We start from the raw sequence: 56533 nt of genomic DNA, 5'->3' as shown, positions 1-56533 counted from the left end.
CCAGCACCAGTAGCGCAACGATTCGAACAAAAAATTTCATGGTATCTCCGTGTTAATGCAGACGCTTCCCGGCCGCGCCGGGGTCTGCTTACCCTTATCAACATGTTGTGGCAGTTTGGTTGAGCTTACTGTAACCCGATGCCGTTGCCTGCGCGAAGGTTCCTAAAGTTCTGTCAGGCCGCTATGAATTCGGCGATCTCCTGGTAGAATCGTGGCGAAACAAACGTAACGGTGCTAAGTAGCTTCAGGAGTATGAGCGTGTTAAACGAAGTCGTAAACGGGTCAGGTCTGGCAATCCTTTGCGTGCTGGGCGTGGCAGGGCTGCTGGTCTGGTTTTGGGTTAATCGTGCCAGCGTCAGGGCCAATGAGCAGATCCGCCTGCTCACCGCGCTGCTGGAAGAGCAGAAAGAACAGAACCAGCTGCTACAGAGGCTGGTAGCAGCGCAAGCCGGTGCTGAGCAAGCCGCTGCGGGCGGCAACGACGAGCCCGATTTTATTCGCGTTATTCCGGAGCGCTAAGCCGTTCCGGCACAAGGAGCTTTAAATGGCCTGGCAGAATCCCTGGTACGATCCGCAAAAAAGCCACCATACGCCGGAAGGCTTTCGCAATCCCGAGGCGGAAATGCGTAATAAAGGCGATTTACAGCGCTGGCGTAAAGAACGAAAGGCACAGGGATTGCCGTTTCCGCCTGCCGCAGGCTACGACGGGTTTATCCGGCAGTGGTGGCAGCGAGCGGACCTTTCCGGGCAGGATGACGCGGTCTGGTGGCTTGGCCATGCCTGCATTCTGCTGCGGGTTGCGGGAAAATATACGCTGATCGATCCCGCGCTGTCAGAGCGTGCTTCGCCGCTAAGCTTCTATGGGCCGCAGCGTAAAACGCCAGCGGCGCTGGAGATTGACGATCTTCCCTCGCTGGATTGCGTGCTGATTTCGCATAATCACTACGATCATCTGGATACGCCAACCATCAAAAAAATCCTCAGGCGTTTTCCGGATGTGCAGTTTGTCGTGCCGTTAGGGCTGGCTCCCTGGTTCCGCAAAAAGGGCGCAAAGCAGGTTACCCAGCTGGACTGGTGGGAGAAAACGGACGTCGTCGGCCTGGAGGTCTTCGCCGTGCCGGCGCGCCACTGGAGTATGCGCACGCCTTACGATCGTAACCGCTCTTTGTGGTGTGGCTGGGTCGCAAAAAATAGTGCACTAAGCTTCTGGTTTAGCGGCGACAGCGGCTATACGGATAATCTACTGGAGATCCCCCGCAGGCTAGGGCCTTTTAACCTGGCCGCATTGCCGGTGGGGGCCTATGCACCGCAATGGTTCATGCGCGGACAGCATATGGACCCTCAGCAGGCCGTTTATCTGCATCAGCAGCTGGGCCAGCCCGTGACTATACCTATTCACTGGGGCGTTTTTGAGCTGGCCGACGAGTCGCTGGACGAGCCGCCCGGCGTGCTGGCAGAGGCGATGCAGGAAGCGCAGCAGGATGAGGTGCGCTTCAGCGCGTGGAAAATTGGCGCGAAAATGGCGCTAAATAATATAATTTAAGAACATTCCTAATCGGTGAATTTAAAGGCAGGAAAAAAACGAGATGCCCGTCCGTTAATCCGGATTGATTAGTGGTACTACCGCGAATTAACAGATAGCGACTGTGCTTTTAAATGGGGCAGTTAAAATTTCATTTTCCTGATTTTGGTGCAATTTAAAATTTAATATGAACCGGCCGCTTCTTTTGTTTAACTTTTGACATGGCCGTCTTCAACTTCCAGCAGATATGATTAAATGAATTTTTTCTGGGGAAGCTTTGCCATATTTCTGCAATAAACGCGGTTAAAAATCACCGCAGACGCAGGCCCGGACGATAGACTTAAGCGCGGTAGCGGATTATGATAGAGCCTGCAAAGTATGACTGCCAGGCTAACCCTATTCGGTTTTACGCGTTTAATGTTTGAGATTCCTTTGTTAATGAGCAATAAGTGCCGACGACGTTTCAATTATGTGCGATAGCGCCGCCACTGTTTAAAAATGACTTGCCATTAATAATCGAATATGTGATAACGCTTTTGGTAAAACGGGGTACAGTTCTGTTTATGTATGGCATCTTCAGTAAAGAAGTTCTGAGTAAAGACGTTACGTTGAATACCGCTTCCTTGCCGAGCCTTAATTTTATGCCTCATGCAGTCGTGTCTCTGATTTTTCTGTACGTCACGCCTTCGGGCGAATTAACATTCTAAGGAATTTGCAAAATGGCAAAGATTAAAGGTCAGGTTAAGTGGTTCAACGAGTCTAAAGGTTTTGGCTTCATCACCCCGGCTGACGGCAGCAAAGATGTGTTCGTACACTTCTCTGCAATCCAGGGTAATGGCTTCAAAACTCTGGCTGAAGGCCAGAACGTTGAGTTCGAAATTCAGGATGGCCAGAAAGGCCCTGCTGCTGTGAACGTCACCGCTATCTAATTTTCGATCTTGCCGTTGCCCGCGCGACGGATCAGGCAAGCATCAGAATAGTAAAGCCCTGCCATTAATGGCGGGGCTTTTTCCGTTTAAAACAGCGTAAGAAAGTCTCCATCAACCCGCCGCTTTCCGGTAAACTGCCGCCCTTAATCATTCCGGAGAGTTGTTATGTCCTATCTGTGCCCGCTTTGCCATCAACCTTTGTTGCCCGACGCGTCCGGCTGGTGCTGCGAAAACCGGCATCAGTTTGACCGGGCGAAAGAGGGCTACGTTAACCTGCTGCCGGTGCAGCATAAACGTTCAAAGCAGCCGGGTGACAGCGCGGATATGATGCAGGCGCGGCGAGAGTTTCTGGATGCCGGTCACTATCAGCCGTTGCAGGAAGAAGTTTGCGCCATCTTTCAGCGCATTTTGCCTTTAACAAACGTCAGCGTACTGGATATTGGCTGTGGCGAAGGTTATTACACGCATGCCGTGGCGGACATGCTGCAACGGCAGGGTGAAGCGGAAGTGCACGCGCTGGATGTATCCAGAGTGGCCGTTCGCGCCGGGGCCAAACGCTATCGCAACGTCCGCTTTTGCGTGGCTTCCAGCCACCGTTTGCCCTTCGCCAGCGGGCAGTTTGACGCCGTATTGCGTATCTATGCGCCCTGTAAAGCGGAAGAGCTGGCGCGGGTGGTCAAACCGGCAGGTTACGTGCTGACCGTAACGCCGGGACCGCGCCATCTGCTGCAGTTTAAAGAGCTGATCTACCAGGAAGCCAGGCTGCATGACGAAACGCCGGAGCAGCTGCAGGGCTTTACCTTGCAGGAACAGCATTCGCTGAATTATCCAATGAATCTGAACAGTGAAGAGTCCGCCGCGCTGTTACAGATGACGCCTTTCGCCTGGCGTGCTCGCCCGGAAGTGTGGGGCGTGTTAGCGACCACGCCATCGTTTGCCGTTGAAACCGACTTTACTTTGCGCCTGTGGCAGCGTGACGAGCAGGAAACGGGTCTGCACGACGACGAGTAAAAACAGCAGGCCTACGCGGCCTACTGTAAATGTAAGCAAATATTTTGACGAAGCCCGATGCGCTGTTTACAGTAGAACTCCTTAATTTTATCAGGAGTAACGGGCCTCAGCTCTCTCTATGGACTGTCATCGACGTCTTTTAACCATGCCACCGGGCCATCCGGCTACTGTCATCCCGCTCGCTGAGAGCATCCAGTTTCTGTCCCTGTTTCCCGAGTGCGGCGCCTGTTCGCCAGCTCGCTTTTCCTGCGCCTTTATCCGGAGTTCGTCATGGAATTTCTCTTAGACCCTTCAATCTGGGCCGGTTTGCTGACGCTGGTCGTGCTTGAAATTGTGCTGGGTATCGATAACCTGGTTTTTATTGCCATCCTTGCCGATAAGCTGCCGCCAAAGCAGCGTGACAAGGCACGTCTGATTGGACTGTCGCTGGCGATGATCATGCGCCTGGGTCTGCTTTCGTTGATTTCGTGGATAGTGACGCTGACCCGTCCGCTGTTCAGCGTGGGAGACTTCAGCTTTTCAGGTCGCGACCTGATCCTGCTGGCGGGTGGGTTATTCCTGCTGTTTAAAGCCACCATGGAGCTGCATGAACGGCTGGAAAACCGGGAGCATAGCGGCAGTGGCAATAAGGGTTACGCCAGCTTCTGGGCGGTAGTCGTACAGATCGTAATTCTGGACGCCGTCTTTTCGCTGGATGCGGTGATTACCGCTGTAGGGATGGTGAATAACCTGGCGATCATGATGACGGCCGTTATCATCGCGATGGGGTTAATGCTGCTGGCCTCGAAGCCGCTGACTAACTTTGTCAACGCCCATCCTACGGTCGTGGTGCTCTGTCTGAGCTTCCTGCTGATGATTGGCCTTAGCCTGGTAGCGGAAGGTTTCGGGTTTCATATTCCGAAAGGCTATCTCTACGCGGCAATCGGCTTCTCTATTTTGATCGAGCTGTTTAACCAGATAGCCAGGGTTAATTTTCTGCGCCACCAGGCCAGAAGGCCGATGCGCGAACGTACCGCCGAAGCGATTTTGCGTCTGATGGGAAGCCGTCATGGACAACCTGCTGAAAATGACCCCGAGAGCGACACGGCAAAAATTATGCCGAAGGAAGCTTTCCAGGATGAAGAGCGCTATATGATTAACGGCGTACTGACGCTGGCTTCCCGTTCGGTGCGCAGCATTATGACGCCGCGCGGCGAGATCTCCTGGGTCAACGCCGAACGACCGGTAGAAGAGGTGCGCATGCAGCTACTGGATACGCCGCACAGCCTTTTCCCGGTCTGCCGTGGCGAGCTGGATGAAATCATCGGGGTAGTCAGGGCAAAAGATTTGCTGGTCGCGCTGGATAACGGCGTCAATGTGGAAACCTTCGCCGCCGCGATGCCGCCGGTTATCGTGCCGGAAACGCTGGATCCGATTAACCTGTTGGGCGTGCTGCGTCGTGCGAAGGGCAGTTTTGTGGTGGTCAGCAACGAGTTTGGCGTGGTTCAGGGACTGATAACGCCGCTGGACGTGCTGGAAGCGATAGCGGGCGAATTTCCGGATGAAGATGAAACGCCCGAAATTATTGCCGACGGCGAAGGCTGGCTGGTCAAAGGCGGCACCGATCTGCACGCCATCCAGCAGCTGCTGGATACGCAAAGCCTGGTTAAGCCAGCGGACGATCACGCGTCGCTGGCTGGCCTGCTGATTGCGCAAAAAGGACAGTTGCCGACGCCCGGCGAGGTCATTACGCTGCCGCCGTTCAGCTTTCAGATTGTGGCGGCCACCGACTACCGTATCGATCTGGTGCGGATAACGCGCGAACGTGAACTGTCAGAAGAGGAACCGGCTTAACGGGCCACCATCAGCCGCCGCCGTGCGGCTGATGATCAACCAGCCACTGCGGAAACGCTTCAAGCGGCATCGGACGAGCAAACAGATAACCCTGCAGCACGTCCACGCCTTTTTCACGTAAATAGGCTGCCTGCTCTTCCGTTTCCACACCTTCCGCGACCAGGCTCATATTCAGCCGCTGCGCCAGTGAAATCACCATATCAGTAACGGTAGCGTTAATAGCATCCGTCCCTATTGCGGCGGTAAACAGCTTGTCGATTTTCAGCACGTCCGGACTTAATGTCTTCAGATAAGAAAGCGAACTGTGTCCCGTGCCGAAGTCATCAATAGCCAACCTGACCCCTGCCTGACGCAGCTGGGCGACCACGCGGCGATCCACTTCCGGCAGAGCGTCGCGTTCGGTGAGCTCGACGATAAGCTGAGGAACAGGATTTGCCGACCACCAGTACTGCTTTAAATCCATCATAATCTGCCGATGATGGAAGTGGCTGGACGCGACGTTTATGGCGATATGAAAATCGGCTTTCTGCGGCAGTGTAGGGAGCTGCCGCACCAGTTCTTTAAGGACATAGCGCGTTAATGGCGCAATTAAATTATTGCGTTCCGCCAGCGGAATAAACAGGTCTGGCGACACCCAGCCCTGACGGGCGCTCTGCCAGCGCAACAGTAACTCAATCCCTTCGCACTCACCGCTACGGGCGTTGATCAGCGGCTGACAGTAAACCATAAATTCGCGCGCGTTAATGCCATAGCTGATTTGCCAGGCCAGACTCATACGGTTAGCGGTGGCCAGCCAGACGATATAGCCAGACAGCAGGCTCAGCAACAGGGCCAGAGGGAGCTGGCCGGGCAGCGTCGACAACGCCAGCCGTGTAGGGGCCGGGCCAAATAACGTGACCGAAAAAGGATAGCGCAGCGAAGTATTCTGATAGCTGACTTCATCTTCAGCAGCCAGCGCCGTTTCAATCATCGGGTTGCCATATTCCAGGCTGTGCGTGCCGACGTTAAATACGGCACGCTCAACCCAGGGCAACGCCGGTTCCAGCAAATAGTTGCTCATCATCTCAATATTAATGACTTGCAAAATACCGGCCCGATTATTGGCCTCAACGGGCGTCCACAGCAGCAAAACGGGCGAGCCTTTCAGTAAATCTTCGTCGGTGCTCAGCACCATGCGCTGATTATTTACCGCCAGTTCCGGATAGGTGGTACTGAAGCTGATATTGGTACTGCCGAAAATGCTGGAGCAGTACATGTTGTCATGCTGCACCAGAATAATTGACCGCACGGTTTGCAGCGAAGCCAGCTTTTCCACCAGCGGGAAGCGCACCTGCTCACAAGGCAATCCCACCAGTCCCAGCGTATTGTTTGCCGCCACGTCCAGCGGTGAAAAAAGGCGATCGAAACGCTGAATAGCCACTTTGGCGAAAGTCTGCGACTGCTGCTCAATATGTTTTTTCTCTACGACGAAACGTAAAGCAAGGGTAAGGATGAGCACCAGCGTGGCTACCACTATAGCAATCAACAAGCGTCGGCGGCGAAAAGCTCCCGTAGCTTCCTGTGACACCTGCATTAGTTACCGTCCTTAAAGCGAAACACGAACATGAAGATCCACAAGTTATCGGCAAAATTAACGTTAAGTTTAGTCGCGGGTGAGGGAAAAAGCGGGATAAAAAAACAATCACTTATCAGGCGGGTAGCAGAGGAGGGAATCAGGGGGAACAGGCAAAAGGGCCAGCGCCGTGAAGGGCGCTGGCGCAGGGATTAATCACACTGTACTTTGATCGCCAGGCCGCCGCGAGAGGTCTCACGGTATTTAGCGTTCATATCCTTACCGGTTTCATACATCGTTTCGATAACCTTATCCAGCGAGACGCGGGCTTCGCTGGTGCGGCGCATCGCCATGCGCGCAGAGTTGATCGCTTTTACCGAAGCAATGGCGTTACGTTCAATGCAGGGAACCTGAACCTGGCCGGCCACCGGATCGCAGGTTAAGCCCAGATTGTGCTCCATGCCGATTTCCGCCGCCACGCAAACCTGTTCCGGACTGGCACCCAGCAGTTCGGCCAGGCCTGCGGCCGCCATTGAGCAGGCAACGCCAACTTCACCCTGACAGCCTACTTCCGCTCCGGAAATAGAAGCGTTCATCTTATATAAGATGCCAACCGCACCGGCCGCCAGAAAATAGCGGATGAAAATATCCGGGCTGACGGACGCAATAAAATGGTCGTAATAGGCCAGCACGGCCGGGACGATGCCGCACGCGCCGTTGGTTGGCGCAGTAACAACGCGGCCGCCTGCCGCATTCTCTTCGTTAACCGCCAGCGCAAACATGTTTACCCAGTCGATAACGTTCATCGGATCGCTGGAAAGCTTATCGGACGACACCAGCAGCCGACGCAGCGCGGAAGCACGGCGCGGTACGCGTAGCGGCCCCGGCAGGACGCCTTCGGTATTCAGGCCGCGATCGATACAGTCGCGCATGCTTTGCCAGACGTCGGCGAAATAGCGTTCGATCTCATCGCGGCTGTGCAGCGCCAGCTCGTTCTTCATTACCATGCCGGAAAGCGACAGCCCCGTTTCGTGACAGTGGGCCAGCATCTCTTTGGCTGAATTGAACGGATAGGGCACCGACACTTCATTCAGGGTAGACTGGCCAAAGTGTTCTTCGTCAACAATAAAGCCGCCGCCGATAGAATAGTAAGTTTTACTGTAAATCATCGCCTCATTGGCAAACGCATAGATACGCATGCCGTTTTCGTGCAGGGAAAGGTTATCGCTGCGGAAAACCATGCCGCCTTCACGCGGGAAATCTACTTCATGCGCGCCGTTCGCCAGCAGCAGGCGCTGGCGCTCTTCCACATCGCGGATAAAGGCAGGAATACCATCAATATCGACCGATTCCGGCGAGGCGCCTGACAGCCCCATAACGATCGCGATATCGGTATGGTGGCCTTTGCCGGTAAGAGAAAGCGAGCCGTAAACGTCCACGGCGATACGCGTTACGTCAGTCAGCTTGCCCAGATTGACAAGATCGTCAACAAACTGCTTGCCGGCTTTCATCGGCCCCACCGTATGGGAGCTGGATGGACCTATGCCGATCTTAAACATGTCAAAAACACTAATCACATGTTGCTCCCGGGTCAGCGATTGATAGCTGGAAATTGAGGTAATGGTAGTCATCCTGCGCGCGATAGTCGCATGAAATAAACTAATCAGCAGCAGGCGAAAAAGTTATACACGGCCTTATCTGGCTGGTGGTTTGTGCACTTGTTCCGCCTGAACTTTATTAAGGCAAAGCAAGCGGGCCCGTCATGCTCCAGGCCTTCTGTTTGCGCTGCAATATAAAGGATTTACGCTGATTGTGAAGGGGGAAAGGCAACTAAAATCGCGAATTTTGACGTCAGACCGATTAATCGAACGGCTAAAAGCGCTAAACGGCGCTATTTTGTGCGGAAAAGGCTACTCTGCCACCTGTAAACTCAGCTCGCGAATGATCCCCGCCGTCATGCCCCAGATAAAATAGTTTTCAAACCATGAAAGCCAGACCCGATGGGTCACGCCGTGACGGTGAATATCCAACGGGGAGTAGCGTCCCAGACGTAGCGCTTCCTGTAGCGGCATTTCAAATACCGATTCGACTTCCGCCTCGTTGGCCTGCCAGCACAGGTTAGCAGGCAAAATGCCGACCACGGGAGTCACCTGGAAGCCTGTGCTGCTGGTCACCGGAGGTAATACGCCAATCACTTTTACGCTTTCCGGTGGAATCGCGACCTCCTCCTGCGCCTCTCGCAGCGCAGTGCAAATCAGTGACCGATCTTCGTTATCCCGCATGCCGCCCGGAAATGCCACCTGGCCCGCATGTTTGCGCAGCGTCGCGGCACGCCGTGTCAGCAGCAGGCCGGGACGTGGGCGATCGATAATCGGCACCAGTACTGCCGCCTGGCGGGTTGGCAACGAGGCGGGAGAAGCCTCCGGCTGCTGTAGCAGAAAACGCGTAATAAACCGATCCAGCAGAGGCGAGGATTCAGCCATGATAGTGCTCCAGACAGGGAAGAATACGATTCACTTTGTCGAACGTTTCCTGATATTCCGCCTGCTCGCTGCTGTCGGCGACGATGCCGCCCCCGGCGGTGCAGTAAAGCTGGCCGTTTTCCGCCGTCAGCGTACGGATAGTGATGCTGGTATCCATCCTGCCACACACGCTGAGATAGCCAATGCTGCCGCACCAGGCGTTGCGGCGATGCGGCTCCAGCTCGTCGATAATTGCCATCGCCCGGACTTTTGGCGCGCCGGTAATAGAACCACCGGGAAAGCAGGCGCGCAGCAGATCGCTGGCGGACAGGTCGGGCTTCAGCCGGGCAGTAATAGTGCTGACCAGATGATGCACGGCCGGGAAAGGCTCAACGACAAACAGCTCCGGCACTTTTACCGTGCCGGGTATCGCCACGCGGCCAATATCATTGCGCAGGAGATCGACAATCATCAGGTTTTCCGCCCGATCTTTAGGGGACCGGGCCAGCTTCTCCGCCTGTCGCCGATCGGCCTGCGGATCGTTCAGGCGCGGCAGCGTGCCTTTAATCGGGCGCGTTTCAATCTGGCCGGCGGCAATCTGGAGAAAACGCTCGGGGGAAAAGCTCAAAATGGTGCTTTCCGGTAAACGGATAAAGGCGCTAAACGGCGCGCGATTTTGCTGATTAAGCCGCTGCCAGGCCTGCCATTCGTCGCCGCTGTAGCTCGCCTGAAAGCGCTGGGCCAGATTGATTTGATAGCAGTCGCCGCTGCGTAACCACGCCTGAACCTGACGAAACTTCACGCCATACTCTTCGCGGCTCATATTTGATACCCATGAGCTGGTCAGGCGAAAAGGTTCGCCGCTATCAATCTGCTGCTGACGCAGCCAGTGCAGGCGGCTCTCTGCGTCGCCATGCGCAATTAACGTCAGCGACTGCCGATGATGATCGGCAATCAGCGTCCAGTCATAAATGCCCACGGCCATGTCCGGCGTATGCAGGTCCTGCGCGGCCAATTGCGGTAGCTTTTCAAAACGTCGTCCAAGGTCATAGCCAAACAGCCCCAGCGCGCCGCCCTGAAAAGGGAAGTCTGCCGTTTCACAGGCAGTAAGGCCGCAGTTGTGTAGCGTTTGCTGGAGTAAATCAAGCGGATCGGCAGCGCTCTCCATCACGGCTTCGCCTTGCGCAATCTGCGTTAGCTCGCCTCTGGTAGTCAGCGTGATCAGCGGGTCGGCAACCATAATGTCAAAGCGATTGTCGCTGTGCTCGGCCGCGCCGGAATGCAGCAGCATTGCCCAAGGGCGGTGGGAAACAGAAGCAAAGAGCTTCTCAAGCGCGTCAGGCGTATACTCTAGCGGATAATAAACAGGTGGCATGATGAGCAGATCGGAACCAAAACAGGCAGCAAGCCTGGCATATTTTTTCGCTGCTGGCATCTGTTTGTTACGCGTGGAATAATTCCCGCGACTGAAACAGGAGCAGATATGATTACAGGTTTACCGGCGCTGACGCTGGAACAGCAGCAGCAGGCAGTGGAACGCATTCAGGAACTGATGGCGGACGGCATGAGCAGCGGCCAGGCGATCCAGCTGGTGGCGGCGGAAATTCGTGAAAACCACACGGGCGACATGATTGCGGTGCGCTTTGAAGATGAAGACGACGATGGCGACGGCAGCGAAGGCCAGGAGCAGCACGACGACGCAGAAGACGACGACGACCATTAGTCATAGCAAGACGACGCGGAAGACGACGACAAGTATTAGTCATAGCAAGACGACGCGGAAGAAGACGACGACTATTAGTCATAGCAAGGCGACGCAGAAGACGACGACTATTAGTCATAGCAAGGCGACGCAGAAGACGACGACGAGTATTAGTCATAGTAACGCGACGCAGAAGAAGACGGGTATTAATTATGATGGCGCACCGGCAGGCGCGCCGTTAGCTTATCTGGCCGCCACGATTTTGATTTCGACCAGATAGTTGGGATTCATCAGGCCGGCCTGCACGGTACAGCGCACTGGCGCATTGCCCGGCGATACCCAGGCGTCCCAGGCTTTATTCATCGCTGCAAAATCCTCTTTGTGCACCAGGAAAATGGTGGCGTCGAGAATGCGGCTTTTGTCAGAGCCAAGACGAGCCAGAATGCGGTCGATCACCGCCAGCGCGTTAGCCGTCTGCGCTTCGGCATTTTCATCCAGGTTTTCCGGGACGCTGGTGTAGTAGATGGTATCGTTATATACCACGGCTTCCGACATACGGGGCTCTGGATCAAGGCGTTCAATAGTCATCTGATTTCCTTTTGCTTCTTCACAATGGCCGACAGCCTGGCACAGTTGCCGTGCGCTTGTCACCCTCAATCACAGCGCTCAGCTTTTATTATCCGGACATGCCCGTGCAGAGTATTAACGAACTTTTTTCGCGCCTTTCGCGCTCGCCTTTTCGCCAGAAATTCCATCTTGGCCACGCGGAATATGTTTATTGCCAAAAGAAGGGCGAAAAGATGGTTGCGCAACACGCGGCGGAATTTATCCGCGATCGTCTTTCAGCCGCAGAACCCGTGAACGATGGCCAGCAAACGCCCCTGCGCGGACATCCGGTGTTTATCGCCCAGCATGCGACAGCGACCTGCTGTCGTGGCTGCCTGAGTAAATGGCATCGCATCCCGCAGCATCAGGCGATGACGGCAGAACAGCAGGCGTGGGTGACAGCAGTTATCGTGCACTGGCTTCGTCAGGAAATGCAGCGGCCATTACCGCCGGAAAGACCACGGCGAAAAAAGCCGATCAACGATCGTCAGCTTCCGCTGATATAAAAGGATGCGCGCCTGCATTTTGGGCGAAAAGAAATATACATTAACATATTTTATAAAATACCCGCCACCTGGGGCTTGTGATTTTACCGGTAACATTCTAGTTTTTAACTGCAGCAGTAAACTACGGTAAAAAACAGGGGTATTGATGATGCAACTTTCTAAGCTCGTTGTTTATATTGAGAAAATAGGCATAGCGATCTTCGTTGCCTTATTATTTTACATGTTGATAACAGGACTGCTTTCGGCTTCAGGCTGGGAACACAGCTGGCCGTACCCACACCGCTAGAATCCGACTTTTTCATCAGGGAAAATAAAGTAACAGGCAGATTATTCAGGCGATTGCCTTTTTCCGTCGCCAACAGCCTGAGCCGCATCACTAAGCCGTAGCCCGTTCATTCTTTTTCCCGCGCCAGATTCGCGGGTGGGTTGGGTTTTTTTGTTTAACCACATGATTTTTAAGGGTTTGTATCCTTATGGCAATGCTGCCATAATAGCCTGCTTTTTTTTAACGGGCGGTGAGGATACGTGGTAAACGATTTTGCAGCAGATGGCGCGCTGGCGCAGGCCATTCCCGGTTTCAAGCCGCGCGAACCTCAGCGCCTGATGGCGGACGCGGTCAGCCAGGCCATTGATGATAAACGGGAGCTGGTGGTAGAAGCAGGGACGGGCACCGGTAAAACCTATGCCTATCTTGCGCCAGCCCTGCGTTCAGGTAAAAAGGTCATTATCTCTACCGGCTCAAAAGCGCTTCAGGACCAGCTGTACAGCCGCGATTTGCCGACAGTAGCGCGTGCGCTAAAGTTTAAAGGCGTGCTGGCATTGCTGAAAGGGCGTTCAAACTACCTGTGTCTGGAAAGGCTTGAGCAGCAGTCAATGGCGGGCGGTGAACTGGCGGCGCAGGCGATGAGCGATCTGGTCCATCTGCGCGGCTGGTCCAGCGAAACGGTAGACGGCGATATCAGTACCTGCGGCGGCGTGGCGGAAGACAGCCCGGTCTGGCCGCTGGTTACCAGCACCAACGATAACTGCCTGGGCAGCGACTGTCCTTTATATCAGGACTGCTTTGTTGTAAAAGCGCGCCGCAAAGCGATGGACGCCGATGTCGTGGTGGTTAACCACCATCTTTTTCTGGCGGATATGGTTGTGAAAGAGAGCGGCTTTGCTGAGCTCATCCCACAAGCGGACGTGATGATTTTTGACGAAGCGCACCAGGTACCGGATATCGCCAGCCAGTATTTTGGGCAGCAGCTTTCCAGCAAGCAGCTGCTCGACCTGGCCAAAGACATTAACATCGCTTACCGCACCGAGGTTCGCGACGCACAGCAGCTGCAAAAATCGGCTGACCGGCTGGCACAAAGCGCGCAGGATTTCCGCCTGGCACTGGGCGATCCGGGTTTTCGCGGCAATCTGCGGGAGCTGCTCGCCAGTTCCAATATTCAGCGCGCGCTGCTGCTGCTGGATGACGCGCTGGAGCTGTGTTACGACGTGGCGAAACTCTCGCTGGGCCGCTCGGCGCTGCTGGATGCCGCTTTCGAACGGGCTGCACTTTATCGTGGCCGACTTAAACGGCTGAAGGATGTTTCGCAGCCCGGTTTCAGCTACTGGTATGAATGCAACAGCCGTCATTTCGTGCTGGCGCTGACGCCGCTGTCGGTATCCGATCGCTTTCGTGAAGTGATGAACGAACGCCCGGCCAGCTGGATATTTACTTCCGCCACGCTGGCGGTTAATGAACAGATGACGCACTTTGTTGAAAGGCTCGGCGTAGCCAGTGCCAAAACGCTCATCCTGAACAGCCCGTTCGATTTTGCCCGTCAGGCGCTGCTGTGCGTGCCGCGCAATTTGCCTTCGCCAAATCAACCCGGTTCGGCCCGCCAGATGGCGCGCATGCTGCTGCCGCTGATTGAAGCTAACAATGGCCGCTGTTTCTTCCTCTGTACTTCACACCAGATGATGCGCGAACTTGCCGAACAGTTTCGCGCTATGTTGACGCTGCCCGTGCTGTTACAAGGGGAGACCAGCAAGGGCGAGCTATTAAAGCAGTTTATTGCGGCGGGCAATGCGGTGCTGGTGGCAACCAGCAGTTTCTGGGAAGGTGTTGACGTACGCGGCGATGCGCTTTCGCTGGTGATTATCGATAAGCTGCCGTTTACGTCGCCTGACGATCCGCTGCTGAAGGCACGTATGGAAGATTGTAAACTGCGCGGCGGCGATCCTTTCGATGAGGTGCAGTTGCCGGATGCCGTTATTACCCTGAAGCAGGGCGTCGGGCGCCTGATCCGTGACGTCGACGATCGCGGCGTGCTGGTTATCTGCGACAACCGCCTGGTGATGCGGCCCTACGGCGCGGTTTTTCTGAACAGCCTGCCGCCCACACCGCGCACGCGGGATATTCAGCAGGCGGTTGATTTTCTCCGTCCGCCTTCAGCACAGTAATTTATCGCGCAGTATGCTATGCTGCGCGCCGAAATTTTCCCCCCGCCAGAGGTAAGTATGTCCACGCAAATTTTAGCTATTGATACGGCTACCGAAGCCTGCTCGGTAGCGCTGTTAAAGAATGACCAGGTCACGGCCCATTTCGAGCTGTGCGCCCGTGAGCATACGCAGCGTATTTTGCCCATGGTGCAGGCGCTGCTCCTGCAGGGAGAAACAACCTTAAACGAGCTGGATGCGCTGGCGTTCGGCAAGGGGCCCGGCAGCTTTACCGGCGTGCGTATCGGCACAGGTATCGCTCAGGGGCTGGCGTTTGGCGCGCTGCTGCCAATGATTGGCGTTTCCACGCTGAAGACCATGGCGCAGAGCGCCTGGCGTCTGCAGCAGGCGAGCCGCGTGCTGGCCGCCATCGATGCGCGGATGGGCGAGGTTTACTGGGCGGAATATCAGCGCGACGAACAGGGCGTCTGGCAGGGAGAGGCCACGGAAGCGGTACTCAAGCCGGAAGCGGCTCTGCAACGTATGGCGCAGCTGGAAGGGCGCTGGGCGATGGTCGGCACGGGCTGGCAGGCTTATCCGCAGCTGAGCGCCGACAGCGCGTTGACCCTGCAGCCAACAGAAGTATTACTGCCGTGTGCGGAAGATATGATCCCGCTGGCGGCGCTCGAGCTGGCGGCAGGAAAAACCGTGGCGCCGGAGGAAGCAGAACCTACCTATTTACGTAACGAAGTGACATGGAAAAAATTGCCGGGAAGGGAGTAAACTCAGCAACTAATCGGTACGGAAGGAGTCCAAGCAGTTAGGGTCACAGGAGAGTTTTATGCGTAAAAATCTGTTGTTACGGTCAGGAAGTTTGCTGCTGGTTTCCCTGCTACTGGCGGGTTGCGTCAGCGTGCCGGATTCGATTAAAGGTACATCGCCCACGCCACAACAGGATTTGGCGCGGGTGCTTAATGCGCCACAGATATATGTAGGTCAGGAGTCTCGTTTCGGCGGTAAGGTAGTCAAAGTTACCAACAAAGATGGCCTTACCCGTCTCGAAATTGCCGCTATGCGTCTGGACGAGAGCGGGCGTCCGATTCTGGGCACGCCTTCCATCGGGCGTATCTATGCGGATATCCATGGTTTTGCCGACCCTGTCGATCTAAATAGCCAGATGGTCACGGTGGTAGGGACGATCAAGGGCACGGAGAAAGGCCAGATTGGCCAGGCTTCCTATCAGTTTGTTACGGTCGCGGTGACGGGCTATCAGCGCTGGCGGCTGACGCAGCAGGTCGTTTCACCACAGCCGCCAATGGATCCGTGGATCTGGTACGGGCCGCCGCGCGGACGCCATCGTGGCGGTTACTGGGGGCCGCCGCCGGGCACCATGTTTTATAATCAAGGTCCGGCAGAAGTGCAGACTATCCTGACCGAATAATCGTTACGCAGTAAATTGCCAACCCGACGGTTGCCCACAAGCGTCGGGTTGTTTTTTTGCATTTCAGGACGAAATCAAATTAGTGATACGCTTCGCAACCCTAAAACAGAACCACCCGACAAACTGGTACGCTGAGTTAATATAATGTTAATTAACGGCGTGGGGCAGGGGTTGTGATGACAATAAATACAAGTTTCCGAGGAGTTTCCGTGAACAAGGTCTGGCTTAACCGCTATCCCGCAGACGTTCCGGCTGAAATTGACGCCGACCGCTTTCCTTCCCTGATTGACCTTTTTGAACATGCCGCCCAGCGCTATGCCGACCAGCCCGCCTTTATTAACATGGGGCAGACGATGACCTATCGCCAGCTGGAAGAGCGCAGCCGCGCTTTTGCCGCCTGGCTGCAGCAAGAGCTGGGCCTGAAAAAAGGCGATCGCGTCGCTTTAATGATGCCTAATCTGCTGCAGTATCCCATCGCGCTGTTCGGCATTTTGCGGGCCGGGATGGTAGTGGTTAACGTTAATCCTCTTTATACACCGCGAGAGCTTGAGCATCAGCTTAACGACAGCGGGGCCAGCGCTATTATCATCGTGTCCAACTTTGCCCATACGCTGGAAAAGGTGGTAGCGAAAACGCAGCTTAAGCACGTCATTTTAACTCGCCTCGGCGATCAGCTTTCACCGGCAAAGGGAACGCTGGTTAACTTTGTGGTGCGCTACGTTAAGCGGATGGTACCCAAATACCATTTGCCTGGCGCTATCTCTTTTCGCCGTGCGCTGCATAAAGGTGAACAATTGCAGTATGTGCGGCCTGAGATCGCTAATGAAGATCTGGCCTTTCTACAATATACCGGCGGCACAACCGGCGTGGCGAAAGGCGCAATGCTGACCCACCGGAACATGCAGGCCAATCTTGAGCAGACCAAGGCTACCTATGGCTCGCTGCTGAAAGAGGGTAAGGAGACGGTCGTCACCGCGCTGCCGCTTTATCATATCTTCGCCCTGACCGTAAACTGCCTGCTGTTTATCGATCTGGGCGGCGCCAATCTGCTGATTACTAATCCTCGCGACATTCCGGGCATGGTGAAAGAGCTGGCGAAAATTCGCTTTACCGCCATTACCGGCGTGAACACGCTGTTCAACGCGCTATTAAATGATGAAAATTTCCATCGGCTGGACTTTTCGAGCCTTTCCCTTTCCGCTGGTGGCGGCATGGCGGTACAAAAAGCGGTCGCGGAGCGCTGGGAAAAGCTGACCGGGCACTATTTGCTGGAAGGCTATGGCCTGACCGAGTGCTCGCCGCTGGTGTCGGTCAACCCTTATGATATTCGCTATCACAGCGGCAGCATTGGATTACCGGTGCCCTCTACCGATGTCCGCATCGTGGATAGCGAAGGCAACGAAGTGCCGGGCGGCCCTGGCGAGCTGTGCATTAAAGGCCCGCAGGTGATGCGGGGCTACTGGCAGCACCCGCAGGCCACGGATGAAGTGCTGAAAAATGGTTGGCTGCACAGCGGCGATATTGTTACCGTTGATGAGGAAGGATTTATTCGCATCGTCGATCGTAAAAAAGATATGATCCTGGTTTCCGGTTTTAACGTATATCCTAACGAGATAGAAGATGTGGTTATGCTGCACCCGAAAGTGCGCGAAGCCGCAGCGGTAGGCGTACCAGAGCCGATAGCGGGCGAGACGGTAAAAATCTGCGTGGTGAAGAAAGATGCTTCACTGACCAAAGAAGAGTTAATTGCCCACTGTAAGAAACATCTGACCGGATATAAAATTCCTAAGATCGTTGAATTTCGTGATGAACTACCGAAAACCAACGTCGGTAAAATTTTACGCCGGGAACTGCGTGACGAACAAAGCACGCACTAGCCTGGCGCGTTATACGTAACCTCTAAGCCGGTTAAGCCGGCTTTTTTAATGAACTACACTGGGGCATAAAAAGCCCCAGCGAGAGGATCACTTTGAATTACACCATGATAACCACCAACGAGGCGCTGGCGGACGTTTGCCATGCAGCCCGTCAGGTTCCCGCCGTGGCGCTGGATACTGAGTTTGTCCGCACCCGCACCTATTATCCCGGTCTTGGACTGATTCAGCTGTTTGACGGTGAAAATATTGCGCTGATCGATCCCCTGCCTGTTACCGACTGGACGCCGTTTCGCGAGCTAATCCTTGACAAGGCTGTGATCAAATTCCTGCATGCCGGTAGCGAAGATCTGGAAGTTTTCCTGCACAAATATGGCGTCTTGCCGGAACCCATGATCGATACCCAGATTCTGGCCGCCTTTACCGGCCGGCCGCTTTCCTGCGGTTTTGCTACTATCGTGGAATCTTTTACCGGCATCGCGCTGGATAAAAGCGAATCACGTACAGACTGGCTGGCGCGTCCGCTGACCGAGAAGCAGTGCCAGTATGCGGCTGCGGATGTTTATTACCTGCTGCCGATTGCGCAGAAGTTGATGGCGGAAGCCGAAGCGGCCGGAAAACTGAAAGCGGCGTTGAATGAGTGCGCGCTACTGTGTCAGCGACGTCAGGCCGTGGTTGCGCCAGAAGAAGCGTACCGTGATATCACCAATGCCTGGCAGCTGCGTCCCCGTCAGCTGGCCGCGCTGCGCCTGATGGCCGCCTGGCGGCTGGAGCTGGCGCGCGAAAAAGACATGGCCGTTAACTTCGTCGTGCGCGAAGAAAACCTGTGGAAAGTGGCGCGCTTTATGCCGGGTTCGCTGGCCGAACTGGACCATCTTGGCCTGGCCGGGCAGGAAATTCGTTTTCATGGCAAAACGCTGGTGGCGCTAGTGGCGCAGGCGAATGAACTGCCGGAAAGCGAGCTGCCGGAACCGCTGGCTAACCTGGTCGATAATCCTGCCTATAAAAAAGTCTTTAAGGCGCTGAAAGCGCTGATGGCGGAAGCGGCGGAAAAGCATGGCGTTAGCCAGGAGCTACTGGCTTCACGTCGGCAAATCAACCAGCTGCTGAACTGGCACTGGAAGTTAAAGCCGGTGAAAAAACCTGAGCTGCTCGACGGCTGGCGAGGCGAACTGCTACACGACGATATTATGTCGCTGCTGGCGGAATACGAGGCGCTGGCCGGATAAAACAGCGAGACTGCCTGGCCGTAACCCTTTTTCCCCTGCAAAACAGCAGGGGAAAATCAGGCACGGGAAAGGTCATTTCGTGGTTTCTTCTGCCTCTGGCAGCGTCACGTTGAGTTCCAGAATAGAGATGTCATCATCTTTCTGATCCAGCTTGACGCTGAGCATCTCCGGGTCAATCTTCACATATCTACAGATGACTTCCAGCAGATCCTTCTTCAACTGTGGCAGATAGTGGGGCTCGGCGTCGCCCCTCCTGCGCTCTGCCACGATGATTTGCAGCCGTTCCTTGGCTATATTGGCTGTGCTCTTTTTTCGGGATAAAAAGAAGTCAAGTAAGGCCATGGTTTATCCCCCAAACAGGCGTTTCAGGAAACCCTTCTTCTCTTCTTCAATGAAGCGGAAGGGACGTTCTTCGCCAAGAATACGGTCGACGGTGTCAGCATAGGCTTTGCCCGCGTCAGAATCGGTGTCCAGTATCACAGGCTCGCCCTGATTCGAGGCGCGCAGCACGGACTGATCTTCCGGAATAACGCCCGCCAGCGGAATGCGCAGGATTTCCAGCACGTCTTCCATACTTAGCATGTCGCCACGGCTAACGCGGCCCGGATTGTAACGGGTCAGCAGCAGATGCTCTTTGATCGGGTCCTGACCGTTTTCAGCACGGCGGGATTTGGAAGAAAGAATGCCGAGGATACGGTCAGAGTCGCGTACGGATGAGACTTCCGGATTGGTGGTGATGATGGCTTCATCAGCGAAATAGAGCGCCATCAGCGCGCCGGTTTCGATACCGGCCGGTGAATCGCAGACGATAAAGTCAAAATCCATCGCGGTTAAATCATTCAGCACTTTTTCAACGCCTTCGCGCGTTAATGCGTCTTTATCACGCGTTTGCGAAGCGGGCAGAATATAAAGATGTTCAGTACGCTTGTCTTTGATTAGCGCCTGGTTCAGCGACGCGTCGCCCTGAATAACGTTAACAAAGTCGTAGACTACCCGACGCTCACAGCCCATGATCAGATCCAGATTACGCAGACCGATATCAAAATCGATCACGACGGTTTTTTTACCTTTCTGGGCTAAACCGGTAGCGATGGCCGCGCTGGACGTGGTCTTGCCCACGCCTCCTTTACCCGATGTAACAACAATAATGCGTGCCATATAGTAATTTCCTTAAGAAAAGAAAGGGCTCGTGAGCCTGGCTCAGTTCAGTGTCTGTATAGTCAAAACGCCGTCTTTTAAGCAAAGACGTGACGCTTTTCCAAAAAATTCAGCAGGGATTTCATCCATAATCCAGTATTCACCGGCAATGGAAACCAGCTCTGCTGACAAATTCGTACAAAAAATCTGGCAGTCGCGATCGCCGCCGGCACCCGCCAGCGCACGGCCACGCATCATGCCGTAGATATGAATATTGCCGTCGGCAATGAGTTCGGCACCGGCGCTGACGCTGCTGGTGACGATCAGATCGCTGTTTTTAGCGTAAATCTGCTGGCCGGAACGAATAGGCGTGTTAACGACCCGCGTTCTGGCTGCGGGAAGTTCAACAGGCTTCGCAGGCTCGGCGACTTCCGGCGCGGGCCTTTGCCCTTTGCCTTCTGACAACAGCGGCAGGCCGGCCCGGCTGATAACGCGCTTTAGGGATTCATCTTTGCAGCCGCTAACGCCGACAATATGCAGTCCGGTAGACACGATGGCCTGCTGCATCTGCCGCCAGTTAACGTCGCTGGTCAGCGAGGAGACGTTCAGAACGACCGGGGCGTTTTGCAGGAAAGCGGGCGCCTGATTGACCTTATCCTGAAGCGCCTGGCGCACCACATCCGCATCATGGTGGTGTAAGTGGACAACAGACAGAGTAAAACTGCTGCCCTTTAACTCAATTGGCGTTTGTGACATCTGTCGCGCTCAGTCCTGTTATTTCATATCCCAGCGAAAATATGCCCTTCAGACTGACATTTAAACGCATTAGGACAATATTCCGAAGTTCTGCAAGCATGTTATAGTTACTGCTATATTCAGGCAAGCCACCATCCAGGTTAATTCGAGTAAAAAATATGTTTTGTGTGATCTACAGAAGCCCTAAACGCGACCAGACTTATCTTTATGTTGAAAAAAAAGACGATTTTTCGCGCGTTCCGGAAGAGTTGCTTAAGGGTTTCGGGAAACCGCAGCTGGCAATGCTGTTGCCGCTTGACGGCAGCAAACGCCTGGCCAATGCGGACCAGGCTAAAGTAAAAGCCGCGCTTGTTGAGCAAGGTTACTATTTACAGGTGCCACCGCCGCTGGAAAGTCTGCTTAAGATTCACCTTGAAAAAGGTAAAAAAGATTAATTAGGAATCATCTGCACAAAAATATATCCCCGCCGTTGTTCTTCCCAGCGGATTTATTTAGCGGCGGGCGAGAAAGTAAAAGGACGTCGCATGAAGCATACCTTTCTTACCACGTTTATTTTCTCCCTGCTGCTGGCTGGCTGCGCCACTCAAAGCAGCAAGGCCCTTGAAAAAAAACCGGGCGCAACTGCCCAGCCGGCAAAAACGACGCTGGCCGCCTCCGGACGCGATCCGGCAGAATTTCCCGCCTATGTCGAACAGCTGAAAAATCAGGCGCGCGCAAAAGGTATCGACCAGGCCACCCTTGACGCTGCCTTCAATAATATTCACTTTGTCGATCGTGCTATCTCTTCCGATCGTAACCAGCTGGAAAAGAAAATTACGCTGGATGACTATCTTGCACGCGTGTTGCCAGAAGCGAAAAAACAGCGCGCTCGCGAAAATTTCCAGCAGTATCAGGCAAGCTTACAGCCGGTAAGCCAGCGCTACGGCGTTCAGCCGCAGTATATCGTGGCGCTCTGGGCCATGGAGAGCAACTTCGGCAAAATTCAGGGGCGGGAAGAGGTGATTTCCGCGCTGGCGACGCTGGCGTTTGAAGGCCGTCGCGAGGCTTTCTTCACTAAAGAGCTGCTCTCCGCGCTGCAAATTATTCAACAGCAACATATCGACGCCGGGGAAATGAAAGGCTCCTGGGCAGGCGCAATGGGGCAGAATCAATTTATGCCGTCATCTTTCCTGCGCTATGGCGCGGACGGAGATGGCGATGGCCGCATCGATATCTGGAATGACACCGATGATGTGTTTGCTTCGACAGCTAACTACCTGGCGACCGAAGGCTGGAAACCGGGCCAGAGCTGGGGGCAAGAGGTGACGCTTCCCGCAGGCTTTGCGCCAGAGCTGGGCGGGCTGAAAACCAGCCAGGCTAAAACGGTAGCGGAGTGGCAAAGCATGGGCGTACAGATAAACGGAACCGCCTTACCGGACGCTACGCAGCGTGCATGGATTATCATGCCTGACGACGCGGCCGGGCGCGCATTTATGGTTTATGACAATTTCCGTGTCATTATGCACTGGAATCGCTCTTATTATTTCGCTATCAGTATCGGCATGATGGCCGACGCCATTGCTCAACAGGATGGGGTCCGCTGACCACAACGCTAAAAGCAGGAGAACAGTATGTATCAGCATCATAACTGGCAGGGCGCTTTGTTGGATTATCCGGTGAGCAAAGTGGTTTGCGTAGGCAGCAACTATGCTAAGCATATTAAAGAAATGGGCAGCGCAACGCCGTCTGACCCGGTGCTGTTTATCAAGCCGGAAACGGCGCTTTGCGATATCCGCCAGCCGCTGTCGATTCCCAAAGATCTGGGCGCGGTTCATCACGAAGTCGAGCTGGCGGTACTGATTGGCTCTACGCTCAAGCACGCTTCAGAAGAGCATGTGGCAAAAGCTATTGCCGGTTACGGTGTTGCGCTCGATTTGACCTTGCGTGACGTGCAGGCGGGCTGTAAAAAAGCCGGACAGCCATGGGAAAAAGCCAAAGGGTTTGATAACTCTTGTCCGGTTTCCGGTTTTATTCCGGCCAGCGAGCTGGGTGCAGATCCGCAAAATATCGAGCTAAAGCTGGTGGTAAACGGCGAAGTACGTCAGCAGGGCTCAACGGAAGATATGATCCATAAAATTCTGCCGCTGATCGCCTACATGAGCCAGTTTTTTACGCTGCGCGCGGGCGATATCATACTGACCGGCACGCCAGAAGGCGTGGGGCCGATGTTCTCTGGCGACACGCTTGAAGTCTCGCTCGGCGGACGCGGCGTGGCAACTCGCGTACTGTAGAGCTTGCAACCAGGGCCCGAACTGTTTATAAGGTGCGGGCTTTTACTCAAACAGGACAGCAAAATGAACGATACCCCTTTCTGGCAGCAAAAAACGCTGGAACAAATGAGCGACGAGGAATGGGAATCCCTGTGCGACGGCTGTGGCCAGTGCTGTCTTAACAAACTGCAGGATGCCGACACGGATGAGATCTATTTCACCAACGTCGCCTGTAACCAGCTGAACATTAAAACCTGCCAGTGCCGTAACTATGAGCGCCGCTTCGAACTGGAAGAGGACTGCATCAAGTTAACGCGTGACAATCTGCCCACCTTTTCCTGGCTGCCGCCCAGCTGCGCCTACCGCGTGCTGGCCGAAGGCAAGAACCTGCCGGTCTGGCATCCGCTGCGCAGCGGCGGCAAAGCCGCAATGCATGCAGCACGCATTTCCGTTCGCCATATCGCCGTACGGGAAAGCGAAGTGCAGGACTGGGAAGATCACATTATCAATAAGCCGCGCTGGTACGGTAAGTAGATTGATCTGGAAGGATTAATTGCTTAGCTGGCGTTACTCTGGGGCTTGGGTGGGGCATACCTGATAAATCTGGCGTATAAAAGCCAATCGAAGCGGTGTGCCTCTCTGTCCCGATACTAAAAGTTATCTAAAATTATATGTGTCCCGTTCTGACTGCAGGAGACTCTTGATGAAGAAAAGTGAACTCCCAACAAAAATCTGTACGGTTTGCGGTCGGCCCTTTACCTGGCGTAAGAAGTGGGAAAAGTGCTGGGATGACGTGCGGAAATGCTCAGAGCGTTGCCGGCGTAAGTGATCGGGAGCCTCAACAAAAAGCGCAACGAGGCTGCGAGCAAAATAGTAACGGATATCTATGGCATGGAGTTACAGGGCTAACGTGCTGCCCAATAAATTGATAGCAATCAAGCGGCGGAATGGGCTGTCGCGAACGCAATAACCCGGCGGGTTACCGCTTCGCAGGCAAAGTTACCTGATAAAGTACTTAGAAAGAACGGCAATCAAAACGGTAATGACCAGAGCTAAGACTATTTTCCATGTCTGAGAATTTAGCTCTTTGTGTAAAGATTCTTTTGTTGCAACTGTTTCTTTTAACACAGCAACATCAACAGCCAGGGCTGATGTTTTTTCTTCAAGTACTTTAATTCTGTCAAGCATATCATTCCCTCCACCGTTACCGCTGCCATATTCAGGATTATGATCTTCACTGTCTGTTCGTGCAACCGGTTTATGGGTGGGGGCTATGTATTGCAATATGTTGTCTGGCATCCTTTTAAGCCCTATAAGAGACATAGAAAAAGCATTCATTTTCAGCAGCGGGAAGCTCATTTCTTATCCCGTCTTTGCTCCTGTAAGCTTTCACTGAAATCCTGTAAATTCCTTCAACAGACAGGTCTACTCCAGATGCAATCATTGAGTAAATCGTCAGTAGTCTTGATGTTTGAGTTTGCTCATAAAATTTAGTCTCGATTAAGCCAGAGCGAGAAGGACTAGCAATAACCGACTCATCATGCCTGTAAACTCCAACCTCCATGTAATACATGCCTACTTGTTGCAGTATAAAAGCAGCTGTTACTGCCAAAGTATGTGTTCCATCTTTTGTGTCAGGAGTGATAGACAGTTGAGGCGGGTACGTTTCACTGGCTGACATTCCCTCTCTCAAAAGAGTGGGGTAAACATAAGAAATAATTTCTTCCATCATGCTGTTTTCCCTCACCCAAACGTCTCTTAAGATTATTAACCTGCTGTCAGGCCAGTCACAGCATTAACGAAACCCTGGATTAACAGTGCGAATCCAGAGAGCAAAAAAATTTTTTTATGGGCCAGGTGAAAAATGGTCATTGTCACGCACAGCACAAATATTGAAATTTCAGGTAAACAGACACGATTTCTCCTTCATTAAACGTCTTTTCCAGTTGCTAAATCGCTCTCAATGATAATCTGGGGTAACATAATGTAGATCCTGGAAATTTGAACAGACTATATGGACGCATACCTGAGCATATCTTCATACGCAGTGATACTCTGTGATGTGGTTAGCATACTGATCAGGGTGATAAGTCAGTTCGCGATCGCATATTGCAAAATACAGATCCCCCTCACATCAACTAATCTTATTAAAGATGCTATCCATCTAATCAACAGGCTACGCTGTTACGCCAGGTAGCCTGGGTGAACGCCTTTTTGCTATCAAGACAGGATAAAAATGAAGCTTATTTCCCGCACCGTCGTAGCCATTACTTTTTCTCTGCCGCTGTTTGCCTTTGCCGACGTGCAGTGTGGCCCCTTTCATCTGGCTGGTCAGACGGCAGATGGCGGTTGGGCCACCGTTGACGGCATGAAAACACGTCATCAAAAGGTTGTGTTTTTGCAGCAGAAAGGAGATAGCAATAACGTAAAAATGCACTGGACGGTTGCCGCCACTAAATTTCAGGGTGATTACGGCATGGCCTATCAGAATAAAAAGGGCGAGGCGACGCTGGATGTTGAAGTAATGCGCAGCAGCCGCAGCCAGATAAAAATCTCCGGCTCGTACGATTGCCATAACATCCGTTAACTTTGTACCGTCGCGCCGCGCTGGCGACGCATCTGCCAAACCTGGCCGTGGGCTATCCGCCTGATTTGTTTTGCTATGCTTAAATCTTTTTCCTTATCAGGAGGTAGCTCTTATGCATCGCAGAGAATTTATCGGTTCCGGAGGCGCGCTTGTCGCACTGTCGCTCATGTCTTCAACCGCAACCAGCGCGACGCTGCCTGCCAGCCCCTCAACAAAGCCCTCACGGTCCAGTCAACCGGTCTTAAAGCTTAAAAATATCGCGATTGGCGAAGGGCAACCGAAGGTAATTATCCCCACCACGGCCAGTAGCGAAAAAGAAGTTTTAAAATTCGTTGATAAGGTAGCGGGGCGCGAGGATTTTCATCTGCTGGAGCTGCGTATCGATCCGCTGGATAACGCCAGCGATGCTGGTGCAATAGCAAGGTTAACGCGCGAAGTCTCGTCCCGTCTTGATAACAAGCTGCTGCTGGTAACGTTTCGCACCAAAGCAGAGGGTGGCAAAAAGGCTATCGGCGATAAAGAGTATGCTGCGCTATACCGTACTCTGTTAACTGACGGGCAGTTCGATCTGCTGGATATTGAAATGTATCGCGACAGGGCGTTAACCGACCCCCTGATCGAACTGGCGCATCAGAACGGTAAACACGTAGTTCTCTCAAATCACGAACTGCATAGTACACCTTCTGCTCAGGAAATTGTTTCGCGCCTGCGTGAACAGCAGCAGCGCGGTGCCGACGTGCTGAAGCTGGCAGCGATGCCTGAGGATGCGGCGGATGTGCTGACGCTGTTGAACGCCACGCTGGAGATGTATCAGCACCATGCGCAAAAACCACTGCTGACGATGGCAATGGGCGATTTGGGCGTGCTGTCACGGATAAGCGGAGAACTGTCTGGTTCCGCGCTGACGTTTGGCATGGTTGGCGATGCTTCGGCTTCCGGGCAGATTGAGGTCGCCGATCTGGGACACGTGCTGGAGGTAGTGCATAACGGCATGCATTCCTGAATGATGACCGCAGCGTGCTGCGAAATCAGGATGCAGCATCGCTGCCGCATCCCTGGGGCCAGTAATAATGTCTTCTGCCCCGAGCGGAGGAAATAAGGTAAGCCCTATCCCTGAGGTTGACCAACCGGACCGCTTCCGCCAGGCGCGCCTGGCGGTTGCTGGCCGCTCGGTGGGGCTGGCGGTGGACTGTGTGTGTCATTGGCGCCCCAGTGGGCGCAGCCGGAAAGCAGCGTAACGGAAAGGGTAAATGAGAGTGCCAACATAATGTTTTTCATAGGATCCCTGTTTTTAAGCCGATGGTGCTTAAAGCGTAGCCGCTACCCTGACCTGTCGCACCTTTAGCGTGAGAAAAGATCGCGTCTTTTTTGCGGGAAAAATTGCGCCACCAGCACCGCCAGCGCCACGATAAGATAAGCGGCAAAAATCACTATCAGCCACTGCGGCATGCCCAGAGAAAATAACGACCACTGCTTTTCTGCACAGTCGCCGGTAGCCACAAATACCGAAGGCAGCCATTTATCCAGCGGCAGCCACTGAGGGAAGCGGGCAGCAAAATCACAGGTTACAAACGGATTAGGGTGAAGCTGAATCATGGTGTGCTCCCATGCAAGGCGTAAACCTTCCACAGCGCTATAGATCCAAATCAGGATGGCCACCCAGCGTAGCGGCGTTTTTGGCGCAACGGCGCCGACTAAAGAAGCCCCCAGTACCCCAAATAGCGCACAGCGTTCATAGATGCACATGACACAAGGCTTAAGCAACATAACGTGCTGGAAGTAAAGGGCAACCATTTCCAGAATAAAAGCCGTCAGGGCCATTAACAGCCAGGCACCGCGACCTTGAGAACAGCTATTTAAATATCGCAACATAATCTATCCATGTGGTTAGCGTTGAATCGGCAGTGTAAACTAAAAGGCCTGCCGTGCCAGCCAGTCTGAATCAAATTTAACTGACTGAAAACCGTGGCGGGTGCGGCGTGGTGTAAAAAAATGTTTTTAACCGGAAGGGAAAAGAGCACTGACAGAACAAAAGATTAAACAGCGCTTCACAATAAACAATTATTTTGAGCAAATGGGCGATCTTAAGCCGTTTAACGTGCCGCACAGTCTAGGTGACGGCGAAACCATCTGCTATGATGGCCGAAATTTTGCCGCCCCGAACGCAACGGAAACAATACGCTATGGTCATTAAGGCGCAAAGCCCTGCGGGTTTCGCTGAAGAATATATTATTGAGAGCATCTGGAATAATCGTTTTCCGCCCGGCTCAATTCTCCCTGCCGAACGCGAGCTGTCAGAGCTGATTGGCGTCACCCGCACAACCTTGCGTGAAGTCCTCCAGCGGCTGGCGCGGGATGGCTGGTTAACTATCCAGCATGGCAAACCGACCAAAGTGAATAACTTCTGGGAAACCTCGGGTCTGAATATTCTGGAAACGCTGGCTCGCCTTGACCATGACAGCGTGCCGCAGTTGATTGACAGCCTGCTTTCTGTTCGTACCGATATCTCCTCAGTCTTTATCCGCCGCGCAATACGTATCCATCCCGAAAAGGCCACGGAAGTCCTGCTTACCGCTCTTAACGTTGCCGATAAGGCAGAAACCTATACCGAACTGGATTACAACGTATTCCGCGGCCTGGCTTTCGCCTCCGGTAATCCTGTTTATGGTCTGATTCTGAACGGCCTGAAAGGGCTTTATACTCGCGTTGGCCGCCACTATTTCTCTAATCCGGAAGCGCGCAGCCTGGCGCGAGAATTTTATCAGCAGCTGCTGACCATTTGTCAGAATCAGCAGTTAGATAAAATTGTGGAAACCGTACGTGATTACGGGCATCGCAGCGGTGAAATCTGGCATAACATGCAAAACAGTATGCCGACAGAGCTGAACAGCCACCGCTAGTCGGCTAACTAAGCTTTGAGATAAACCGGTTCCGCAGAACCGGTTAAAGGATTAAAGCGAGGAAGGGCGAGGTGGACAGCGATCGAGGATTTCCGTACTGCCATCCTCATTTTGCTGCTCCAGATATACATCAAAACCCCACAGGCGATGCACGTGCTTCAGCACCTCGCGGCGGCTTTTATCCAGCGGTGCGCGGCTGTGTGGGACGTAGCGCAGCTTCAGCGAACGGTCACCGCGCAAGTCCACATCGTAAACCTGAATGTTCGGTTCCAGGTTACTCAGGTTATACTGCGCGGAAAGCTGTTGGCGAATGGCCCGATAGCCCGCCTCGTCGTGAATAGCGGCAATTTCCAGGAAGTTATTACGGTCGTCGTCCATCACCGTAAACAGCCGGAAATCGCGCATCACTTTGGGCGAAAGGAACTGGCTGATAAAGCTTTCGTCCTTAAATTCACGCATGGCAAAGTGCAGCGTCTCCAGCCAGTCGGACCCGGCAATATCCGGGAACCAGTAGCGATCTTCCTCCGTTGGCTCCTGACAGATCCGCTTAATATCCTGGAACATAGCGAAACCCAGCGCATAAGGGTTAATGCCGTTATACCACTGGCTGTTGTAAGGCGGCTGGAAGACCACGTTGGTATGGCTGTGCAGAAACTCCAGCATAAAGCGTTCGCTGACCTTACCCTCATCATACAGATGGTTCAGGATGGTGTAGTGCCAGAAGGTCGCCCAGCCTTCGTTCATCACCTGCGTTTGCTTCTGCGGATAAAAATACTGGCTGACCTTACGCACGATACGCAAAATTTCGCGCTGCCACGACTCCAGCAGCGGGGCGTTTTTTTCCATAAAGTAGAGCAGGTTTTCCTGTGGCTCGCTCGGATAGCGCGCGGCCTGGGCCTGGGTAAATTCCGCCTCACGCCTTGGCAGCGTGCGCCACAGCATATTCACCTGGCTTTGCAGATACTCTTCGCGGCTGCGCTGGCGGGCTTTCTCTTCCTGTAACGAAATTTTTTGCGGTCTTTTATAACGATCCACGCCGTAGTTCATCAGCGCGTGGCAGGAGTCCAGCAGCTTTTCTACTTCTTCCACGCCGTAACGCTCTTCACATTCACTGATATAGTTACGGGCAAAAATCAGGTAGTCGACAATAGAGCTGGCATCCGTCCAGCTACGGAACAGATAGTTATTTTTGAAAAAGGAATTGTGCCCGTAACAGGCGTGCGCCATCACCAGCGCCTGCATGGTAATGGTGTTTTCTTCCATCAGATAGGCGATACAGGGATTGGAATTAATCACGATCTCATAAGCAAGGCCCTGCTGCCCGTGCTTATAGCGCTGCTCGGTTTCGATAAACTTTTTACCGAAAGACCAGTGCGCGTAGTTAATCGGCATGCCCACGCTGGAATAAGCATCCATCATCTGCTCTGAAGTAATGACTTCAATCTGATGGGGATAGGTATCCAGCCGGTAAAGTTTGGCAACGCGGTCAATTTCTGCCAGGTAAACATCCAGCAGATCGAACGTCCAGTCTGGCCCGTCACTGAGTCGCTGGCTTTTGGTCATGGACTCATCAAAGATAGTCGTCATAGCGCACCCCTTTTTTAAAACCGGTTTCCGATATAGCAAACGGTCCGTTTTCATGCTGGCCTGCCGTGACCTCCGACAAGCCTGGAATTGAAGCCATTAACTCAATGATAGTTCACTCTCTCCGATAGCTCCGACGAATACAATCGAAATCTTCAACAGAAAATAGAGCCGAAAGCCGAAATTCCTTTTAACGTCAGGCAAAGGCGAAAAAATAATAACTGGCGCAGGATAATATCCTGTATATAAGGGAAAAATATGGCGTAATAATATTCTGCTGCCGAAAGAGAAAAATTATTCATTTGCAATTATTTGCTGCTCTTGAAGACATTAATGCAATATTTAACTCTAAATTAACCAGCGCATCTTGTTTTTATTCCCCTCCAGGGTAAAAAAGAGAAGCAAAATCTTCGCATGTCGCTCGCTGCCTCCTTATAGCTTTTTTCACCGCAGCAGCCGCATGCATCCAGTGTATTCATCTTTTGTAAACGGCGATGGGGTAGCGATGCGAATTGTCATTCTGGGAAGTGGCGTGGTGGGCGTGGCCAGCGCCTGGTATCTGGCGCAAAGCGGGCATGAAGTGACGGTTATCGATCGTCAGCCCGACGTGGCCCTGGAAACCAGCGCGGGCAATGCCGGACAGATTTCACCGGGTTACGCCGCGCCCTGGGCCGCGCCTGGCGTGCCGCTAAAGGCGGTTAAATGGATGTTTCAGCGCCATGCGCCTCTGGCCATCCGTCCCGATGGCAGCCGTTTTCAGCTGGCGTGGATGTGGCAAATGTTACGTAACTGCGATATCGACCATTACCAGCAAAATAAAAGCCGGATGGTGCGTATTGCTGAATACAGCCGCGACTGTCTTAAAGCGCTGCGCCAGGAAACCGGTATTGCTTATGAAGGACGACAGGGCGGCACGCTACAGCTTTTTCGTACCGCACAACAGTTTGAAAGCGCCACTAAAGATATTGCCGTGCTGAAAGAGGCGGGCGTGCCTTATGAACTGCTGGAAGCCAGCCAGCTGGCCGATGTCGAACCTGCCCTGGCCACGACAAAGCATTTACTGACCGGCGGGCTGCGTTTGCCAAATGACGAAACGGGCGACTGCCAGCTATTTACCCGACAGCTGGCGGAAATGGCGAAAGCGGCGGGCGTTACCTTCCGTTTTAACACGCCGGTCGATGCGCTATTGCAGGAACATAACCAAATTGCAGGTGTAAAATGCGGTGCCGAAATCATTAAGGCTGACGCTTACGTCGTAGCCTTTGGTTCTTATTCCCGGGCGCTGATGGACGGTATTGTAGATATCCCGGTTTACCCGTTAAAAGGTTATTCGCTGACTATTCCGATCGGGGATGCCGCGGCCGCACCGGTCTCCACCGTACTGGACGAGACGTACAAAGTTGCCATTACGCGTTTTGATAATCGTATACGCGTCGGCGGCATGGCGGAAATCGTGGGCTTTAACACAAAGCTGCTTCCGGCCAGGCGCGAAACGCTGGAGATGGTGGTACGGGATCTCTATCCGCAGGGCGGTGACATTGCGCAGGCAACGTTCTGGACCGGGCTGCGGCCGATGACGCCGGACGGTACGCCGATCGTTGGCCGCACGCCGTTTAAAAATCTTTATCTCAATACTGGTCACGGAACGCTCGGTTGGACGATGGCCTGCGGCTCCGGCCAGCTGCTTTCTGATATTATCTCCGGACGTACCCCCGCCATCGCGGCGGACGATCTGTCAGTTATGCGTTATCTGCCCGGGTTCTCCCCGGCGGCGGGCCACATTCTGCACGGCGCCCGTTAGTTTGCACAAAAACAGGAGAAGTTATGTCTCGTCCTATTGTCGCAACCATTGATACCGGCGCGCTGCGGCATAATCTGGCCGTTGCCCGCCAGGCTGCGCCGCATTCACGCATCTGGTCAGTGGTAAAAGCCAACGCTTACGGTCACGGCATTGCGCGCGTCTGGCAAAGTTTATCTGCTACAGACGGTTTTGCGCTGCTTAATCTTGAAGAGGCTATTTTGCTGCGCGACAGCGGCTGGAGTAAGCCCATTCTGCTGCTGGAAGGCTTTTTCCATGCCGACGAGCTGCCGCTTCTCGATCGCTATCGCCTGACCACCAGCGTGCACAGTAACTGGCAAATTCAGGCGCTGGCGAAGGCAAAGCTCTCGGCACCGCTGGATATTTATTTAAAAATGAACAGCGGCATGAACCGGCTCGGTTTTCAGCCGGAGCAGGTTCACCAGGCGTGGCAGAAGCTTAAAACCTTGCCCAACGTCGGTGAAATCACGCTGATGGCGCATTTTGCTGAGGCAGAGAGCAGCGAAGGTATCGCAGCACCGATGATGCGCATCAACCATGCGGCAGAAGGGCTGGACTGTCCGCGCTCGCTGGCGAACTCGGCGGCCACGCTGTGGCACAGCGAAACGCATTACGACTGGGTACGGCCCGGCATTATTCTGTATGGTGCCTCGCCGAGCGGCGACTGGCAGGATATTGCCAGCAGCGGGTTGCGGTCGGCCATGACGCTGAACAGCGAAATCATCGGTATCCAGTTGCTCAAGCGTGGCGACGGGGTGGGCTACGGCGCGCGCTATCGCGCCAGCGGCGAGCAGCGCATTGGCGTCATTGCCTGTGGCTATGCCGATGGCTATCCGCGCCATGCGCCAACCGGCACGCCGGTTTGGGTAGATGGCGTCCGTACCCGGGTTGTTGGCGCGGTCTCGATGGATATGATCACGGTGGATCTGACGCCTTGTCACCAGGCGGGCATTGGTAGCCAGGTTGAACTGTGGGGCAATAACATCAGGATTGACGAAGTGGCGAAAGCTGCCGGTACCGTAGGTTATGAGCTGATGTGCGCTCTGGCACCTCGTGTACCGGTAAAAGTCGTTTAAGCCTATAGCGCGGTCAGCGTACCGCGCACTTTTTTACTGTAGTACCACGCCGTTCCGGTCAGCAATGCGCCCACGACCATCATCAATGCCAGCGCGGATTTCTCCGCCATCGGCAACGCCATCACCAGCAGGCCGCCGGAAGCGCCGCCAGCCATCTGGATAAACCCAGCCAGCGCGGAAGCCACGCCCGCCTGCTGCTGATAAGGTTCCAGCGCATAGCTGGTGGCGGGGCCAACGGTAAAGGCCAGACCGGCTACGGAAATAGCGACAGGCAACATATATAGCGCCCAGCTGGTCTGCCAGTCGGCCGGGAATAGCGCGACGCCGCCCATCAGGGTGAGCGCGCCCAGCGCCATGGCCAGGCTGCCAACCGCCAGACAAATCGGACGGCCCACTTTGCGGATCATTTTATTCACCAGCACGCTAACCAACATAATCCAGAAGCCGTTAGCACCAAAAGCAATGGAAAACTGTAGCGCCGAGAGCTTACCTTCCGTCATCAGCACCTGGGGTGCCAGCGAAACGTAGGTCAGCACCATGCCCAGCGCACCGGCGTTGGCAAAGGCGAACGCCAGAAAGCGCGGCTGCCGCAGGATCTGCCAGTACTGGCGTAGTGGAATACCTTTAACCGCAAGCGTGCCGGCGGGGCGAGTTTCCGGTAAGAAGAAGATAACCAGCAGGGCGATAACAAAGGCGTAAGCGGTTAAAAACCAGAAGGGCGCCCGCCAGCCAAATGCTTCGGCAAGAAAGCCGCCCAGCATCGGAGCCAGCGCCGGAACAATATTTAGCGCGCCGTTCAGAAAACCATAGGCGCGAGCAGCATCGTCGCCGTCCAGGCGATCGCGCACGCCGCTAAAGGCGACCACGGCCGTACAGCAAACGGCGCAGCCCTGTACGACGCGGGCGCACAGGAACTGCGGCCATTCCGCTGCCGTAGCGGCCAGAATACTGCCCAGCAGATAAAGGCACAGGCCAGCCAGCGCAATCGGCTTTCTGCCCAGATTATCCACCAGCGGCCCGGCGACGATTTGCCCCAGTCCCATCACCAGCAGAAACAGCGGAATAGTCGTTTGCACCGTGCTGACCGGCGTATTCAGCCCCAGCGCGATATCCGGTAGCGTCGGCAGATAAAGATCGATACCCAGCGGTGCCAGCAGCACCAGGCTAAGAAGAAGTAACGTGAATTTTTGCATCGGGCAGGCGACGTCCAGTAAAAAGCAAGCCGCACAGAGTAGTGACTGGAAGGGAAAAAGAAAAGAAAAACTTAAGGGGCGACGCTTCCGCCTTCGCCCCTTACTGGCTTAGTATGCGCCGTCGCGACGCAGCACGACGCCGGCCGTTTTAAACAGAATAGCGATATCGGTCCACAGTGCCCAGTTTTTAACATACCAGGAGTCGAAGTAAACGCGGGTATCGTAGTCGATATCGTTACGGCCGCTAACCTGCCACAGGCCAGTCATGCCGGGTTTGGCCATCAGGTAGTAATCGACATCGCCCGCATAACGCTCCAGCTCGGCTTCGATAACCGGACGCGGCCCAACCAGGCTCATCTCACCGCGGATAACGTTCCACAGCTGCGGCAGCTCATCCAGACTGGTTTTACGCAGGAAAGCACCGATTTTAGTGACGCGTGGATCGTTCTTCAGCTTGAAGTCTTTATCCCATTCTTCACGCGCTTCTGCGCTGGTTGCCAGCAGCTCTTCCAGCACCTCTTTCGAGTTGGTGACCATTGAGCGGAACTTGAGGCATTTAAACTTCTTGCCGTCCTGGCCTACGCGTTCATGGCCATAGATTTTATTGCCGCCGTCACGGCCAACCAGCCAACAAATCAGACCAAACGCGGGGGCAAGAAACAGCAGCAGCAGCGAGGCCACCACCACATCAAACACGCGCTTGAGGAAGCGGGAAGAGCGTTTCGCCAGGTTATTGCTCACGCGCAGGATCATCACTTCATGGCTGAAGATAAATGACATATCGGTGCCGTACAGCGGCACGCCGCGCAGTGTAGGAACAACGGAGACGGAACGGCATTTCTTTTTCGACAGCAGCTTGAGCCACTTATCGCGCATCGCCTGCTGCTCGTACTCCATCGCCACGATGAACTGGGTGTTTTCCAGATCGACCGTGTCCCAGATAATATCCTTTGCCGTAATGACCGGTACGCCGTTAAGGCTTTGCGCGCCGGTATGGCCGTTAGAAGCCACAAAAGCTTTGACCTCGTAGCCAAGGATCTCTTCGCTTTGCAGCGCGGCATAGGCCTCACGGGCGTTTTTACCGGAGCCGATAATGATAGTTTGTTTCTGCCACTGACCCGCTTTCAAAATGGCATGCTTGACGCTGGAACGCAGGAGCGGCACCAGGATTAACGCATAGGCCCAGGTAAAGCTCCATAACAGGCGGGAAAAGTCCCATTTTGAAAAGGCAATGAGTGCCAGATCGAGTAAAGAAAAAATAACCAGCGTTTTGATGATTTCTTTCAGCTCGAACCAGAAAGGTTTGCGGTAGGTGTAATGGCGCAGCCGCATCCAGAACCAGGCGGTGCAAACGATCGACATAACGAACTGCGCGGTAAAGCGAATCTGCACTTCCTGCGGCGGGAGGAAAACGTCTAAATTCCCCCAAATAGCCCTTACGGTCACCGCGGATAAAAACAGGGCCAGATTAATTGAGATTAAATCGCTAAGACTTAACGTTACTTTGGCAATAATATTTTTTCGGGTGCCGCTAAATGCGCGGCGACGGTCATTGAGTACCAGAGTACTTGCCATATGCCTGCTCTCTTTTCATAAGGGATTGCTGACCTGACGAGGATCAAGCACGCGTTCAGGGGTAAACCTGCTGAAATTAAGCCTTTAATTTCAACGGGCTGTCTATTTAAATCGTTAGTGTGTTTCGTAAGAAATAAATGAAACACAACCAGGCTGTTTCATCTTGAATCAGTAAATCGAGTATGCAGGAGATAGCGCGGTTAGTTAATACGGGATATTCCGAAAAACGCAGAAGTGCTTTTTAAACAAGAAGGGGAAATATGAAAGGCTGAATTAAATTTCAGGGCGAAATTTATGAATTTTGAATAACAGTTATATGACAAATATAATAGCTCGCCGCCGCGAGTGAACGCAGCGGCGAGGAATTGAGTAGAAACGCGATTCAGGCAGGTTTTTTTAGTACCCATTGATCCTGTTGCGTATCGTAATGGCCAATAGCCAGATCGACAGGTTCGCCATCAATCCAGGCAGGTACGCTGGTCTCATTATCCCACCCGTCGAGCTGATAGCTCAGGCCCGGGTTGGTCTTGCAGGGAATAGTGACCGTATCGACGTTCTGTGCATCCAGCTCTGCGTCGATAATTTCATAGCGACCAATCTTTACGACATGACCCATGATATTCTCCCTTGTGGACTGACACGAACTTTAAGGGTAGTCGCTATTTCGCAGAGATCGAGCGAAATAAGGCCAGGATTATTCTCGCTCTTCAGCCATGCGCACGCCGATTTTCAGAATTTCGTTATCCTGCTTCTCCGCTACGGTCCAGATCATCTCTTTCCATTCCACCTGATCGCCCACTACCGGCGCGCCACCAATCATCCCGGCAACCAGCTGGCCAAGCGTTTGCTGCATATTAATCTCTTCATCCAGCTCAATGCCGTAAATTTCAGAGATATCGTGCAGACGGGCGTCGGCCTGCAGAATAAAGTCACCAAAAAAGCGCTGATCGAGCGAAACCGGCGGCGACTGGCTAAACAGCTTGCCAAGCTCCGGCAGATCTTTCTCGCGTCCGATAACGCAAAGTACATCACCTTCACGCAGGCGCGTATTTCCGGTTGGATGCAGCAGCAGGTTGTCGCGAAAAAGTGCAGCGATACGCGTCTCTCTCGGCATTTTTAATTCACGCAGCGCGGCACCAATGCACCATTTATCTCCGCCCAGCTGGTAAACAAACTGCTCCCAGGGATTTTCAGGATGAATATCCAGGCCAACGCGTGAAATGGGCGAGGCGGTTGGCGGAACGATAACCCTGGCCTTGCGCGCGGCGTAGCCCAGCGAGGTTCCCTGCACCATCAGTGAAACCAGCACCACGAAAAAAGCGATATTAAAAAACAGCGAAGCGTGCGGCAAGCCTGCCATCATGGGGAATACGGCCAAAATAATCGGCACGGCGCCGCGCAAACCGACCCAGCTGATAAAGAAGCGTTCGCGCGTAGTGAAACCGCGAAACGGCAGCAGGCCAACAAACACCGAAAGCGGGCGAGCAAATAATATCAGCCAGAGCGACAGCAGCATGGCGGGCAGCGCGATATGCCAGAGATCGGCGGGGTTGACCAGTAGCCCCAGCACCAGGAACATGCCTATCTGGCTCAGCCAGGCCATGCCGTCAAAGGTTTGCAGAATGCCGTGCCGGTTGCGGATAGGGCGATTGCCCAACACAAAACCACACAGGTAAACCGCCAGAATGCCGCTGCCTTCTAATACGGTCGTCAGAGCAAAAACCAGAATGCCGCCGCTAACGGCGAGCAGCGGATATAGCCCGCTGGCCAGCGAAACGCGGTTTATCAGCTGTAATAAAGCCCAGCCGCCGCCCAGGCCCAGCGCTATTCCCAGACCGAACTGCTGGATCAGGTGCACCACAAACATCCAGCTCAGGCCGGTTTGCCCCTGCTGGATCATCTCAATCAAAGTAATAGTTAAAAATACCGCCATCGGATCGTTGCTGCCGGATTCAATTTCCAGCGTGGCGCTCACGCGCTCGTTCAGCCCTTTACCGCCAAGCAGTGAGAAAACGGCAGCCGCATCGGTTGAGCCTATGATGGCACCCACCAGAAAACCTTCGATCATATTGAGGTTAAACAGCCAGGCGGCGGCCATGCCGGTCAGCCCTGCGGTAATCAGTACGCCAACGGTGGCGAGCGAAAGCGCAGGGCCAAGCGCTACCTTAAAGGAGCTTGCCTGGGTACGCATGCCGCCATCCAGCAGGATAACCGCCAGCGCCAGGTTACTGATCAGATAGGCGGCAGGGTAGTTATCAAAAGCGATGCCGCCGATGCCGTCTACGCCGGCCAGCATGCCCAGCGCAAGGAAGATAACCAGAATAGGGATGCCAAGCTTAGAAGAGAACGAACTGAGCAAAATGCTTGCCGCTACCAGCACTGAACCGATGATAAACAGACTATAGATAGCACTGGCTTCCAATGGGGCAATCTCCTGTATCAGATAAAAAAGTGTCTCAACCAACCTGCTGTAAGAATACCCTGAATGTCAGAATTTGGGCAATTTTGTTTCGCCGGGGCTGTTTCGCTGTGTTTTCTATAGAAGTCGTGAACAAGTCTATGATAAAACAGAAGTTAAAAGGGCGATCGGGTAAACAATAGTAACAAATAGCCTCTGCTTTTGACATCAGAATGCAAAGAATGTAGTCGAAAGCAGAGGACAGGATGGAAAAAAGAGGAATGAAGCGACGGAAAGCAAAAAAATTACGTGTGCGTCAGCCGCCGTATAACCCGAAATGAGAGCCATCTGCGCCACCGGGCTCGCCAAACTCGCTGACGAGGTATTGATGAAGATAATTGATGCTGTCGAACCGTCGCCTGAGTCTGGCCAGACCAAAAGTAAAATGGTAAATATTGTTCAGGAGCATAAGCCTCCTGAGCATATGGGCATGGTCGCTGAACTCATTATCAAGCCGGGTGCATCGCTGCCAGCCTGTTAAATTAGTGGGGAAATAGTGGATAGCCTTGACCTTTACCGTACTGGTCGCGGGCATCTCAGGATAAATCAGCACATGAGGTTTAGTGGCGATAAGGATGCTGGACCAGCGGTAGGCGGGCGCTTGCCTTTTAAACTTATCAAAGTGAATAAGCTCATTAAACGCTTTTCCATTTTCTGAATCGCTGCTTTTATTCAGCAAAAGGTCGGCCAGCAGATAATTTTGCTCACGGCCATCCACGAGCTGCATCTCACGGTGTAATCTGGTGTGAAATTGACTGTCTTCAGTATGGGTGCCCAAAATATTTTGTACGGGTACGCTGAGCTCCAGATTGATATGGGAATTTTTCATCAAAATATCAAAGCCTGGATTGCATCTGGCCTGATAGTTATTTACCAGGCTGGCGGAGATAATATCCGGCCCGGCAATAATTTTAGCCGCAGGCTCTTTCACAAATGACATCACCAAAGGCCGCAGCTGTCTGGCATGTCTTCCCCCGATAACCAGCGGCAAAGCCAGCGAGTCTTGTCGTTCAAGTGCCATTTTCCAGGAGTGTAAAATCAATCGTTTTTGCATAGCCGCAAAGTTTTTCTCGGCGGATTCAGCAAAATAACGTGGGGCGTTCTGACGCAGTTGCCTTCTGCACGTGCGCCCTAAAGATATTTTAAACATCTGTCGTGCTCCTTTTTGACTAAAAAAAGCCTTGCGTAAAACACAGGAAGCTAGTCAGAAAAAAGAAGGGACACAATGAAATACGGCTTAAGCCAGGCGGGATTAAAAGCATGAAGCCAGAATAATTAAAACATAAAACCAGTGCACAAGAAGGTAGGCGGATCGGGAAGAAAATCAGCCAGCGGGTATGCTGACTGATTATTGAGGTTTTTCAGGCATTTTCAGCCTGTCTGTGAAACAGCTCGCGGAATACAGGGTAAATATCTTCCGGCTCGCGAATATGCTGAATGGCAAAGTTATCAAACATGGCCTGTAAATGTTCATACTCGCGCCACAGCGTTTGATGGGCTCGGCGGGTAATTTCGATATAGCTGTAGTAACGCACGACGGGTAAGATATTTTTCGCCAGAATCTCGTGGCAAAGCGGCGAATCGTCGGCCCAGTTATCGCCATCGGAAGCCTGGGCGGCGTAGATATTCCACTGGGCCGGATCGTATCGCTCTTTCACCACTTCATCCATCAGCTTCAGGGCGCTGGACACGATAGTCCCACCGGTTTCCTGCGAGTAGAAGAACTCCTGTTCATCGACCTCTTTCGCCTGCGTATGGTGACGAATATAGACGACATCAACGTTTTTATACGTTCTGCTCAGGAACAGATAAAGCAAAATATAAAAGCGCTTGGCCATATCTTTGGTGGCCTGATCCATGGAGCCTGAAACGTCCATCAGGCAGAACATCACCGCCTGGCTTGAAGGTTCCGGCCGCTTTTCAAAGTTTTTATAGCGTAAATCGAAGGTATCGATAAAAGGCACGCGCTTGATGCGCGCCCGGAGTTCGGCAATTTCTTTACGCAAACGCTCTTCTTCCAGCAGCTGCGCAGGCTCTGCCTTTTGTACCGCTTCCAGCGTCTCTTCAAGCTCGGCCAGCATTCTGCGTTTTCCAGCGGTCATTGCCGTACGACGCGCCAGAGAGTTTTGCAGGGAACGAACCACGCTGATATTTGCCGGTACGCCGTTGGACGTGAATCCGGCACGATGAACCTTATACTCATTCAGCTGGCGATGCTGATTCTTCTTCAGGTTAGGCAGGGCGAGATCTTCAAACAGCAGATCCAGATACTCATCTTTAGAGATGTTGAAGACAAATTCGTCCTGGCCTTCACCATCCTGGCTGGCGTTGCCCTGACCGCTGCCACCCCCACCACCGCCACCTTGTGGACGTTCAACCCGGTCGTTTTGCACGAAGTGGTCGTTACCAGGGTGGACACGATGGCGCTGGCCGCCGCGTCCCTGATGAAATACCGGCTCGTTGATATCATCAACGGGAATGGAAACAGATTCGCCGCTCTCAATGTCGGTTACCGAACGCTTATTAATGGCCTCGGAAATCGACTGTTTAATTTGCGACTTATAACGGCGCAAAAAGCGCTGGCGATTAACCGCGCTCTTATTTTTACCGTTAAGACGCCGATCGATAAAATAGGCCATAGCTCCCCCAAACAACGTTGCCGTCGGGCCAGGTTTTCCTGACCCACGGGAATGGACTTACGAGGTTATCAGGATGATTTTCTCACGCGCAGATACCACTCGCACAGCAGACGAACCTGCTTACGGGTATAGCCTTTTTCCATCATACGGTCGACAAAATCGTCATGCTTTTTCTGTTCGTCGGTGGACGTTTTGGCATTAAACGAAATAACCGGCAGCAGCTCTTCGGTATTAGAGAACATTTTCTTCTCAATGACCGTGCGCAGTTTTTCGTAACTGGTCCAGTTCGGATTACGACCGTTATTGTGGGCACGGGCGCGCAGCACAAAGTTGACGATTTCGTTACGGAAGTCCTTCGGATTACTGATCCCGGCAGGCTTCTCAATTTTTTCCAGCTCCGCGTTCAGCGATTCGCGGTCAAACAGCTGACCGGTATCGGGATCGCGGTACTCCTGATCCTGAATCCAGAAGTCAGCATAGGTCACGTAACGATCGAAGATGTTCTGACCATATTCTGAATAGGATTCCAGGTAAGCCGTCTGAATCTCTTTGCCGATAAACTCGGCGTATTTCGGAATCAGGTAGCCTTTCAGGTGTTCCAGGTATTTCTCTGCCTGATCCTGTGGGAACTGCTCGCGCTCAATCTGCTGTTCCAGCACGTAGAAAAGATGCACCGGGTTAGCCGCTACTTCGACATGGTCGAAGTTAAAGACGCGGGAAAGGATTTTAAAGGCGAAACGTGTAGAGAGACCGTTCATTCCTTCGTCCACGCCAGCGTAATCACGATACTCCTGATAGGACTTGGCTTTTGGATCGGTATCCTTCAGGCTTTCGCCATCGTAAACGCGCATTTTTGAATACGTACTGGAGTTCTCCGGCTCTTTCAGACGCGAAAGAATCGAGAAGCGCGCCAGCGTTTCTAGCGTTCCCGGCGCGCATGGCGCGTGGGTCAGCTCACTGTGGTTCAGCAGCTTGTCGTAGATTTTGATCTCTTCCGACACGCGCAGGCAATAAGGCACCTTAACGATATAAACACGGTCAAGGAACGCCTCGTTGTTTTTGTTATTACGGAAAGTCACCCACTCTGATTCGTTGGAGTGCGCCAGGATGATACCGTTAAACGGCAGCGCGGAAATACCTTCCGTACCGTTATAGTTACCTTCCTGAGTGGCAGTCAGCAGGGGATGCAGCACCTTGATAGGGGCTTTAAACATCTCTACGAACTCCATAATCCCCTGGTTAGCACGGCACAGCGCGCCGGAATAGCCGTAGGCATCCGGATCGTTTTGCGCGTGGTTTTCCAGCTTACGGATATCCACTTTACCTACCAGCGCGGAAATGTCCTGATTGTTTTCATCACCAGGCTCGGTTTTAGCGATAGCGAGCTGTTCCAGAATAGAAGGCCAGACTTTCACAACCTTAAAGCGGGAGATATCGCCGCCGAAGTCGTGCAGACGTTTTGCTGCCCACGGCGACATAATCGTGCCGAGGTAGCGCCGCGGCACGCCATACTCTTTTTCCAGAATATTGGCATCTTCCTGCGGATTAAACAGGCAAAGCGGATGGTCATTAACCGGGCTACGTTCGCCATCGGCGCTGAGTACATAGATAGGCACGCGCTGCATCAGAGATTTCAGACGTTCTGCCAGCGAAGATTTACCGCCACCTACCGGCCCCAGCAGATAGAGGATCTGTTTTTTCTCCTCTAAACCCTGAGCGGCATGCTTTAAGTAAGAAACGATTTGCTCGATCGCTTCCTCCATGCCGTAAAACTCCTCAAAGGCAGGATAGCGAGCAACAACACGGTTGGAGAACAGGCGGGAAAGACGTGGCTCCAGAGCGGTATCGACCATTACTGGCTCACCGATAGCCATTAATAGCCTTTCTGCCGCGTTAGCGTAGGCACTACGATCTTGCCGACAAACGGTAAGAAATTCCTGCAGTGTGAACTCTTCGTCCTTGGCAGCTTCATAACGCTGACGATAGTGATCGAATATATTCATAGCGATGCCCGTCCTTTCATTTTTAGCACAGGTACCAGGAGCCTAATGCGGACCCCTGAAGGAACTTATAATGAGTACAGCAACCCTTATGCCAACCTGACTTCTAATCGGGGTACACAAAATTTACGGTTACTCTGCTCTACAAACTTAGCGTCTTCATTTAAAGCTTAGTTGGCATTTAAGAAATTTCCTGAACCTCCTTGCTTTTCTAATGCAATTTCAATAACAAAGTTATAATTGATCTAAGCGCTTGCCCTTGTCTGATGCGGGCTGGCGGGATTTTGTAAATAAGCCGCCGCGGTGATATCACGCCTGAAGGCAAGACAAATTGATTCTGCGTGCTGCAAGATTTTTAAAATTTAAAGAAATGACGCAGGGCTGATAAACTCTCTGAGCTGATTGTTATATTTATGGAAATAATTAATTGTGAACTATTTCAAAATTAGCGCGCTGGCCGCGTTTTTACCTTTGTGTTTTTCCGCTGCTGTAGCACAAGCTAATCCTCTGACCCTGGGCGCCTCGGTTGTCTACAGCCAGAGCCCTTACAAAGGCGGAGACGATCGTTACTACCCGGTTCCGGTCATTAACTACGAAGGCGATAATTTCTACGTGCGCAGCCTGTCGGCAGGGTATTACCTGTGGAAAGACCAGCAGGACCAGCTGTCGCTGACGGTGCTTGGCTCACCGCAAAACTTCGATCCGGATCGGACTAACGATAAGCAGCTAAAAGCGCTGGATAAGCGTCACATGACGCTGATGGGCGGACTGGCCTATCGCCACACGGCTGCCTGGGGAATGGTCAGAACGGTGCTGGCAGGTGATATGCTGGACAACAGTGACGGCTTTATCTGGGATCTAACCTGGCTCTATCCTTTCCAGTTTGGCGACTTTAGCCTGACGCCGGGCATCGGCGCGCTCTACAGCAGCGCTAACCAGAACGATTACTACTATGGCGTTTCTAAAAGAGAATCACGCCGCAGCGGCCTGCGCAGCTATGACGCTGACGACAGCTGGAATCCCTATCTGGAGCTGACCGCCGCGTGGAAAATCAGTCAAAACTGGAATGCTACCGTTGCCGGACGCTATACGCGCCTGGGCGACGAGATCAAAGACAGCCCAATGGTGGATAAAAATTCCCAGGTTTCGCTGTGGACCGGCATTGGCTACACATTCTAAGCAGCCATAGTTGCACTAAATAAGGGCGCTCTGCGCCCTTTTGTCTGATTATGGTGACCTGAAACGGTGCAGGAGAACATGATGACAAAAACGGTAAACTTTTCTGGTAATAGCCTGCTTCCCGCCATTGGGCAGGGCAGCTGGTATATGGGCGAGGATCGCACCCGGCGCAAAGAAGAAGTGGCGGCTTTGCAGGCTGGCCTTGAATACGGCCTTAAGGTAATCGACACGGCAGAAATGTATGCCGACGGCGGCGCGGAAGAGGTAGTAGGCGAAGCGCTACAGGGTCGTCGGGACAGTGCCTGGCTGGTCTCTAAAGTTTATCCATGGAACGCGGGCAGAGTGGATGCAGTAGAAGCATGCGAGCGCAGCCTGCGCCGTTTAAAAACGGATTATCTTGACCTCTATCTGCTGCACTGGCGCGGCAATGTACCGCTTGAAGAAACCATCGCGGCGATGGAAAGTCTGGTACAGGCCGGGAAAATCCGGCGCTGGGGCGTTTCTAATTTTGACAGTAGCGATTTAAAGGAGCTGCTGGCGGAAGAGGGCGGAACAGCGTGCGCGGCTAACCAGGTGCTTTATCATCTGGCCTCACGGGGAATTGAGTACGATTTGCTGCCTGAATGCCAACAGCTGGCGATGCCGGTGATGGCTTATTGTCCGCTGGCACAGGCCGGGCGTTTGCGGCATGACCTGATGACCCATCCGACGCTGGTACAAATTGCACAAAAAAAGAGCATTACGGTAGCGCAGCTGCTGCTCGCCTGGGTTATCCGTAAGGAAGGCGTTATCGCTATTCCTAAAGCCGGCTCGCTGACGCACGTCGCGGAAAACGCTGCGGCGCTGGAGATCGTGTTAAACAGTGAAGAGCTGGCCTTAATCAATCAGGCCTTTCCACCGCCAACGGGGAAAACGCCGCTGGATGTTGTTTAGCCTCGTTACAGGCGGGCGCGATGCCCGCCTCGGCTGGTTAGCGGCTGCCCAGTCGAATAGTGGTTGCCAGGCGTGCAGGTGATTCTCCGGCACTCTGCATTGGTTTAGTAACGTGTGCAGTTTCAACACAGACCATACTCTTATAGCCCTCGTTGGCCATATCGCCCATGCTGCAGGAAAGTTCAGGCCCCGGATTCCAGGTGACAACGTCACTGTGATAATGGTGATGGACTTCAATCGTTCTGTTACCGACCTTATCCTTAACCACGCTGCAATCTTCAGGCTGCGTATAAATGCGGTCAACGCGATCCGGATAAGTTTGTTTGCCGTCTGCTGACTCGCCTGGCGCATTGTCTTTTACTTTATCGATATAGTGTCGACCCAGTCCGCTCACTTCAACGCCAGCGATATCTTCTACAGCAAAATAGCTGTGCAGTGCCGCAGTGGCGGTAAAGTCACCGTGTGCTTCCAGCTCGATCTCACAGCGGTCACTGAAGCGGAAGCGGGCAAACAGGGTGAAATCGTGCGGCCACAGTTTCTTCGTCTGCTCGCTGCTTGCCAGCTCCAGCGTAAGCATCACGCCTGACTCGTTTTCATCATGCGCGGACAGCGTCCAGGGCAGCGTGCGGGCAAAACCGTGAGCCGGTTCGCCTGCCGGGCCGAACCACGGCCAGCAGATCGGCACGCCGCCGCGAATCGCTTTGCCGGTGGTCCATGCCGTTTTTTCACTGAGCCAGATAACCGGTTTTTCACCGCTGGGCTGCCAGGCTATCAGCTGCGCGCCTTGCAGCGTTACCGCTGCGCGAACCTGCGGATGGACGATAACAACCACGGGCAGATCGCCGACCTTACGCAGGGAGATATAAGGCGTGATCTGGTCAATCACGGGCAGCGAAAAAAGTTTTTCGTTCATCGGAGCTCCTGTGTGTTCAGCAAAAAAAAAGGGCGACCGCAGTCGCCCTCTGGATTAGCTTATCGCTATTACTTCGCGATATGAGCAATCAGATCCAGTACCTTGTTAGAGTAACCGGTTTCGTTGTCATACCAGGAAACCAGCTTAACAAAGGTGTCGCTCAGGGCGATACCGGCTTTCGCATCGAATACGGAAGTCAGTTTTTCGCCGTTGAAATCGGTAGAAACCACTTCGTCTTCGGTGTAGCCCAGAATACCTTTCAGTTCACCTTCTGCTGCGGCTTTGATTGCTTCACAAATTTCTTTGTAAGAAGCAGGCTTAGCCAGGCGAGCAGTCAGGTCAACCACGGAAACGTTAGGCGTAGGCACGCGGAATGCCATACCGGTCAGTTTACCGTTCAGCTCAGGAATAACTTTACCTACTGCTTTCGCTGCGCCGGTTGAAGATGGGATGATGTTCTGAGATGCGCCGCGGCCGCCGCGCCAGTCTTTGTGAGACGGGCCATCAACGGTTTTCTGCGTAGCGGTAGTCGCATGCACGGTGGTCATCAGCGCTTCAACGATACCGAATTTGTCGTTGATGACTTTAGCCAGCGGTGCCAGGCAGTTAGTGGTACAGGAAGCGTTAGAAACGATTTCCTGACCTGCGTAGGCCTTGTGGTTCACGCCCATAACGAACATTGGGGTGTCATCTTTAGAAGGACCGGTCAGAACGACTTTTTTCGCGCCAGCCTGAATGTGTTTACGAGCGGTTTCGTCAGTCAGGAAGATGCCGGTCGCTTCTGCAACCACGTCAACACCTGCTTCGTTCCACTTCAGGTTAGCTGGATCTCTTTCAGCGGTAACACGGATGGTTTTGCCGTTAACAACCAGATGGCCATCTTTTACTTCTACGGTGCCGTCGAAACGACCGTGCGTAGAGTCATATTTCAGCATGTATGCCATGTACTCGGCGTCCAGCAGATCGTTGATAGCTACGATTTCGACGTCGGAACGCTGCTGAGCAGCACGGAATACGATGCGACCGATGCGGCCAAAACCGTTGATACCTACTTTGATAGTCATATATTCCACCAGCTGTTGTTAGTGAATAAAAGGTTGGCTGTAAAATTACAAAAACCTTATCAGGCGTCAAGCGGAATCGCTTCAATAGTTGCGACAAATCAAACCCTGGAGCTGGAATAATTGCCATAAAGCGCCTTCCGCGACGGGAGCCTTATCCCTAGTTTGGGGCATCCGACCCGAATATAAAGGGGTCGAAATTTCAAAGAGTGACCTGAGTCACAATTTTGCCCGCGTAGCACTTTCAGACTACACCTCAACGGAAAAAATCCCCTGAGGTTGTTATGTATTTGTTAGAATGTTAGCTGAAAACTTCAGAATCACTTTGCCAGAGACGCTTAAAATGGCCGAACGCCCACTGAAACCCGAAACCGATCTTAACGAAATGCAGCATTACGTTACCCAGCAGCGCGGCACGGAACCGCCTTATTCCGGCAAGCTGTTGCATAACAAAAACGAGGGGCTTTATCACTGCCTCGTTTGTAACGCTCCGCTGTTTCTCTCTGAAACCAAATATGATTCCGGCTGTGGCTGGCCAAGCTTCTATCAGCCCTACAGCGACGAGGCTATTCGCTATCTGGAAGATGACTCGCACGGCATGCAGCGCATTGAAATCCGCTGCGGAACCTGTGACGCGCATCTGGGCCACGTTTTCCCTGACGGCCCACAGCCTACGGGCGAGCGCTACTGCGTTAACTCGGCTTCATTAAGCTTCACCGATGAAGATGGCACCCAGATTAAAGGATAGTCGCTATGGAGCTTGATGAGGTTATTGCTGCCATGACGCCGGATATTTACCAGCGTCTGGCGACGGCAGTCGAAACGGGGAAATGGGCCGATGGCGTCGCCCTGACACCGGAACAGAAGGAAAACAGCCTGCAGCTGGTTTTGCTCTGGCAGGCGCGCCACAACGACGAGCCGCAGCACATGAGCGTAGGCAAGGGCGGCACAATGGTGATGAAAAGCAAAAAGCAGCTCAAGGAAGAGTTCGGCATCGATGACGACGTCACGCAAATCAGGCTGCAATAAATTATTCCTGCAGGAATAATTCGCCCGTTATGCCGTATGGCCTGCCTGATGACGGCAGGCCATTATTTCAGCGTATTATTGCGCCCTGCGCGGCCATTTCCGCCAGCGCCTTGTCACCATCGTCCGGCGAGAGATTCACGCTGCGACAGCCTGCGCTCACTACCTCGACCCTGTAGCCCAGGGCAAGTGCATCCAGTACGCTGTACTTTACGCAGTAATCCGTTGCCAGGCCCATGACCGTTAGCTCATTGATACCGCAGCTTTGTAGCCAGCTGTGCAGTTCCGTTTCACTGCGGCGGCCGTTATCAAAAAAGGCGCTATAGCTGTCTACGTTCGGCTGCTGGCCTTTATACACTCGCTTCGTCACGTATTGCTGCTCCAGCGCCGGGTGCAGTTCCGCCCCGTGGCTATGCTGCACGCAGTGATCCGGCCACCAGACTTGCGCCAGACCGTCCAGATTGCCGACCGTTCCCTGTGGCTGACCTGAACTGGAAGCAAAGCTGCCATGACCGGCGGGATGCCAGTCCAGCGTCGCTATCACCGCTTGTCCACGCTGATAAAACTCTGCGGCGTAGCGGTTAGCAACGGCAATCACCCGATCGCCTTCGCTAACGGCCAGCGCGCCGCCAGGACAGAAATCGTTTTGCAAATCAATCAGGAGCAGGGCGCTGGCGTTCATGGCTTACCTCACTTTTCGTCTGGCGTTAGTTCGCCGCGCAGATTAATCTGCATTTTCTGGCGAACCTCATCGCTGGAAAGATCCTGGCTGAGCAGGAAGTGCAATTTGGTCAGGGTGGCCTCGACGGTCATATCGTAACCGCTCACTACCCCGGCCAGCGCCAGGGCGTTGCCCGTCGCATAGCCGCCCATATTCACTTTACCGGACATACACTGCGTCAGGTTAATGACTACGATCCCGCGATCGGAAGCCTCCTTAAGCTCTTTGAGGAAAGCCGGGTTTTGCGGCGCATTACCGACCCCGTACGAACGCAGGATTAACGCTTTTACCGGCTGGCGCAGGAAGTTGCTCACAACATCCGCAGAAATGCCGGGATAGATAGTCACTACGCCAACCGGCTGCGGCGTTATTTTTCTGACGATCAGGTCACCAGTACCGTTAGGCGCTGGTGGCGTATTCAAACGACGAATGTGGATACCGGCTTCCAGTAGCGGTGCCAGATTTGGCGAGGCAAAGGCATTAAAGCCGTCCGCATGGGCTTTGGTGGTACGGTTGCCGCGATAGAGCTGATTATTAAAGAATAAGGCCACTTCATTTATTGGATAGTTAGCGGCAACGAACAGCGAGTTAAGCAGGTTTTGCTGACCATCGGAGCGCAGTTCCGCCAGCGGAATTTGTGACCCTGTCACAATAACCGGCTTTGCCAGATTTTCCAGCATAAACGAGAGGGCGGAAGCGGTGAACGCCATGGTGTCAGTACCATGCAGGATCACAAAACCGTCGTAGTTATCGTAGTTAGCCCGAATATCGTCCGCAATCGATTGCCAGTCCTGCGGCGTCATGTCCGAGGAGTCCATCAGCGGCTGGTACTCATGAATAGTGAAATCCGGCATTTCGGCGCGATGAAACTCTGGCATATTGGCCAGCTGATTTTGCAGATGCCCCGATACGGGGATATAGCCATGCTCGGAACGCTGCATGCCAATGGTGCCGCCGGTATAGGCCACGTAGATGGATTTTTTTTGCATGTGATTACTCAGGCTGGAAAAAAGAGGCAGTATAAGGTGAAAACAGGGGAAAAGCAGCCCGACCAGCGGGCTGCCTGCGTTATTTTACCTGGCTACAGGTGAGACAGAATGCGTAGCGATTTTGCGGGTCGTTCATATTATCGAACAGCCCCGGCTGATTTTTCATCGCGGACATCACGTCAAACATGGGCGCAGGAAGATAAGCTTTGATTACCGAAGGCAGTACCGCCTGGGCAGAAGCGCTCACCTGACTGAACAGTAAATCCATAAAGCCCGGATCCTGTTGATACCAGTTCAGCTGCCATGTCTTGATGTGGGCCAGCTCGGCTGCTTTGGCTACCGCATCGTCGAAGTCGCCAATGGCATCAACCAGGCCGTTGTTTTTGGCATCGCTGCCTGTCCAGACGTGACCTTGTGCTATTTGGTCAATCTGTTCCGGCGTTTTACCGCGCGAGCTGGCGACCAGGCCCAGGAAGTTTTTATAGCCATTTTCGATGCTCATTTGCATCATCTGCTGCACTTCCGGCGGCAGCGCTTTGGTGGTAGCCACATCGGCCAGCGGCGACGTCGACACACCATCCGTGTGCACGCCAACGGCATCCAGCGAGTTTTCCACCGTATTAATCACGCCAAAAATACCGATAGAGCCGGTGAGCGTGCTTGAGCTGGCAATAATGTAATTGGCTGGCGTCGAAATCCAGTAGCCTCCGGAAGCGGCCATGCCGCCCATCGAAACGACCACCGGCTTGCCGGCTTCTTTTGCTGCAGCCAGCTCTTCACGAATGGTTTCGGAAGCGGTAACGCTGCCGCCAGGGCTGTTCACGCGCAGAATGATGGCTTTAACCTTATCATCAAGGCGCGCCTGGCGAATTGCCATGGCGGTGGTATCGCCGCCGACGTTGCCCGGCGTTTCATCGCCATCCATGATGGCGCCGTTAGCCATGATCACCGCAATATTGCCGTTGCCGGTCGGCTTATCTTTCAGATGGTAGTCATAGATACTGGTGCCGTTGAAATCCTGCGCCTGTTTGTCCCAGCCGAAGATTTTGCCAAACTGCTGATCCACTACCGAGCGGGATGCCAGTTCATCCACCAGCTTGTTGTCTTTTGCATAGCGAGCGGTGTCGCCCCCCACTTTTTGCAGTCCGTCGAGCACGCCCTGTGCGCCAGGGAACAGCTGCTGTGGCGTAATCTGGCGATTGGCGGCGATTGTACCGAGATAGTTCTGCCACAGTTCGCCAATCCAGCGGCTGTCGGCATCACGCGCGGCCGGGGACATATCATCACGCAGGAAAGGCTCTACGGCTGATTTATAAGTCCCCACGCGGAACACGTGTGAGTTAACCTTCAGCTTATCGAGCAGCGTTTTATAATAAAGTCCGTTGGTGGCAAAACCGTGCAGATCTACCGTACCCTGCGGCGACAGGTAAATCTTATTGGCGAAGCTGGCAAGATAATATTGTGCCTGGCTGTAGCTGTCGCCGGTGGCGTAAATTTTCTTGCCGCTGTCGCGGAATTCATGCAGCGCTTTACCAATATACTGAAGCGAAGGCTGATCGGCTCCGGCAAAATCGCGTAAATCCAGCACCATGCCGGTAATATTAGCGTCGTCTTTTGCCTGGCGAATGGCGTCAACCACGTCAAACAGGGAGTTTTCTTTCAGGCGGTCGCTGTTGCTGCCCAGCAGCTGGCGGCCAATTTTACTGAGTTTGTTGCTGACGGATGGCTTGTCCACAATCACGCCGGTTAAATCAACCACCAGCGCACCTTTCTGTGTTTCTACCGGCGTGGAGGATTTAGAAAACTGGAAGTAAACGCCGACACAGATCAGGATCAGCAGCACCAGGAACAGGTTAAGAATAAATTCCCGAATAAAATTGAGCAGGCGCCAGGCCCATTTAAAAACGCCAGCGATCGCTCGCCATAAAGTGCGCATAGTCTCTCCATAATCGCGAAAAAAAAGCCCGTGCAAACGGCAGGCGGGTCAGTATGGTGACATCCTAAAGAGCAGGGGCAAACTTGTCAGCAGGAAAAAGCGGAATGCTGTAACAAATCATCATCCTGTGCTAGCTTCAGCCACTCAGCTTTTTTATCAGGAGTAAGTTATGGACGCACTGGATCTGGTAGTTAATCGTCGTTCCGCCTCACGCTTAAGCGAACCTGCGCCAAAAGGTGAAGCGCTGGAAAATATTATTCGCGCCGGAATGCGTGCGCCCGATCACGGTACTTTGCAACCGTGGCGCTTCATCGTGATTGAAAATGAAGGGCGCGAGCGCTTCAGCCAGCTGCTGGAAAACGCCGCGCGTAACGACAATATGGAAGAGAAAGCGATTGAGAAAGCAAAGCAGTCGCCGTTTCGCGCACCGATGATTATTACCGTCGTGGCGCACTGCGAAGCGCATCATAAGGTTCCTCGTTGGGAACAGGTGGTTTCAGCAGGCTGTGCGGTAATGGCTATGCAGATGGCGGCGCAGGCGCAAGGATTTAACGGCATCTGGCGCAGCGGTGCCTGGACCGAACACGAAGCCGTGCGACAGGCATTTAACTGCCGCGAGCAGGATGCTATCGTCGGTTTTCTTTATCTGGGTACGCCGCAGTTAAAATCCTCCACCACGCTGGTTCCGCCCGATACGGCACCTTTTGTCAGCTATTTCTGACAGACAAAACGCATCAGGAACGGCAGCATAGTCGCTAATTGCGAATTTTGCCGGGATAACAGGCAAACGGACGAGGAAACACTTATCACCGTCTGACGAAAACGCTACCATCTTTATCCTCTATTTCCTGAAGGAAGCCATCGCCGGATGCGTTTGTTTATTGCCGAAAAACCCAGCCTTGCCCGCGCGATTGCGGATGTATTACCTAAGCCGCATCGCCGGGGCGACGGCTATATTGCCTGCGGCAGCGATGACGTGGTGACCTGGTGCGTCGGCCACCTGCTGGAGCAGGCGCAGCCAGACAGCTACGATAACCGTTACGCGCGCTGGTCGCTGGCCGACCTGCCTATTGTGCCGGAAAAATGGCGGCTTCAGCCGCGTCCTTCCGTGGCGAAGCAGCTTAACGTCATCAAAACACTGCTGGAAAAAGCCAGCGACGTTATCCACGCGGGCGACCCGGATCGTGAAGGTCAGCTGCTGGTGGATGAGGTACTGGATTATCTGGCCTTGCCGCCGCAAAAGCGCGCCAGGGTGCAGCGCTGCCTGATTAACGATCTCAATCCGCAGGCCGTAGAAAGGGCAGTCGGACGCCTGCGCGAAAACCGTGAGTTTATTCCGCTTTGCGTTTCCGCGCTCGCGCGTGCGCGTGCGGACTGGCTCTACGGCATTAATATGACGCGGGCCTATACGCTGTTAGGCCGTAACGCCGGCTATGATGGCCTGCTTTCGGTTGGGCGCGTACAGACCCCCGTGCTTGGACTGGTGGTGCGGCGCGACGAAGAGATCGAAAATTTCATTCCTAAAGATTTCTTTGAAGTCAAAGCGCATATCGTTACGCCAAAAGATGAGCATTTTGTGGCGCTCTGGCAGCCGAGCGAAGCCTGTGAACCCCATCAGGATGAAGAAGGCCGCCTGCTTAACCGTCAGCTGGCCGAACACGTGGTGGCGCGCATTGGCGGCAAGCCCGCGCTGGTCACCAGCTATAACGACAAGCGGGAAAACGACACCGCGCCGCTGCCTTTCTCGCTTTCGGCTTTACAAATCGAAGCCGCCAGACGCTTTGGCCTGAGTGCGCAAACGGTCCTGGACACCTGCCAGAAGCTGTACGAAACCCACAAGCTGATTACCTATCCGCGTTCTGACAGCCGTTATCTTCCCGATGAACATTTTGCGGGTCGGCATTCGGTGTTGAAAGCGATTGGCGTCCATCAGCCAGACCTCACGCCGCCGGCCGACTTTGACAGCAGTCGCCGCAACCGCTGCTGGGACGATAAAAAGGTTGATGCGCACCACGCGATTATCCCAACGGCGCGTAGCACCCAGACCAGGCTGACCGAGAATGAAAACAATATTTATGGCCTGATCGCCAGACAGTATCTGATGCAGTTCTGCCCGGACGCGGTCTACCGCAAATGCGTGATCGAGCTGGATATCGCTGGCGGCAAGTTTGTGGCCAAAGCGCGTTTCCTTGCCGAAGCGGGATGGCGCGCGCTGTTAGGCAGCAAAGAGCGCGATGAGGAGAACGACGGGACGCCGTTGCCGGTCGTGGCGAAAGATGATGAGCTGCTGTGCGAAAGCGGTGAGGTTGTCAGCAAGCAAACGCAGCCGCCGCGATCCTTTACCGATGCGACCTTGCTTTCAGCAATGACGGGCATCGCCCGCTTTGTGCAGGATAAAGATCTAAAGAAAGTGCTGCGAGCGACCGATGGTTTAGGCACAGAGGCAACGCGCGCCGGGATTATTGAGCTGTTATTCAAACGCGCCTTTTTAGTTAAAAAAGGGCGTTACATTAACGCCACGCCCGCTGGCCGCGCCCTGATCCACTCGCTACCCGAAATGGCGGCGCGTCCGGATATGACCGCGCACTGGGAATCCACGCTGACTAAAATCAGTGAAAAGCAGTGTCGCTACCAGGACTTTATGCAGCCGCTGGTGGAGACGCTCTATACTCTGATCGATCAGGCCCGTCAGCAGCCCGCTGCGCACGCATTCCGTGGCCTGCCTTCGGAGGCGAGTAATCGTAAAAAGCCGCGACGCAAGGCGGCAAAAGCGAAGGAAGCTTAGATGAAAACTGCATTAATACTGACTGGCGTACTTTTATTAGGTACATCGCTTTTTGCAGCAGCCGATATGCACATCAGTACGGGGCAGGGCAGCTATCAGCAGCCGCAGCCACAGTCCGGCAATGGCGCTAACGCAGAGGTGATGGTAGATATGCCGCCGGAAGCCTGGACGCAGGGGCAGAACAATAACCAGCCTCCGTGTCTGCGCTGCTGTACTTATGAAAACCGCAGCTACACGGAAGGCTCGGTAGTGAAAATGGAAGGCGTGCTGTTGCAGTGTGGCCGTGACGAGAAGTCTTACGGCACCAATAATCTTATCTGGAAAACCATCAGGTAGCTTTGTTGAGCCAGGCCGCCAGTAAGGGAATATCCGCTGGCGCCAGGTCATAGCTCTGCGCTTCTTCCGGCAAACACCAGACAAAGGCCTGGTGGCAGTTAAGCCGGAGATCGCCGGTAAAGTCGGTAACCAGCCAGGCGTGCAGATGGATCTGCCGCCCGCTTACCGTCCGGCTTTCGCTGGCAATATAGCTGCCGATGACGGCATTGATGCCCAGCTCTTCTTTTAGCTCTCTGTGCAGCGCCTGCGGCTGGCTTTCTTCCGCTTCAACTTTACCGCCGGGAAACTCCCACAGGCCAGCCTGATCGCCAGACTCTCCGCGCTGCGCCAGCAGCAGTTTGCCCTGACGGAAGATGAGCGCGGCGACTACCTCTATTTCTCTCTGCATCAGAAGCTGAATTCAGCCCAGACGGGCGCATGATCGGAAGGCTTTTCCATACTGCGAATAGCATAATCGATACCGGTCGCTACACAGCGTTCGGCCAGCGGCTGGCTGGCGAGCAGCAGATCGATACGCAGGCCGCGGTTGTCATCAAAGCCTTTCGAACGATAGTCGAACCAGGAGAAGCGGTCGTTAATATCGGCATTTTGCGCGCGCCACGTATCAACCAGACCCCAGTTCATCAGGCGATCCATCCATTCACGCTCTTCCGGCAGGAAAGAGCATTTACCGGTGCGCAGCCAGCGCTTGCGGCTGTCTTCACCAATACCGATGTCCAGATCGGTCGAGCTGATATTCATATCGCCCATAATTAACACCGGGTTGGTCGGCTGCTGTTCCTGCTCCAGATAGTTTTGCAGATCGCGATAAAACTTCTCTTTCGCCGGAAATTTTGTCGCGTGATCGCGGCTTTCACCCTGCGGAAAATAGCCGTTGATCACGGTAATGTTGCCAATCGGGCTGGCGATATCCGCCATGATCAGACGACGCTGGGCATCCTCGTCATCACCAGGAAAACCCCTGCGTACCATCACGGGTGGGGTTTTGGTCAGCAACGCCACGCCGTAATGGCCTTTTTGACCGTGATAAAACACGTTATAGCCAAGGCTGGCTACGTCATCGAGAGGAAACATGTCGTCGTGCACTTTGGTTTCCTGCAGGCCGATAACGTCAGGCTGGTGCTGCTCAACGATGGCGGCAAGCTGGTGAGGACGGGCACGTAGCCCATTGATATTAAAAGAGAGGAATTTCATCATAAGGCCCGGTGGCGGGAAAAAGAGGGCCGAATGGTAGCAGAACCTGGGACGGGCTGTCATCTTTGAGTGGCAGGGGAAACATGAACAAGAGTATGGGTCAAACCTTCGAGGTCGAAGCTTCTCATCCTTCCCCATGGGGAATATGAATGAAAATGCGCTAACGCAGGATTTAAATAGGTCTGAAATGGTGAGCTGGACTGTAGAACCGTGCGGGAAGGATTCACGTCGCTTTGCTCCGTGCCCTTCGGGTCAAACCTCGAGGTCGAAGCTTCTCATCCTTCCCCATGGGGAACATGAATGAAAGTGCGCTAATGCAGGATTTAAATAGGTCTGAAATGGTGGTGGGGGAAGGATTCGAACCTTCGAAGTCGATGACGGCAGATTTACAGTCTGCTCCCTTTGGCC

57 protein-coding genes (1 of these 57 cut by a window edge) are annotated in these 56533 nt (G+C 53.6%); 29 read left to right on the top strand and 28 right to left on the bottom strand.

Translation table 11 applies throughout. The features are described from left to right. Positions 1-40, bottom strand: partial view of a YobH family protein gene (locus tag KUE00_RS00285; protein ID WP_246757505.1) — the 5' end (the start) only. It extends 197 nt beyond the left edge of the window; 40 of the gene's 237 nt are visible here — the first part of the coding sequence; it begins with the start codon at positions 38-40; its stop codon lies beyond the left edge, outside the window. 212 nt (positions 41-252) lie between these two features. Between KUE00_RS00285 and KUE00_RS00280 the strand changes: the two genes are divergently transcribed. The 5 genes from KUE00_RS00280 to KUE00_RS00260 all read left to right on the top strand — a co-directional run bounded on the left by KUE00_RS00280 (position 253) and on the right by KUE00_RS00260 (position 5295). After that, complete coding sequence (locus KUE00_RS00280) at positions 253-519, top strand: YebO family protein (RefSeq protein ID WP_414148638.1); 267 nt, start codon at positions 253-255, stop codon at positions 517-519. Between the two features lie 25 nt (positions 520-544). Beyond that, on the top strand, positions 545-1543 hold the full coding sequence (locus tag KUE00_RS00275) for an MBL fold metallo-hydrolase (protein WP_246757503.1): 999 nt from the start codon (positions 545-547) through the stop codon (positions 1541-1543). Between the two features lie 698 nt (positions 1544-2241). Next, positions 2242-2451: a transcription antiterminator/RNA stability regulator CspE gene (cspE, locus tag KUE00_RS00270; RefSeq protein WP_001062678.1), complete on the top strand. Its 210-nt coding sequence runs from the start codon at positions 2242-2244 to the stop codon at positions 2449-2451. 165 nt (positions 2452-2616) lie between these two features. After that, complete coding sequence (rlmA, locus tag KUE00_RS00265) at positions 2617-3462, top strand: 23S rRNA (guanine(745)-N(1))-methyltransferase (protein WP_246757502.1); 846 nt, start codon at positions 2617-2619, stop codon at positions 3460-3462. 270 nt (positions 3463-3732) lie between these two features. Then, the gene (locus KUE00_RS00260) at positions 3733-5295 is read left to right on the top strand and encodes a TerC family protein (protein WP_246757501.1); all 1563 of its coding nucleotides are present in this window, start codon (positions 3733-3735) and stop codon (positions 5293-5295) included. Between the two features lie 10 nt (positions 5296-5305). On the opposite strand, the gene KUE00_RS00255 is transcribed toward KUE00_RS00260, so the two are convergent. The 4 genes from KUE00_RS00255 to pabB all read right to left on the bottom strand — a co-directional run bounded on the left by KUE00_RS00255 (position 5306) and on the right by pabB (position 10684). Continuing rightward, positions 5306-6868, bottom strand: coding sequence for an EAL domain-containing protein (locus tag KUE00_RS00255; RefSeq protein ID WP_246757500.1), 1563 nt, complete (start codon positions 6866-6868; stop codon positions 5306-5308). Between the two features lie 191 nt (positions 6869-7059). Next, a complete protein-coding gene (sdaA, locus tag KUE00_RS00250) occupies positions 7060-8424 on the bottom strand; it encodes an L-serine ammonia-lyase (protein ID WP_246757499.1) in 1365 nt (454 codons plus the stop codon). Between the two features lie 333 nt (positions 8425-8757). Continuing rightward, complete coding sequence (locus KUE00_RS00245; protein ID WP_246757498.1) at positions 8758-9330, bottom strand: CoA pyrophosphatase; 573 nt, start codon at positions 9328-9330, stop codon at positions 8758-8760. Next, positions 9323-10684: an aminodeoxychorismate synthase component 1 gene (gene pabB / locus KUE00_RS00240; protein WP_246758049.1), complete on the bottom strand. Its 1362-nt coding sequence runs from the start codon at positions 10682-10684 to the stop codon at positions 9323-9325. The genes KUE00_RS00245 and pabB overlap by 8 nt, the downstream gene beginning before the upstream one ends. A gap of 108 nt (positions 10685-10792) precedes the next feature. On the opposite strand from pabB, the gene KUE00_RS00235 reads away from it, so the two are divergent. Next, the gene (locus tag KUE00_RS00235; RefSeq protein WP_246757497.1) at positions 10793-11032 is read left to right on the top strand and encodes a YoaH family protein; all 240 of its coding nucleotides are present in this window, start codon (positions 10793-10795) and stop codon (positions 11030-11032) included. 222 nt (positions 11033-11254) lie between these two features. Here the strand turns inward: KUE00_RS00235 and KUE00_RS00230 are convergent, their stop codons facing one another. Next, on the bottom strand, positions 11255-11599 hold the full coding sequence (locus tag KUE00_RS00230) for a RidA family protein (protein ID WP_246757496.1): 345 nt from the start codon (positions 11597-11599) through the stop codon (positions 11255-11257). Positions 11600-11703: 104 nt separating this feature from the next. Between KUE00_RS00230 and KUE00_RS00225 the strand changes: the two genes are divergently transcribed. The 6 genes from KUE00_RS00225 to rnd all read left to right on the top strand — a co-directional run bounded on the left by KUE00_RS00225 (position 11704) and on the right by rnd (position 19079). Further along, positions 11704-12123, top strand: a complete 420-nt coding sequence (locus KUE00_RS00225) for a DUF4186 domain-containing protein (RefSeq protein ID WP_246757495.1) — start codon at positions 11704-11706, stop codon at positions 12121-12123. Positions 12124-12648: 525 nt separating this feature from the next. Further along, a complete protein-coding gene (gene yoaA / locus KUE00_RS00220) occupies positions 12649-14559 on the top strand; it encodes a DNA repair helicase YoaA (protein WP_246757494.1) in 1911 nt (636 codons plus the stop codon). 57 nt (positions 14560-14616) lie between these two features. Continuing rightward, complete coding sequence (gene tsaB / locus KUE00_RS00215) at positions 14617-15318, top strand: tRNA (adenosine(37)-N6)-threonylcarbamoyltransferase complex dimerization subunit type 1 TsaB (RefSeq protein ID WP_246757493.1); 702 nt, start codon at positions 14617-14619, stop codon at positions 15316-15318. A gap of 58 nt (positions 15319-15376) precedes the next feature. After that, the gene (locus KUE00_RS00210; RefSeq protein ID WP_246757492.1) at positions 15377-15976 is read left to right on the top strand and encodes a Slp family lipoprotein; all 600 of its coding nucleotides are present in this window, start codon (positions 15377-15379) and stop codon (positions 15974-15976) included. Positions 15977-16185: 209 nt separating this feature from the next. Further along, on the top strand, positions 16186-17853 hold the full coding sequence (gene fadD / locus KUE00_RS00205) for a long-chain-fatty-acid--CoA ligase FadD (RefSeq protein WP_246757491.1): 1668 nt from the start codon (positions 16186-16188) through the stop codon (positions 17851-17853). 104 nt (positions 17854-17957) lie between these two features. Next, positions 17958-19079: a ribonuclease D gene (gene rnd, locus KUE00_RS00200; protein ID WP_246758048.1), complete on the top strand. Its 1122-nt coding sequence runs from the start codon at positions 17958-17960 to the stop codon at positions 19077-19079. A gap of 72 nt (positions 19080-19151) precedes the next feature. On the opposite strand, the gene minE is transcribed toward rnd, so the two are convergent. The 3 genes from minE to minC are packed head-to-tail and all read right to left on the bottom strand — an operon-like array spanning position 19152 to position 20972. After that, complete coding sequence (gene minE, locus KUE00_RS00195; protein WP_246757490.1) at positions 19152-19421, bottom strand: cell division topological specificity factor MinE; 270 nt, start codon at positions 19419-19421, stop codon at positions 19152-19154. Positions 19422-19424: 3 nt separating this feature from the next. Continuing rightward, the gene (minD, locus tag KUE00_RS00190) at positions 19425-20237 is read right to left on the bottom strand and encodes a septum site-determining protein MinD (RefSeq protein WP_246757489.1); all 813 of its coding nucleotides are present in this window, start codon (positions 20235-20237) and stop codon (positions 19425-19427) included. 42 nt (positions 20238-20279) lie between these two features. Beyond that, positions 20280-20972 carry a septum site-determining protein MinC gene (gene minC / locus KUE00_RS00185; RefSeq protein WP_246757488.1) on the bottom strand — a complete coding sequence of 231 codons (693 nt, stop codon included), beginning with the start codon at positions 20970-20972 and terminating at the stop codon, positions 20280-20282. Between the two features lie 158 nt (positions 20973-21130). On the opposite strand from minC, the gene KUE00_RS00180 reads away from it, so the two are divergent. The 5 genes from KUE00_RS00180 to KUE00_RS00160 all read left to right on the top strand — a co-directional run bounded on the left by KUE00_RS00180 (position 21131) and on the right by KUE00_RS00160 (position 24050). Next, positions 21131-21406, top strand: a complete 276-nt coding sequence (locus KUE00_RS00180) for a YcgL domain-containing protein (protein WP_246757487.1) — start codon at positions 21131-21133, stop codon at positions 21404-21406. Between the two features lie 90 nt (positions 21407-21496). Next, a complete protein-coding gene (locus KUE00_RS00175; protein WP_246757486.1) occupies positions 21497-22555 on the top strand; it encodes a lytic murein transglycosylase in 1059 nt (352 codons plus the stop codon). A 27-nt stretch (positions 22556-22582) separates the two neighbouring features. Beyond that, on the top strand, positions 22583-23242 hold the full coding sequence (locus tag KUE00_RS00170) for a fumarylacetoacetate hydrolase family protein (RefSeq protein ID WP_246757485.1): 660 nt from the start codon (positions 22583-22585) through the stop codon (positions 23240-23242). A gap of 63 nt (positions 23243-23305) precedes the next feature. After that, positions 23306-23755, top strand: a complete 450-nt coding sequence (locus KUE00_RS00165; protein ID WP_246757484.1) for a YcgN family cysteine cluster protein — start codon at positions 23306-23308, stop codon at positions 23753-23755. A 169-nt stretch (positions 23756-23924) separates the two neighbouring features. Then, positions 23925-24050, top strand: a complete 126-nt coding sequence (locus KUE00_RS00160; protein ID WP_246757483.1) for a DUF2256 domain-containing protein — start codon at positions 23925-23927, stop codon at positions 24048-24050. Positions 24051-24220: 170 nt separating this feature from the next. Here KUE00_RS00160 and KUE00_RS00155 read toward each other — a convergent pair whose 3' ends face one another. Both KUE00_RS00155 and KUE00_RS00150 read right to left on the bottom strand, forming a co-directional pair. Then, positions 24221-24520: a hypothetical protein gene (locus KUE00_RS00155; protein ID WP_246757482.1), complete on the bottom strand. Its 300-nt coding sequence runs from the start codon at positions 24518-24520 to the stop codon at positions 24221-24223. 4 nt (positions 24521-24524) lie between these two features. After that, positions 24525-24953, bottom strand: a complete 429-nt coding sequence (locus KUE00_RS00150) for a hypothetical protein (protein ID WP_246757481.1) — start codon at positions 24951-24953, stop codon at positions 24525-24527. Positions 24954-25457: 504 nt separating this feature from the next. Here KUE00_RS00150 and KUE00_RS00145 point away from each other — a divergent pair. Then, positions 25458-25808, top strand: a complete 351-nt coding sequence (locus tag KUE00_RS00145) for a hypothetical protein (protein WP_246757480.1) — start codon at positions 25458-25460, stop codon at positions 25806-25808. 112 nt (positions 25809-25920) lie between these two features. After that, entirely contained in the window at positions 25921-26811 is an 891-nt protein-coding gene (aroD, locus tag KUE00_RS00140; protein WP_246757479.1) for a type I 3-dehydroquinate dehydratase, read from the top strand. A 104-nt stretch (positions 26812-26915) separates the two neighbouring features. On the opposite strand, the gene KUE00_RS00135 is transcribed toward aroD, so the two are convergent. Together KUE00_RS00135 and dsbB are read right to left on the bottom strand one after the other, a co-directional pair. Next, positions 26916-27086 (bottom strand): hypothetical protein, encoded by a 171-nt coding sequence (locus KUE00_RS00135; RefSeq protein WP_246757478.1) that lies wholly within the window; start codon positions 27084-27086, stop codon positions 26916-26918. Positions 27087-27149: 63 nt separating this feature from the next. Further along, positions 27150-27680, bottom strand: a complete 531-nt coding sequence (dsbB, locus tag KUE00_RS00130) for a disulfide bond formation protein DsbB (protein WP_246757477.1) — start codon at positions 27678-27680, stop codon at positions 27150-27152. Between the two features lie 311 nt (positions 27681-27991). Here dsbB and fadR point away from each other — a divergent pair, with 311 nt between their 5' ends. Then, on the top strand, positions 27992-28708 hold the full coding sequence (fadR, locus tag KUE00_RS00125; RefSeq protein WP_246757476.1) for a fatty acid metabolism transcriptional regulator FadR: 717 nt from the start codon (positions 27992-27994) through the stop codon (positions 28706-28708). Positions 28709-28759: 51 nt separating this feature from the next. Here fadR and KUE00_RS00120 read toward each other — a convergent pair whose 3' ends face one another. Beyond that, on the bottom strand, positions 28760-30295 hold the full coding sequence (locus KUE00_RS00120; protein ID WP_246757475.1) for a SpoVR family protein: 1536 nt from the start codon (positions 30293-30295) through the stop codon (positions 28760-28762). Positions 30296-30797: 502 nt separating this feature from the next. Between KUE00_RS00120 and KUE00_RS00115 the strand changes: the two genes are divergently transcribed. Both KUE00_RS00115 and dadX read left to right on the top strand, forming a co-directional pair. Further along, positions 30798-32093, top strand: coding sequence for a D-amino acid dehydrogenase (locus KUE00_RS00115; RefSeq protein ID WP_246757474.1), 1296 nt, complete (start codon positions 30798-30800; stop codon positions 32091-32093). Between the two features lie 23 nt (positions 32094-32116). Continuing rightward, positions 32117-33187, top strand: coding sequence for a catabolic alanine racemase DadX (gene dadX, locus KUE00_RS00110; RefSeq protein ID WP_246757473.1), 1071 nt, complete (start codon positions 32117-32119; stop codon positions 33185-33187). Between the two features lie 2 nt (positions 33188-33189). Here dadX and KUE00_RS00105 read toward each other — a convergent pair whose 3' ends face one another. From KUE00_RS00105 to yeaG, 7 genes are all read right to left on the bottom strand, one after another. Further along, positions 33190-34380 carry a multidrug effflux MFS transporter gene (locus tag KUE00_RS00105; protein WP_246757472.1) on the bottom strand — a complete coding sequence of 397 codons (1191 nt, stop codon included), beginning with the start codon at positions 34378-34380 and terminating at the stop codon, positions 33190-33192. Positions 34381-34488: 108 nt separating this feature from the next. Further along, on the bottom strand, positions 34489-35955 hold the full coding sequence (gene wbaP / locus KUE00_RS00100; RefSeq protein ID WP_246757471.1) for an undecaprenyl-phosphate galactose phosphotransferase WbaP: 1467 nt from the start codon (positions 35953-35955) through the stop codon (positions 34489-34491). A 382-nt stretch (positions 35956-36337) separates the two neighbouring features. After that, a complete protein-coding gene (locus KUE00_RS00095; protein ID WP_246757470.1) occupies positions 36338-36571 on the bottom strand; it encodes a DUF1480 family protein in 234 nt (77 codons plus the stop codon). Between the two features lie 78 nt (positions 36572-36649). Beyond that, complete coding sequence (locus tag KUE00_RS00090) at positions 36650-38377, bottom strand: potassium/proton antiporter (RefSeq protein ID WP_246757469.1); 1728 nt, start codon at positions 38375-38377, stop codon at positions 36650-36652. A 292-nt stretch (positions 38378-38669) separates the two neighbouring features. Next, complete coding sequence (locus KUE00_RS00085) at positions 38670-39563, bottom strand: hypothetical protein (protein WP_246757468.1); 894 nt, start codon at positions 39561-39563, stop codon at positions 38670-38672. A gap of 211 nt (positions 39564-39774) precedes the next feature. Next, positions 39775-41052 (bottom strand): YeaH/YhbH family protein, encoded by a 1278-nt coding sequence (locus tag KUE00_RS00080; protein WP_246757467.1) that lies wholly within the window; start codon positions 41050-41052, stop codon positions 39775-39777. Between the two features lie 68 nt (positions 41053-41120). After that, positions 41121-43055 (bottom strand): protein kinase YeaG, encoded by a 1935-nt coding sequence (gene yeaG / locus KUE00_RS00075; protein WP_246757466.1) that lies wholly within the window; start codon positions 43053-43055, stop codon positions 41121-41123. 426 nt (positions 43056-43481) lie between these two features. Between yeaG and KUE00_RS00070 the strand changes: the two genes are divergently transcribed. Both KUE00_RS00070 and KUE00_RS00065 read left to right on the top strand, forming a co-directional pair. Next, a complete protein-coding gene (locus KUE00_RS00070) occupies positions 43482-44231 on the top strand; it encodes a MipA/OmpV family protein (RefSeq protein ID WP_246757465.1) in 750 nt (249 codons plus the stop codon). An 81-nt stretch (positions 44232-44312) separates the two neighbouring features. Next, positions 44313-45164 carry an aldo/keto reductase gene (locus KUE00_RS00065; RefSeq protein WP_281434421.1) on the top strand — a complete coding sequence of 284 codons (852 nt, stop codon included), beginning with the start codon at positions 44313-44315 and terminating at the stop codon, positions 45162-45164. Positions 45165-45201: 37 nt separating this feature from the next. On the opposite strand, the gene KUE00_RS00060 is transcribed toward KUE00_RS00065, so the two are convergent. Both KUE00_RS00060 and gapA read right to left on the bottom strand, forming a co-directional pair. After that, the gene (locus KUE00_RS00060) at positions 45202-46077 is read right to left on the bottom strand and encodes a D-hexose-6-phosphate mutarotase (protein WP_246757463.1); all 876 of its coding nucleotides are present in this window, start codon (positions 46075-46077) and stop codon (positions 45202-45204) included. Between the two features lie 68 nt (positions 46078-46145). Next, entirely contained in the window at positions 46146-47141 is a 996-nt protein-coding gene (gene gapA, locus KUE00_RS00055) for a glyceraldehyde-3-phosphate dehydrogenase (protein WP_246757462.1), read from the bottom strand. Between the two features lie 340 nt (positions 47142-47481). Here gapA and msrB point away from each other — a divergent pair, with 340 nt between their 5' ends. Both msrB and KUE00_RS00045 read left to right on the top strand, forming a co-directional pair. Next, the gene (msrB, locus tag KUE00_RS00050; protein WP_246757461.1) at positions 47482-47886 is read left to right on the top strand and encodes a peptide-methionine (R)-S-oxide reductase MsrB; all 405 of its coding nucleotides are present in this window, start codon (positions 47482-47484) and stop codon (positions 47884-47886) included. A 5-nt stretch (positions 47887-47891) separates the two neighbouring features. Further along, on the top strand, positions 47892-48167 hold the full coding sequence (locus tag KUE00_RS00045) for a YeaC family protein (RefSeq protein ID WP_246757460.1): 276 nt from the start codon (positions 47892-47894) through the stop codon (positions 48165-48167). A gap of 67 nt (positions 48168-48234) precedes the next feature. Here KUE00_RS00045 and pncA read toward each other — a convergent pair whose 3' ends face one another. From pncA to sppA, 3 genes are all read right to left on the bottom strand, one after another. Next, the gene (gene pncA, locus KUE00_RS00040; RefSeq protein ID WP_246757459.1) at positions 48235-48846 is read right to left on the bottom strand and encodes a bifunctional nicotinamidase/pyrazinamidase; all 612 of its coding nucleotides are present in this window, start codon (positions 48844-48846) and stop codon (positions 48235-48237) included. A gap of 8 nt (positions 48847-48854) precedes the next feature. Continuing rightward, on the bottom strand, positions 48855-49874 hold the full coding sequence (ansA, locus tag KUE00_RS00035) for an asparaginase (RefSeq protein ID WP_246757458.1): 1020 nt from the start codon (positions 49872-49874) through the stop codon (positions 48855-48857). Between the two features lie 79 nt (positions 49875-49953). Beyond that, positions 49954-51810 (bottom strand): signal peptide peptidase SppA, encoded by a 1857-nt coding sequence (sppA, locus tag KUE00_RS00030; protein ID WP_246757457.1) that lies wholly within the window; start codon positions 51808-51810, stop codon positions 49954-49956. A gap of 169 nt (positions 51811-51979) precedes the next feature. On the opposite strand from sppA, the gene KUE00_RS00025 reads away from it, so the two are divergent. The 3 genes from KUE00_RS00025 to KUE00_RS00015 all read left to right on the top strand — a co-directional run bounded on the left by KUE00_RS00025 (position 51980) and on the right by KUE00_RS00015 (position 54931). Beyond that, positions 51980-52531, top strand: a complete 552-nt coding sequence (locus KUE00_RS00025) for an NAD(P)H nitroreductase (protein WP_246757456.1) — start codon at positions 51980-51982, stop codon at positions 52529-52531. A gap of 147 nt (positions 52532-52678) precedes the next feature. Next, entirely contained in the window at positions 52679-54595 is a 1917-nt protein-coding gene (locus tag KUE00_RS00020) for a DNA topoisomerase III (RefSeq protein ID WP_246757455.1), read from the top strand. A 66-nt stretch (positions 54596-54661) separates the two neighbouring features. Further along, positions 54662-54931: a DUF1496 domain-containing protein gene (locus KUE00_RS00015; RefSeq protein ID WP_246758047.1), complete on the top strand. Its 270-nt coding sequence runs from the start codon at positions 54662-54664 to the stop codon at positions 54929-54931. Here the strand turns inward: KUE00_RS00015 and KUE00_RS00010 are convergent. Both KUE00_RS00010 and xthA read right to left on the bottom strand, forming a co-directional pair. Continuing rightward, positions 54924-55319: a pyrimidine (deoxy)nucleoside triphosphate diphosphatase gene (locus KUE00_RS00010; protein WP_246757454.1), complete on the bottom strand. Its 396-nt coding sequence runs from the start codon at positions 55317-55319 to the stop codon at positions 54924-54926. The two genes, KUE00_RS00015 and KUE00_RS00010, sit on opposite strands and share 8 nt — an antisense overlap. After that, positions 55319-56125: an exodeoxyribonuclease III gene (gene xthA, locus KUE00_RS00005; RefSeq protein WP_246757453.1), complete on the bottom strand. Its 807-nt coding sequence runs from the start codon at positions 56123-56125 to the stop codon at positions 55319-55321. The genes KUE00_RS00010 and xthA overlap by 1 nt, the downstream gene beginning before the upstream one ends. Positions 56126-56533: the final 408 nt, after the last annotated feature.

Origin of the sequence: Erwinia phyllosphaerae (genome assembly GCF_019132875.1) — a bacterium.
Taxonomy (GTDB): Bacteria; Pseudomonadota; Gammaproteobacteria; order Enterobacterales; family Enterobacteriaceae; genus Erwinia; species Erwinia phyllosphaerae.
The sequence above is the reverse complement of the archived record's forward strand: the minus strand, read 5'-3'. Positions and strand labels throughout refer to the sequence as shown.

Coding starts and splice junctions, on each gene's coding strand:
- ansA (WP_246757458.1), bottom strand. CDS start 49,874: ATGCAAAAAAAATCCATCTACGTGGCCTATACCGGCGGCACCATTGGC.
- KUE00_RS00150 (WP_246757481.1), bottom strand. CDS start 24,953: ATGATGGAAGAAATTATTTCTTATGTTTACCCCACTCTTTTGAGAGAG.
- KUE00_RS00165 (WP_246757484.1), top strand. CDS start 23,306: ATGAACGATACCCCTTTCTGGCAGCAAAAAACGCTGGAACAAATGAGC.
- cspE (WP_001062678.1), top strand. CDS start 2,242: ATGGCAAAGATTAAAGGTCAGGTTAAGTGGTTCAACGAGTCTAAAGGT.
- wbaP (WP_246757471.1), bottom strand. CDS start 35,955: ATGGCAAGTACTCTGGTACTCAATGACCGTCGCCGCGCATTTAGCGGC.
- KUE00_RS00210 (WP_246757492.1), top strand. CDS start 15,377: ATGCGTAAAAATCTGTTGTTACGGTCAGGAAGTTTGCTGCTGGTTTCC.
- yeaG (WP_246757466.1), bottom strand. CDS start 43,055: ATGAATATATTCGATCACTATCGTCAGCGTTATGAAGCTGCCAAGGAC.
- KUE00_RS00255 (WP_246757500.1), bottom strand. CDS start 6,868: ATGCAGGTGTCACAGGAAGCTACGGGAGCTTTTCGCCGCCGACGCTTG.
- KUE00_RS00230 (WP_246757496.1), bottom strand. CDS start 11,599: ATGACTATTGAACGCCTTGATCCAGAGCCCCGTATGTCGGAAGCCGTG.
- KUE00_RS00120 (WP_246757475.1), bottom strand. CDS start 30,295: ATGACGACTATCTTTGATGAGTCCATGACCAAAAGCCAGCGACTCAGT.
- minD (WP_246757489.1), bottom strand. CDS start 20,237: ATGGCACGCATTATTGTTGTTACATCGGGTAAAGGAGGCGTGGGCAAG.
- KUE00_RS00245 (WP_246757498.1), bottom strand. CDS start 9,330: ATGGCTGAATCCTCGCCTCTGCTGGATCGGTTTATTACGCGTTTTCTG.
- KUE00_RS00010 (WP_246757454.1), bottom strand. CDS start 55,319: ATGCAGAGAGAAATAGAGGTAGTCGCCGCGCTCATCTTCCGTCAGGGC.
- KUE00_RS00015 (WP_246758047.1), top strand. CDS start 54,662: ATGCACATCAGTACGGGGCAGGGCAGCTATCAGCAGCCGCAGCCACAG.
- KUE00_RS00115 (WP_246757474.1), top strand. CDS start 30,798: ATGCGAATTGTCATTCTGGGAAGTGGCGTGGTGGGCGTGGCCAGCGCC.
- KUE00_RS00180 (WP_246757487.1), top strand. CDS start 21,131: ATGTTTTGTGTGATCTACAGAAGCCCTAAACGCGACCAGACTTATCTT.
- sppA (WP_246757457.1), bottom strand. CDS start 51,810: ATGCGCACTTTATGGCGAGCGATCGCTGGCGTTTTTAAATGGGCCTGG.
- xthA (WP_246757453.1), bottom strand. CDS start 56,125: ATGAAATTCCTCTCTTTTAATATCAATGGGCTACGTGCCCGTCCTCAC.
- dsbB (WP_246757477.1), bottom strand. CDS start 27,680: ATGTTGCGATATTTAAATAGCTGTTCTCAAGGTCGCGGTGCCTGGCTG.
- tsaB (WP_246757493.1), top strand. CDS start 14,617: ATGTCCACGCAAATTTTAGCTATTGATACGGCTACCGAAGCCTGCTCG.
- KUE00_RS00065 (WP_281434421.1), top strand. CDS start 44,313: ATGACAAAAACGGTAAACTTTTCTGGTAATAGCCTGCTTCCCGCCATT.
- KUE00_RS00160 (WP_246757483.1), top strand. CDS start 23,925: ATGAAGAAAAGTGAACTCCCAACAAAAATCTGTACGGTTTGCGGTCGG.
- KUE00_RS00085 (WP_246757468.1), bottom strand. CDS start 39,563: ATGTTTAAAATATCTTTAGGGCGCACGTGCAGAAGGCAACTGCGTCAG.
- rnd (WP_246758048.1), top strand. CDS start 17,958: ATGATAACCACCAACGAGGCGCTGGCGGACGTTTGCCATGCAGCCCGT.
- KUE00_RS00155 (WP_246757482.1), bottom strand. CDS start 24,520: ATGCCAGACAACATATTGCAATACATAGCCCCCACCCATAAACCGGTT.
- KUE00_RS00020 (WP_246757455.1), top strand. CDS start 52,679: ATGCGTTTGTTTATTGCCGAAAAACCCAGCCTTGCCCGCGCGATTGCG.
- KUE00_RS00135 (WP_246757478.1), bottom strand. CDS start 27,086: ATGAAAAACATTATGTTGGCACTCTCATTTACCCTTTCCGTTACGCTG.
- minC (WP_246757488.1), bottom strand. CDS start 20,972: ATGTCACAAACGCCAATTGAGTTAAAGGGCAGCAGTTTTACTCTGTCT.
- KUE00_RS00045 (WP_246757460.1), top strand. CDS start 47,892: ATGGAGCTTGATGAGGTTATTGCTGCCATGACGCCGGATATTTACCAG.
- KUE00_RS00260 (WP_246757501.1), top strand. CDS start 3,733: ATGGAATTTCTCTTAGACCCTTCAATCTGGGCCGGTTTGCTGACGCTG.
- KUE00_RS00060 (WP_246757463.1), bottom strand. CDS start 46,077: ATGAACGAAAAACTTTTTTCGCTGCCCGTGATTGACCAGATCACGCCT.
- KUE00_RS00175 (WP_246757486.1), top strand. CDS start 21,497: ATGAAGCATACCTTTCTTACCACGTTTATTTTCTCCCTGCTGCTGGCT.
- pncA (WP_246757459.1), bottom strand. CDS start 48,846: ATGAACGCCAGCGCCCTGCTCCTGATTGATTTGCAAAACGATTTCTGT.
- rlmA (WP_246757502.1), top strand. CDS start 2,617: ATGTCCTATCTGTGCCCGCTTTGCCATCAACCTTTGTTGCCCGACGCG.
- KUE00_RS00280 (WP_414148638.1), top strand. CDS start 253: ATGAGCGTGTTAAACGAAGTCGTAAACGGGTCAGGTCTGGCAATCCTT.
- fadR (WP_246757476.1), top strand. CDS start 27,992: ATGGTCATTAAGGCGCAAAGCCCTGCGGGTTTCGCTGAAGAATATATT.
- KUE00_RS00235 (WP_246757497.1), top strand. CDS start 10,793: ATGATTACAGGTTTACCGGCGCTGACGCTGGAACAGCAGCAGCAGGCA.
- KUE00_RS00145 (WP_246757480.1), top strand. CDS start 25,458: ATGAAGCTTATTTCCCGCACCGTCGTAGCCATTACTTTTTCTCTGCCG.
- KUE00_RS00105 (WP_246757472.1), bottom strand. CDS start 34,380: ATGCAAAAATTCACGTTACTTCTTCTTAGCCTGGTGCTGCTGGCACCG.
- dadX (WP_246757473.1), top strand. CDS start 32,117: ATGTCTCGTCCTATTGTCGCAACCATTGATACCGGCGCGCTGCGGCAT.
- KUE00_RS00080 (WP_246757467.1), bottom strand. CDS start 41,052: ATGGCCTATTTTATCGATCGGCGTCTTAACGGTAAAAATAAGAGCGCG.
- gapA (WP_246757462.1), bottom strand. CDS start 47,141: ATGACTATCAAAGTAGGTATCAACGGTTTTGGCCGCATCGGTCGCATC.
- msrB (WP_246757461.1), top strand. CDS start 47,482: ATGGCCGAACGCCCACTGAAACCCGAAACCGATCTTAACGAAATGCAG.
- minE (WP_246757490.1), bottom strand. CDS start 19,421: ATGGCCTTACTTGACTTCTTTTTATCCCGAAAAAAGAGCACAGCCAAT.
- KUE00_RS00095 (WP_246757470.1), bottom strand. CDS start 36,571: ATGGGTCATGTCGTAAAGATTGGTCGCTATGAAATTATCGACGCAGAG.
- KUE00_RS00025 (WP_246757456.1), top strand. CDS start 51,980: ATGGACGCACTGGATCTGGTAGTTAATCGTCGTTCCGCCTCACGCTTA.
- aroD (WP_246757479.1), top strand. CDS start 25,921: ATGCATCGCAGAGAATTTATCGGTTCCGGAGGCGCGCTTGTCGCACTG.
- KUE00_RS00170 (WP_246757485.1), top strand. CDS start 22,583: ATGTATCAGCATCATAACTGGCAGGGCGCTTTGTTGGATTATCCGGTG.
- pabB (WP_246758049.1), bottom strand. CDS start 10,684: ATGCCACCTGTTTATTATCCGCTAGAGTATACGCCTGACGCGCTTGAG.
- KUE00_RS00275 (WP_246757503.1), top strand. CDS start 545: ATGGCCTGGCAGAATCCCTGGTACGATCCGCAAAAAAGCCACCATACG.